The organism is Kribbella sp. VKM Ac-2566, assembly GCF_004366005.1.
In the GTDB taxonomy this organism is placed as follows: domain Bacteria; phylum Actinomycetota; class Actinomycetes; order Propionibacteriales; family Kribbellaceae; genus Kribbella; species Kribbella pratensis.
In genome coordinates this window covers 229,483-287,153 of the sequence record NZ_SODT01000008.1, presented here as the reverse complement: position 1 = coordinate 287,153, position 57,671 = coordinate 229,483, and the positions used below count along the sequence as shown (strand labels likewise).

Genomic DNA, 57,671 nt, shown 5'->3' with positions numbered 1-57,671 from the left:
CGCCGTCGCTCGGTTGCGAGTGGCTGCCGGCGCCGTACTCGGAGTTCGGAGACGGCGACTACGGGAACCACGACCTCGCCAACCGGCCGAAGACCGGCAAGATCGACTACATCGTCATCCACGACACCGAGGGTGGCTGGCAGGGTGTGCTGAACCTGGTCCAGGACCCGACGTACGTGAGCTGGCAGTACACGATGCGCTCGTCGGACGGCCACATCTGGCAGCACGTGAAGGCCAAGGACGTCGCGTGGCACGCCGGCAACTGGTACGTGAACATGCACAGCATCGGCATCGAGCACGAGGGCTTCGCGGCCCAGGGCGCGACCTGGTACACCGAGGCGCTGTACCGCAACTCGGCCAAGCTGGTGGCCTACCTGGCCGCCAAGAACAACATCCCGCTCGACCGCGCGCACATCATCGGCCACGACCAGGTGCCGGGCACCGTCCCGTCCACGGTCCGCGGCATGCACTGGGACCCGGGACCGTACTGGGACTGGGAGCACTACATGGACCTGATGGGTGCACCGATCTGGGGCAAGTCCGTGTTCCCGGTGCGCGCCGGGTCGATCGTCACGATCAAGCCGGGCTTCGAGGACAACGTCCAGGTGATCACCAACTGCGACACCCCCGGTACGACGTGCAAGCCGCAGGGCACCAACTTCGTCTACCTGCGCCAGGCGCCTGACGACAACGCTCCGCTGGTCAAGGACCTCGGTCTGCACCCTGACGGTTCCAACGGCACCACTGTCGTCTCCGACATGGGCTCCCGGGCCGCTGCGGGTTCTAAGTACGTCGTCGCACAGCGCCAGGGCGACTGGGTAGCCGTCTGGTACCTGGGGGCACTCGCCTGGTTCAAGAGCCCGGCGTCGGCTCCGGACGCGTTCGCGAAGCCGGGTCTCGTCGTGAAGCCGAAGGCCGGTCTCACGTCGGTGCCGGTGTACGGCCGTGCCTACCCGGAGCAGTCGGCGTACCCGGCCGGGATTCCCTACCAGACGGTGACGCCGCTGCAGTACTCGATCGGTGCTGGGCAGGCCTACCCGGTGGGTGACCTGGACATCGAGACCGACTACTACCGTGCGGTGACGTTCGCCGGGCAGCCGCCGACGGACCACGTGCAGGTGCTCGGAACGGACAAGTACTACCAGATCTGGTTCGGCCACCGGATGGCCTACGTACGGGCCGCCGACGTGGACGTGCGACCAGCCGTTTAATCTGTCTGCCGTGATCGACGAAGCCGTCCAGCCCTTGCTGGACGGCTTTGTCACGTCCGTCCGTGAAGTCGCTGCTGTAGAAGCGGTTTGGCTGCACGGTTCACTGGCGCTGGGGGACTATCAACTGGGGCGAAGCGACCTGGACGTCGTCGCCGTCGTCTCTTCGCCGCCGACCCAGGCTGTGGCCGACCTGCACCGGAAGCTGATCAGCTCGGACCCCTTGGCGGCCAAGCTGCACTGCTCCTACATGCTCAAGTCCCAGCTGGCCGACGCCTCGGTGCGGCACCCGACGTTCGCGCAGGGGCGGTACTTCGACCGCCCGGTGACGCCGGTGACCCGCCGGGAGCTTGCTATCGGCAACCGAACGCTCTACGGACCGGCCCCGGGCCAGTTGCTGCCGGCGACCACCGACGAGGAACTGTTCGCGTTCATCCGCCGCGACCTGCGGGAGTTCTGGCTGCCTGCCACCCGGAAGCGGAGCAACTGGTACGCCGACATCTGGGTCGACCTCAGCCTGCTCACGATCGCCCGCGCACACGTCACGCTGGCCACCGGCGACCTGATCACCAAGCGCGCCGCCTTCGACGTCCTGCCCCGTCTCGGGGCGCCCGCGGACGTCGTCGAGGACATCAGGCGCCGCCGCTACGGGACGGATGTCCGGACCGGCCCCTGGTGGCGGCACACCCGCGCCGGGCTCGCCCGGCGCTTCGTCCGGACCGCGATTCCCGCCGTACTCGGTCGGTAGTGCTCAGTTGACCGTCATCGGCGTGCCGTCGGTCAGCTCGAGGAGTTCGGCGTACGTCGTGGGGAACACCGAGTGCGGGATGCCCGCGGCAGCCCAGATCACCGGGTACTGCTCGAGCGCGGTGTCGACGTACGTCGGAACGCGGCCCGGGTGCCCGACCGGGGCGACGCCGCCGATCGACTGACCGGTGTGCTCCTTGACGAACTCCGGCGTGGCTCGCTTCAGCTTCGCGATCCCGAGCTCGGCCGCGACCTTGGCGGTGTCCACCCGGTGTGCGCCCGAGGTGAGGATCAGCACCGGGGCGCCGTCGCCGTCGAAGATCAGGCTGTTCGCGATCGCGCCGACCTCGCAACCGAGCTCGGCCGCCGCGGCCGCCGCGGTCGGCACCGCCTCGTCCAGGATCACGATCTCGCCGGTGGCACCGGCCGCCGCCAGGGCGTCCGCCACCTTCTGCACATTGGGATGACTGCTCACGGATCTGAGCTTATGCGAGGGCGGCGGCGCCGAACGAAACGTTGAAACGGTCGCACCAGATCGCGACGCTGCGGAAGCTCCCCAGCTCGAGGTCGCGGGGGATCACGTAGTTCTGGTTGCCGTGGTTGCCCTTGAGGCTGCCCAGACTGCGGTACTTGCCGTCGTCGAAGACGTGCCAGCCCGCGCGGCCCGGAACGACCCCGGCGTCGCTCAGCCAGACCTTGAGGTCCGGGCCGTCGGAGGTGTCGAGGTTCTCGAGCCGGAGGATGCGGCTGCCGTCGGGGAGAGCGAGCACGGCGACCGTGCCGGACGTCCGGTGTTCGTGCGTGATCAGCTTCCCGGTCAGGAGCACCTTCGGCCGCGGCCGCGGTTGCGACGTCGGTTGCTCCGGCTCGACGGAAACTGTCGGTGGCGTCGTCGACGATGAAGTCGTGGAGATCGGAACAGCGCCGGGCACCGCCTCGTCGACGACCTTGTCGGTGGCGAGCCGCCACGGCTGGAAGAGCGGCAGCGCGACCGCTGCCACCACGACGGCGACCGCCGCCGCGGCGATTCCGGCTGTCCGTTTCCGCATCGTGCGTCCCTTCGCCTCGGTGCTTCCAGTCTGGCGGCCGGAGCCCTGCCGCGGCGACGCGCCGAGGTTACGGACCGTTGACGACTGTCGGCGGGCGGCGCTACGCTTCCATTGTTCGAACAGATGTTCGATTGCCTCGGTCCCGGTTTCGTCGGGAGGCCGGACCGAGGTGAGCCGGACAGCTGAACGGCTCCGGTGCGGAGTTGCGGCCGCATCGGAATCCGGTGGTCCCGGCGGGCCGGGCACCGGGGTGGTCCTCGACCCCCACCCCGTGTCCACCCGCCGGGCCGCCGACTCGGGGCCCGGTCCTCGACGCAGAGCCAGATCTGAATCAGCGCCGGGGACGAACAGGAGGCGATGGAGCATGTGGGAGTTCGACGACGCCGTCGAGGTGCACACGGTGCCCGTGGACGGTGTGCAGACCCCCGACCAGTTCCTCTGGCGCGGCCGGCTCTGGCGGGTCCGCGCGCTCAGGTCCCAGTGGACCGAGACCGCCGCCTGGTGGGAGCGCGGCGTCATAGGCACCGGCCAGATTCACGACCCCCGCGCCCACGCCGGTTCGCTCGCGCGGATCGATGCGGCCACCGTCGCCGAGGCGTGCTCGGCGGCCCGTACGACGTCTCGTCCGGCCCGGACGCACACAGCCGGCGTGGCAGCGGCGGCCACCCCCCGTTCGCGCGCCGCTGCCACGCTCCCCGCACCGGACGGCAGGACCCCGGCAGCGGTCGGCGTGCTGGACGCGGAGTGGGGACCGGAGCGAGCGGTCTTCCGCGTCGAGGCCGGCTGCGGAAGGTACGGGCGGCAGGAGATGTTCGATCTCGCCCACGACCCGGTCTCGGGTCGTTGGCAACTGGAAAGGGTGAGCGACCGATGACTGTTTCACCGGTATCGCCGGCCGCGGCCGGCGCGGCCAGCCGAGACCTGTCCCGTGCCCGCGCCGCCCTGGCCGAGGCAACGGAGACCACCGACCACCTGATCCGCTACTCGAGCGCGCATGTCGCGGCGCTCCGGGTCGCGGCCGCGGTGCTCGCTGTCCGCGCCCGTCCGGTCCGCTCGAGCAGCCGCCGCAGGATCCAGCGCAACGCCTGGGTGCTGCTGGCGGAGGTCGCGCCCGAGTTCGGCGAATGGGCCACGTTCTTCGCCGCCGGCGCCGCCCAGCGTGCCGCCGCCGAGGCCGGCCTGGTGCGCGCCGTCAGCACCCGCGAGGCGGACGACCTGGTGCGCGCCGTCGACACGTTCTACACCCAGGTGGAAGCCAGCCTGCGCCTCTCCACCACCCCGGTGCTCACCGCGACCACCGACCCTCAGTCCGTCCTGACCCAGCCCTGGATGCAAGCCAGCTAGATCCCACCCATGCTGTGAGGAGATCCCGACAGTGAGCGAACCATCGAGAGGTCTGGGCAAGGACCTGTGTGGTCGCGTCCACGCCCTCACCGGCGCCGAGTGCTACCTGCCGGACACGCATTACCCCCGACCTCACCAGGCGCTGTCCGGCGACGCCTGGCACGACGGCCTGTGCACGCAGTGCGCCGGCTCCGGCATCCAGTCCGAGGACCGGTCCGGCATCCGAGCGGACTTTCTGTGCCCCACCTGCAACGGCACCGCCTTCGAACCCCTGACCCTTCCCGAGACCTACCAAGCCGGCTGAGTCACCAAAAGCTGTTCAGAAAGGTGTTCAAAGGTCGGCCGGACAGCGTCTAAGGTCGGCGGGGTGAGTGGACTTCCGGTGTTGGATGTCGAGGAGCAGCGGGTTCTCGGGAGCTTGCTGGAGAAGCAGACCACGGTGCCGGCGTCGTACCCGTTGACGGCGAACGCGTTGCGGACGGCCTGCAATCAGACCAGCAACCGGGATCCGGTCGTCGACTACGACCAGGGCACCGTGGAGCGGACCGCACGGGCGCTGCGCGATCGGGAGCTGTTGCGGATCGTCTGGGCAGACGTAGGCCGGCGGACCTTGAAGTACCACCAGATCCTCGACGAGAAGCTCGAGCTCGAGGAGGACGAGCGGGCGCTCATCACTGTGTTGCTGCTGCGCGGTGCCCAGGCGCCGGGCGAACTGCGGACGCGGACCGAGCGGCTGTACAAGTTCGAGGACCGGAGCGATGTCGAAGCGTGCCTGCGACGGATGGCTGCGCGCCCCGAACCGCTGGTACGCGAACTCGAACGTCGCGTCGGACAGCACGATCGCCGCTGGATCCACCTCCTCGGCCCCGTGCCCGAGGCGGAGGCGGCCGCCGCTGTCGTCGAGAGCGTCGACCGGGACACGGTCATCGCCGACGGTGCGGACGAGCGTGACGCCCGCGTGCGTTCGGCGTACGACGCTGTTGCTGCGACGTACGCGGACGAGTTGCTGGACGAGCTCGACGCGTTGCCGTTCGAACGCTGGCTGCTCGACCGGGTGATTGCCCACGCCAACGCTCGCCCGGTCGTCGAGGTCGGCTCGGGTCCGGGGCACGTCACGGCGTACCTCGCCGACCGGGACGCGGACGCCACCGGCGTCGACCTGTCGCCGGAGATGGTTGCCGAGGCTCGTCGGCGCTTTCCGCACCTGAGGTTCGAGGTCGGCGACCTGCGACGCCTCGGCCGGCCGCCGGCGAGCTCCGGCTGGGCGGCGGTCCTCGGCTGGTACTCGCTCATCCACTTGGCCGCATCCGAGCTCCCCGAGGCGATCTCGGCGCTGACACGGCCGCTCGACCCGGGCGGCTGGCTGGTGCTCGCGCTACATGCCGGCGACGAGATCAGTCACGTCGACGAGCTGCTCGGTCACGAGGTCAATCTCGACTACGTCCTGCACGACCCGGCGTACATCGTGAGTGTTGTCGAAGGCGCCGGCCTCATCGACACCGAGTGGTACCTGCGCGGCCCGATCGCCACCCGCGCCGAAACGACCCGCCGCCTGTACGTCATCGCCCGCACCCCGTCCTGAGGCAGCAGCTCCCTCCGGTTGCTGCCTCAGCCGGATCGGCCGGCGGGTCAGGCCTTGGCGTACGTCTCCGCCGCGAGCGACTCGAACTCGAGGCTGACCGCCGGATCGTTGCCGACGACCCAGGCGTCGTGTCCTGGTTCGATCACATAGGCGACGCCCGGCACCAGGTTCGCCTTGGTGCCGTCGTCGTGGACGACCTCCATCTCGCCCGACAGCAGGGTTCCGACGTGGCGGACCTGGCACGAGTCGCCGCCGATGACCGGACGGATGCACTCGGACCAGCGCCAGCCGGGCTGGAAGGTGATCCGGGCGACACTCGCCCCCGGCAGTTTGACGACGTCGACGCTCGTCTTGTCCGGTGAACGTTGCTCGTCCGGCTCGTCGAACGACTTGCTGAAGATGGCCATGATCCCTCCCTGGTGATCGGCTGTCCCCTTGAACCGAGAGTGCGCCGATCGCGCCTCCAGGGACAGATCCCGGGACTTATGAACTGCTTACGACGGTCGGCGGGATGGACCGGGCGGGAGGGAAGTAGGGTGTGGCGCGGTGGGTGGTGATGGGGGACCGGCTGGAGGGTTGATGGTGGATCGGCGGCGGCGCAGCGTGCGGACGGCGTTGGTGGGCGAGGCGCTGCGAGTCGCGCTGGCGGCACGCGAACGGACCGATCCCGCCCCTGGACCGGACCGTGCTGGACAGGACCGTGCTGGACTGGACATCGTCGACCTGGGGGGCGGCACCGGCGGGTTCGCGGTTCCGTTGGCGGTCGAGGGGCATCGGGTGACGGTGGTCGACCCGAGCCCGGACGCGCTGGCCTCGCTGGAGCGCCGCGCCCGGGACGAAGGCGTGAGTGAGCTGGTTCGCGGCGTCCAGGGCGATGCGGCCGAGCTCCCCGGGCTGGCGGGGGAGTCGAGCGCGGACGCCGTCTTGTGCCATGGAGTCCTCGAGGTCGTCGACGACCCGGTCCAGGCGCTGCAGGCGATGGCGTCGGTGCTGCGCGAAGGCGGCGTACTGAGTCTGCTGGTTGCCCAGCGCAACGCGGTCGTCCTGGCCCGGGCGCTGGCCGGTCACCTGGCCGAGGCGCGGATCGCACTGCAGGATCCGGACGGGCGCTGGGGCGCGACCGACCCGATGCCGCGGCGGTTCGACGAGGCCGGGATCACGGCGCAGCTGGCGGATGCCGGGTTCCTGGTACACACCGTGCACGGCGTGCGGACCTTCGCCGATCTGGTGCCGTCCGCGTTCGTCGACTCCGAACCGGGGGCCGCCGATTCGCTGGCCGAGCTCGAGCGGGCCGCGAGCCGGCATCCGGCGTTCCGCGCGCTGGCGACGCAGCTGCACATTCTCGCGACGCGCTGAGCCCGCGGGCAGTTGCGCCGGCCTGAGACCTCGCGACGGAGGGTGACGAGCAGGCTACCTCCGGCACGGTCAGCGGGGTGGTTGTCGTCAACCGGCTGTGAACGACACGCCGAAGGACACAGGTTTGGGACCGGCCTGGCCGGGGCAGTTGCCGGACCGTGACGCGCTGGACAGCCGGTCAGGGTTTCGTGTGACGCGGGCGCGGCCTAGACTGGAGGCGGCCTATCGAGATCGCGCTCATCATGGAGGGATCGACGGTGCCCCTCTCGGAAGAAGAGCAGCGCCAGTTCGAGCAGCTCGAACGTGCCCTTGCTGCGGAAGACCCGAAGTTCGTTTCCGCCATGCGTGGGACCAATGTGCGCTTGTACTACAAGCGCCGGGCAGTGCTTGCCGGCGTTGGATTCGTGCTGGGCATCGTGGTGCTGATGACCGGTGCGATCATCCCCAACACCATCATCGGGGTCATCGGCTTCGTGATGATGGTGGCTTGCCTGTACATCGCGGCGCTGAGCATGAAGCGGATCAGCAACGCGGGAGAGTCCGACGACATCCCGCCGCCTCCGCCGACCAAACGGCACCGGACGAAACACGACTCGTCCGGCAGCTTCATGGAGCGCATGGAAGACCGCTGGCGCCGCCGCCGCGACGAGGATCTCTGAGCGCGCGACCCTGATCTTCGACCACACCCGTGCCCTGGTGGAGCGGGTGTGGTTCTTTTTGTCCCATCACCGCACCCCGGCCCCGTGAGCATGGCACTGTTCTCCCATGCTCACCATCGGACGCCTCGAGCAGGCTGACCGCGACGTCTGGCAGACCTTGTTCGCCGGCTACAACGAGTTCTACGGCCGCACGATGCCGGACGAGTTCTTCGAGCACGCGTGGACCAGGTTCGAGCGTGACGAGGAGGTACACGCGCTCGGGGCACGCCTGGACGGAAAGCTGGTCGGGATCGTGCACTTCCTGACCCACGCGAGTACGACGGCGCCCGACTCCTGCTATCTGCAAGATCTGTTCACGGCGCCGGAGGCCCGCGGTCGCGGTGCGGCGCGAGCGCTCATCGACGCCGTCACCGAGTGGGCCCGCGAGCGTGCGTGCGGGCGTGTCTACTGGTCGACGCACGAGTCCAACGCCACGGCCCGCCGGCTCTACGACCAAGTGGCCGAGAACCGGGGGTTCATCCTCTACCAGATCCCGCTCAGCTAGTTGGTGCGCGCCCGCTTCGGGAGGAGTCCGGAGCGGAGACGGGCCAGGAGCAGGTCGAACTCGTCCAGGAGATCGGACGCCTCGTTGGTTCCTCGGCTGAGGTACCAACGCCAGGACGGCGGCAGCAGCCGCGCCCGCCAGCGGCGACGGACACGGGCCCGCGACCAGAGCGCTTGCCGTACGGCGGTTGCGTCGTCGCGAAGGTCCAGTTCGAGATCCGTGTCTCCGGCGTACCGCATCGCCTCGATCCCGCGCGCCAGGCGGCGCGCGGCCGGACGGGTCTCCTCGGGCAGCTGGGACGTCAGCCACTGGCCGGTCTGCCGTGGCGTCGAGATGTCGGACCAGTCGAGGCCCAGATCCCGCGACGTGTCCCGGATCTCCGCCCACAACCCTTCGGCTCCGGCACGTCCCGGCGGTCGCAGGAAGCGCCGTCGCCGGGTCAGTGCGCGGACCAGCCAGGGGATGCACAGCAGCAGGATCACACCGAGCCCGCCGGCGATCGCCTTGCCGCCGCCGTTGGTGAACCAGTTGCCGGAGTCAACGATCGCGGTCCCGCTGTCGCTCGGCAGGTTCGGGTCGTTCTTCGGCCTGTTGATCCCGGGGGTCTCCCGGGAGCCCGGCGTCGTCGGCACGTTGGTCGGCGCGGTCGTCGGGCTGGTCGGGTTCTCGGTCGAGGCGACCGTCCAGTTCGGCGTGGCCGCGACCCGCGCCGACGGCGTCGGCTCGAACCGGACCCAGCCGACGCCCTGGAAGTACAGCTCCGGCCAGGCGTGCATGTCGTGCATCTTGACCGTGAACTCGCCGTCCTTGCCGGCCGTTCCGGGCAGGAAGCCGATCCCGACCCGGGACGGGATCCCGATGATGCGCGCCATCAGCGCCATCCCGGTGGCGAACTGCTCGCAGTACCCCTGCTTGTTGTTCAGCAGGAAGTCCTCGAGCGCGGCCATCCCGCTGCCCTTGGAGTTCTGCGTGCTGTAGGTGAAGCCGCCGCCGCTGCGGAACCAGTTCTGGATCAGCACGGCCGCCTCGAACTTGTTGTCCTTGGCCGCGGCGGTGATCTCGGACGTCTTCTGCTTGATGTCCAGCGGCGTCTTCCCCGGTACGACGCTCGTGTACTGGTCCGGGGCGCCGGTGGTGATCGCGTCGTGCAGCTGGTCCGGGGTCGGCGTCAGGTCGTACGACGTCAGCTTGTACTTCTTGCCGCCGACGATCGACCCGTTCGACGAGACCACGTCCAGCGCGCCGGCGTCGTACCGCCAGTCACGCTTCAGCGAGATCGAGTGCAGCGGGTACGGGACCGGGACGAACTGGGAGCGGAACGTCCGGGTGACGTCGATCTCCATCGAGGACTGCTCGACCTTCGTCAGGTCGCCGGTGTAGCCCGGCGGCGGAGTCAGTTCGCCGCCGTTCAGCTTGTGTCCGGGGGAACGCGGCGCGATTCGCCAGGTGTTGCCGTCGAACAGGTCGAGCGCGGTCAGCCGCAGGTACGTGCCGCCGGTCGGGCCGCCCTTGTAGGTGAGCGCGACGACGTTCTCGCCGCGTTTCAGGTTCTTGCCCATGTCCAGCATCGGGTCGGTCGACGAGATGCTCGCGCCGATCCCGGAGCCGGTCCCGCCGCCGGCCAGGCCGTTGCCGATGACACCTTCCGGCAGCGTCGGCAGCAACGCGGGCAGCAGCGCGGCGATCGCGACCACGGTCAGCCCGATCCGCCGGCCGGCCTGACCGAGCGCCGACGCCTCGACGGGCTCGGCCGCGTCGAGGTGCGAGACACCCGAGATCCGGCGGCCCCAGCGGCTGAGCCGGCTGCGGCCTTCCGCGGACAACAGGACGATGTAGCCGATCGCCGGCGGGATGAAGAGCAGCCACGGCAGCCCGCCGTGCACCGTCGCGGCCGGCACGGTGTACATGATCAGCAGCAGCAACCCGGACCATGCGGCCTGCCGCAGTTGGACGGCGATGATGTGGATCAGCAACCCGGTCGCCGAGATCACGGACACGGCGAACAGCGTGAGGTGCGAGTCCTGGGGCAGTGGCGCGCTGAACCGGTTGATCGAGTCCATCGCGTCGACCACCTGCGAGTTGAACTCGATCGCGGTCGCCTTCAGCGGGAACAGCCCGAACTTCATCGTGCTGTGCAGGAAGAACAGCGACAGCAGCTCGATCAGCACGAGCAGCTGGACGATCGGTACGACGATCCGCGGGGTCCGCAGGTTCTGCAACAGGACGCCGACACCGGTCACCAGCGCGCACAGGAACGCGCTGATGAACAGGAACGGCCCGGAGAACACCGGCGTGAGCACGAGCGACCCGAGCACGGTCGCTCCCCAAGCAGCAATGGAGATCCTTGCGTGACCGGTCATCGGGAGTTCCAGCCCGATGACCCGCCGCGCCGGAGGGGTGGCATATGCACTGTCATGCGATCCTTCCGCTCCGTAGTCCTAGGCCGGACCACACGGTGGGGAGGTGGTCGCCGCGGCGGACTCTGGCTACTCGCCAGCCGTTCCGGCGCAGCTCGTTCTCGGTGGCGTCCGTGGCGGCGGTCAGGCGGGCCGCCTTCTCGGTCGCCTCGGCGCCGACCGCCCAGCTGGCAGCGTCCAGGACCAGCGCGACGCCGGTCGCCTGGCTGGTCCGCCACCGGTTCAGGGCGGTGATGTCCTCGGTCCCGCAGGCGCCGAGGATCGCGATCACGAGGCTCGGATCCTGCGCGTGCCGGTCGACGGTCAGCAGCGGACCGAGCTCGGCGTACTTGTGCTCCTCGACGGTCGCGCACTCGGTCAGCAGTTGCTGCTGCGTGAGCGGCTGGTGCACCGCCGCGGAAGTGCGGTGGGTGATGGCGGACAGCGTGGTCGGCCCGCCGAGCAGCGTGGTGACGTAGCCGCGCCGCATCCGGTCGATACCGATCGAGGCGGCCGCGCTGACCGCCCACTCCAGGCTGGACGACGGACCGTGCCCGTGGTGCGAGATCGTCCGCGCGTCCAGGAACAGCGAGCACCGGCTCTGCCAGGGCTGCTCCTCGCGGCGGACCATCAGCTCGCCGCGGCGCGCGGTCGACCGCCAGTGCACCCGGCGCAGGTCGTCGCCGTCGCGGTACTCGCGGACCGTCGCGTCCTCCTCGCCGGCGGCCGCGATCGCCCGCGGCCGGTTCTCGCCCGATCCGGCCCGGTCGGCGCCCAGCCGGATCTCGGGAAGCTTGTAGACCCGCGGTGTGACCAGCAGGTGCTGGCTCCGCGTGAACGTCCGGCTCGTCTCCACCAGCCCGAACGGGTCGGCCACCGTCAGCATCAACGGCCCGACCTGGAACAGTCCCCGTACGTCGGACTTGACCGGGTAGGTGACCGTACGACGCCAGTTCGGACTCACCCGGTCGACGACGAACCGCGGCCGATGGCCTAGTACATAAGGAATACGGTCCTCGAGCAGCAGCAGCCCCGCGGGCATCCGGCCCTGGTTGCTCAGTGTCAGCTCCACGGTCGCCTGCGTCCCGACCGGCACCTGATCCGGCGCGAGACTGCGCCGTACCTGGAGCCTCAGTCGGGTCCGGCCGACGACCAGCGCTGCCACGACCGGCAGCGCGGCCAGGAGAATGCCGACGCGCAGCAGGTCCTTCTGGCCGAGCAGCAGCGCGCACAGTGAAGCAGTGAGACCGGCCGCGACGAACGCTCGACCTCTGGTGGTCAGTCCGCGCAATGCCTGCCGCATGCTCAGTCCCGGCGGGTGCGGGGGAGCGGCACGCTGGCGACCAGCCCGGAGATGATGTCGGCCGCACCGCGCCCACCGAGATGCGCTTCGGCCGCCGGCAGCACACGGTGCGCGAGCACCGGTACCGCGAGCTCCTGGATGTCGTCCGGCAGCACGAACTCCCGTGCGTCGAGAGCGGCGGCCGCGCGGGCCGCCCGGATCAGGTGCAACGTCGACCGCGGGCTGGCGCCGAGCCGCAGCTCCTGCGAGCGGCGGGTCGCGCCGACCAGCGCAACGGCGTACTCCTTCACCGACTCGGACACGTGCACCGACTGCACCGTCTTCACCAGCCGGAGGATCTGCTGGCCGTCGGTGACCGGCTGGAGGTTCGCCAGCGGGTCGTCAGCCGCGTGCCCGTCCAGCATCCGCAGCTCGGCGGCCGGCTCCGGGTAGCCCATCGAGACGCGGGCCATGAAGCGGTCGCGCTGCGCCTCGGGCAGCGGGTACGTGCCTTCCATCTCGATCGGGTTCTGCGTCGCGATGACCATGAACGGCGACTCGAGGTGGTACGTCGTGGTGTCGACGGTGACCTGGCGCTCCTCCATGGACTCCAGCAGCGCGGCCTGGGTCTTCGGCGAGGCCCGGTTGATCTCGTCGCCGACGACGATGTTCGCGAACACCGCGCCGGGCTTGAACTCGAAGTCGCGGATCTCCTGGTTGAAGACCGAGACGCCGGTGATGTCCGACGGCAGCAGGTCCGGCGTGAACTGGATCCGGCGCACGGTGCAGTCGATCGACTTCGCCAGCGCCTTGGCCAGCATCGTCTTGCCGACGCCCGGCACGTCCTCGATCAGCAGATGCCCCTCGGCCAGCAGGACCGTGATGGCGACCTCGACGACGTCGGGTTTGCCCTCGATCACCTGCTCCATGGCGCGGCGGACACGGCCCGCCACCTCGGACAGCTCGTCGAAGTCCCCGGCTCCTGCCAGCGGCGAGCTGGTCGCGGTGGTGCTCACTCGGTGTCCTCCCCATTCGTTGACTGCCGACACATTCTCACCCGCTGTAGGGGTCGGGCCTAGAGCCGCGGGAGTTTCGTTACCTGGCGTTTCGGTGTTCATGTCGGGGTTCATCGGCGCACGCCCTCACGGCGGGGTCGGAAACAAGTTCCCTCCAAGCGTACGGGCGACGAAAGCAGTGCGTGCCGCGTACGACGTTCCGACCGCCCGGAAGGTTCACGCAGATCTGCCCCGAGTGGTTCAGTCCGGTGGAGCGAAGTGGTGGAGCGAAGTGGAGGAACGCGGTGGAGGGAAGTGGAGGAGGAGACGGTTGAGGCGGCAACGACACGCGGGACATCGGGCTCGGATTCAGGCGGCGCGGGGGCGGAATGGGGCGGAAGTTGGTTGACGGTGGTGGAAAGTGGAGTAAGGTGGAGCGCAGTGGAACTGAAGTGGTGGAAGCACCCGCCTGAGTCGGAGAGTCCGCAACGGGGAGGTGGAGCGTGTTCCTCGGAACGCACTTCCCCAAGCTCGACGACAAGGGACGGCTGTTCCTGCCGGCGAAGTTCCGGGACGAGCTGGCCGACGGTCTGGTGATCACGCGTGGACAGGAGCGATCGCTGTCCGTGTGGCCGGAGCGTGAGTTCGTCCAGCTGACCGAGCAGTTGAAGCAGGCTCCGATCACCAACAAGGGTGCGCGGGACTACCTACGGATGTTGTTCGCCGGCGCCTCGAACGAGATGCCGGACAAGCAGGGCCGGGTCACCATTCCGCCGATGCTGCGCGACTACGCGTCACTGGATCGCGACTGCGTCGTCATCGGGGCGATGAACCGGGTGGAGATCTGGAACACGGAGAACTGGAACAGGTACTCGCAGGAGCAGGAGCAGGCGTTCGCCGACCTGTCCGAGGAAGTACTGCCCGGCATCTTCTGAACTTCAAGCTGAACAGTGTGCGAGGACCGCGAGACACCGACCGTCCGGTGAGATCACGGGTCCGACTTCCGACCTGGAGTGTTGGCGTCACTTCCCCGGCGCCAAGACCAGCAGGTACTTCCCCGGAAGGCGTACCCGCGATCTGACCGGACGGTGCTGTCTATCGCCTGTCTGCGCACCACACATGACCTGCGGGGGCAGGGTCGCTCCCGCAGGGGCAGGGAAGTGACGGGAAGGGTCGAGATGGACGCTGCGGAGCGGCATGTGCCGGTGATGCTGGAGCGCGTGGTCGCGCTGCTGGCGCCGGCGCTCGCGCGCCCCGGGGCCGTCGTCGTCGACGCCACCCTCGGCCTCGGCGGTCATTCCGAGGCGTTCCTGCGGCAGTTCCCCGAGGTCCGGCTGATCGGCCTCGACCGGGACCCCGCCGCGCTGCGCCTGGCCGGCGACCGGCTCGCGCCGTACGCGGAGCGGATCACCCTCGTGCACGCGGTGTACGACGAGTTGCCGCGGGTGCTCGAGGACCTCGACGTACCGGCCATCGACGGCATCCTGTTCGACCTGGGCGTCTCGTCGATGCAGCTGGACGAGGCCGACCGCGGTTTCGCCTACGCGCAGGACGCGCCGCTGGACATGCGGATGGACCCGACCGGCCCGACCACAGCGGCCGACATCCTGAACACCTACAGCGCGGCCGACCTGGCCCGGATCCTGTTCCAGTACGGCGAGGAGAAGTTCGCCCGCCGGATCGCGGACCGGATCGTGCGGGAGCGGGAGACCGAACCGTTCACGAACAGCGCGCGACTGTCCGAGCTGGTCCGGAACGCGATCCCGCAGGCGGCCCGCCGCACCGGGGGACACCCGGCCAAGCGGACCTTCCAGGCGTTGCGGATCGAGGTGAACGGCGAGCTCGACGTACTGCGTCGCGCGCTGCCGGCCGCGCTCGGGTCGCTCGCGCTGCACGGCCGGATCGTGGTGATGAGTTACCACTCGCTCGAGGACCGGATCACCAAGCAGGCGTTCGCGCCGGGCACCAAGTCCGACGTACCGGACGACCTGCCGGTGATCCCGGCCGGGCACGAACCGTATCTGAAGCTACTGACCCGGGGCGCCGAACGGCCGACCGAGGAGGAGGTCGCGGTCAACCCGCGGGCCGCCTCGGCTCGCGTGCGGGCGGCCGAGCGGATCCGGGAGAAGGGACTGGTCGCCTGATGAGTACTGTCTTCAGCCCGCAGAAAGCGCGGGTGACGCCGGTCGCTGGTAGCACAGGGAAGAAGACGCAGCCGCGGCTGCGGGTGGTGTACGGCGCGCCGTTCCGGCCGCCCCGGATGCCGTTCGTCATCTTCGTGGTGTCGCTGCTGGCCGCCGGACTGGTCGGTCTGCTGCTGCTGAACACGGAGCTCCAGAGCGGCACGTTCAACATCACCAAGCTGAGCTCGCAGGCCGACCAGTTGCGGGACCAGCAGGAACAGCTGGAGAAGCAGGTCCGGACGCTGGAGTCGCCGCAGAACCTGTCCGACCGTGCGCTGCGGCTCGGCATGGTGCCGAATCCGAACCCGGTGTTCCTGCGGCTGTCCGACGGCCGTGTGCTCGGCGTACCGGCGGAAGGCAAGGCCGGGGCCGGTACGGCGATGTTCGGCCCGGGCACGCCGACCGGCAAGGCGACCACCAAGCCGGTGACGCCCGTGAAGCCGGTGACACCGGTCAAGCCGGTCACTCCGGTGAAGCCGCAGACCAGCACGAAGCCGCCCACGAGCACGACCAAGCCGCCGACCGGCACCACCAAGCCGCCGGCCACGACGAAGAAGCCCGCCACGACCACACGGGGATGATCGGATGACGGACCGACGGGGAAACGAGCCGCCACGCAAGCGTGGTGCCGCACCGGGCCGGGGGAACCCGCCCAGCAAGGCTCAGCCCCGTCGTCCATCCGCTACGGACAGTGGCCGCACCACCCCGCAACGGCCCGAGTCCACCCGCGAACGCCTCCTCCGCAAAGCCCGCGAGGAGCAGGAGCGCGCACAGGCGGCGGCTGCACCACGCCCGGTGAAGAAGGCCGCCGCGAAGCGACCGCCGGCTCCTCGCAAGCAGACTCCTGCTGCAAAGAAGACACCTGCAAAGAAGACAGCCGCCAAGAAGACTGCCGCCAAGAAGACCGGTGAGCGACCGGTCAAGAAGGTCGCGGCCAAGCGGCCGGTCAAGAAGACCTCCGGGAAGAAGCGGCCGCCGCAGAACAGGCCCGCGCCACGGCCGAAGAAGCGGAAGGTCAAGAAGGCGCCACGGATGCTGCGGCTCGGCCGGCCGGCGCTGCGGCTGCGGATGACCTTCGGGGTGATGGCGTTCGTCCTGTCGCTGTTCGCCGGGCGCCTCGTGCTGCTCCAGGGCGTGGACCCGGACAGCTACGCGCAGGCGGCGACCAAGGAGAACGCCCGGTCGTACATCCTGCACGCGAGCCGCGGCACCATCGAGGACCGCAACGGCGTCGAGTTGGCGGTCACCGAGGACGCCGTCGCAATCACCGCGGACCCGCAGCAGACCAAGCCCGTGGCGCAGCAGCTGGCCGCGATCCTGGCCCCGAAGCTGCCCGGTACGACGACCGCGAAGCTGGTCGCCGCGATGTCGGGCACCGGCCGCTTCACGTACCTCGCGCGCCAGGTGAGCCCGACGGTCTGGAGCACGATCCAGGCCGAGATCAAGGCCGCGAACGTGCCCATCGCCGAGCAGAACAAGGGCAAGCCGAAGGAGCAGCAGGCCCCGATGCTGGCCGGGCTGTACACCGAGGAAGACCCGATCCGCAGCCACCCGAACGGCAGCATCGCCGCCACCCTGGTCGGCGTGACCGGCTCCGACGGCAAGGGCCAGTCCGGTCTCGAGTACGGACTGAACGACAAGCTGTCCGGTAAGGACGGCCAGGCGATGTACGAGGTCGATGCCAGGGGCAACAAGATCCCGAACGCGAACCACACCGTGCAGGAGCCGAAGCCCGGTCTGGGTGTCCAGCTGACCCTGGACAGCGACCTGCAGTACTTCGCCGAGAAACGGATCCAGAAGGCGGTCGAGGACTACAAGGCCAGCGCCGGCACGGTGGTCGTGATGGACGTGAAGTCCGGGGAGCTGATGGCGATGGCCAACTACCCGAGCTTCGATCCGAACAAGAAGTACACGTCGGCGGACCTGAACAACCCGGCCCTGGAGCGCAGCTACGAACCGGGCAGCGTGCAGAAGGTGGTCACGATGGCCGCCCTGGCCGACGCCGGGATCATCGACCTGAACACCAAGCTGCAGGTTCCCGGCAGCATCGAGGTGCAGCGCCGGATCATCAAGGACCACTGGTCGCACGACACGATGAACCTGACCATCTCCGGGGTGATCGCGAAGTCGTCGAACGTCGGCACGATCATGGCCGCGCAGAAGATGCCGATCGCGCAGTTCGTGAAGTACCTGCACGACTTCGGCTTCGGCGAGCCGACCGGGCTGAACTTCCCGGGCGAGACGAAGGGCCGGCTGTCGCCGGGTGACGAGTGGCCCGAGATCACCCGCTCGAACGTCGCGTTCGGCCAGGGGCTGTCGGTGAACGCCGTCCAGGAGGCCGCCGCGGTGAACGCGGTCGCGAACGGCGGTGTGTACGTGCCGCCGAAGGTGGTCCGCAACTACATCGACGCGAACGGCTCCCTGATCCCGAACCAGACCGCGCCGGCCCGCCGGGTGGTCAGCGAGAAGGCCGCCAAGGAAGTCACCACGATGATGGAAGCGGTGACCGCGAAGAAGGGCACCGCCCCGCAGGCCGCGATCGACGGCTACCTCGTGGCCGGCAAGACCGGCACCGCACAACAGGTCGTTCCGGGGACCGGCAAGTACGGCGCCTGGGCGACTTCTTTCGCCGGATTCGCTCCTGCGGACAACCCACGGTTCGTGACGTACGTCGTACTGCACGATCCCCAGGGTGCCCGGGGTGGTGGTCTCCAAGGAGGACCGGTGTTCCGAGACGTGATGAGCTACGCGCTGCAGAAGTACGTCGTCCCGCCGACCGGGGCTCAGCAGCCGAACATCCCGCTGACATGGACCTCATCGAAGCGGTGACGCCCAGCCTGGTGGGACACAGCCTGGTGACGCAGGGTCAGATAGGAGTCACAGGGTCCGGAGCGGTAGCCTCAGGGCCCGTGTCCACCCCTACCGCCGCCGGCGGCGCGGTCGCAGCGATCAGGCCTCGGCACGTCGTGCCGGTCAGCCTCGCCGACCTCGCGAGCGTCGCACATGTTCCGGTCCCGGCAATGTCGCCGGCGACCGTGACCGGCGTTTCCCTCGACTCGCGTTCCATCCTTCCCGGCGACCTGTACGCCGCGCTCCCCGGCGCGGTCACGCACGGCGCGGAGTTCGTCGCGAGAGCCCAGCAGGCCGGTGCGGTCGCCGTACTGACCGACCCGGCCGGCGCGGACCGCGCTGCGGCAACCGGTCTTCCGGTGCTGGTCGCCGACCGGCCGCGGAGCGTCCTCGGCGCGGTCGCGTCGCGCATCTACGGCGAGCCGACCAGTGAGCTCCGGTTGCTCGGCGTGACCGGCACCAACGGGAAGACCACCACCAGTTTCCTGCTGGACTCCGTACTGCGGGGGCTCGGTCCGACGGCGCTCATCGGGACGATCCAGACCCGCATCGGCGACGAGGTCGTGAAGAGCGTCCGGACCACTCCGGAGGCCACCGACCTGCAGGCGCTGTTCGCGGTAATGCGGGAACGGGCGGTGGCGTGGTGCTCGATGGAGGTGTCGAGCCACGCGCTGGCGCTGGGCCGCGTCGACGGGGCGCGGTTCGCGGTCGCCGGGTTCCTGAACCTCACGCAGGACCACCTGGATTTCCACAAGACGTTCGAGGAGTACTTCCAGGCGAAGGCGTCGTTGTTCACCCCGGAGCGGTGCGATGTCGCGGTGGTGACGATCGACGACGAGTACGGGCGCCGGCTCGCCGCGCAGACCGTCGTACCACTGGTCACGGTGTCGACGACGGGTGACGCCGACTGGACGGTCGCCGGCCGGCACCGGTCCGAGCACGGTACGACGGTGCTCGACATCCAGGGGCCGAACGAGACGCTGACCGTGGAGATCGCGCTGCCGGGTGACTTCAACGTCGCCAACGCCCTGCTCGCCACGGCGATGCTGCGGCAGGTCGGCGTACCCGCCGAGGCGATCGCGGCCGGGTTGCGGACCGCTGCCGTACCGGGGCGGATGGAGACATTCACCCGTGCGGACGGGCTGGCGGTGATCGTGGACTACGCGCATACGCCGGACGCGGTCGCGCTGGCGCTGAGGGCCGCGCGGACTGCGACGAAGGGCCGGCTGTTCGCGGTCGTCGGCTGCGGTGGTGACCGGGACCCGGGGAAGCGGCCCGCGATGGGCGCCGAGGCGGCCAAAGCCGCGGACGTCGTGATCGTCACCGACGACAACCCGCGCAGCGAGGACCCGGCCGCGATCCGGGCCGCCGCGCTCGCGGGAGCCCGGGAGGCCGTTCCGGGCGCCGACCTGCACGAGATCGGCGACCGCCGGCAGGCGATCGCGTCGGCAATCGAGCTGGCCGGCCCGGGCGACACCGTCGTCGTCCTCGGCAAGGGTCATGAGACGGGCCAGGACGTCGGCGGTGTGATCCATCCGTTCGACGACCGCGAAACTGTGCGTGAGCTGTTGGAGGCAGACCGGTGATCCCTGTCAGTTGCGGCGAGATCGCCGACGCCGTCCGCGGCGAGCTCGTGGGCGTCGAGCCCGCGGCCGTTGTGGACGGCGCGGTGGTGATCGACTCACGAGCCGCGGGACCGGGTGGACTGTTCGTCGCCCTGCCCGGTGAACGCGTGGACGGCCACGACTTCGTCGGTGCGGCGACCGCGGCCGGCGTCACGGTCTCGCTCACCACGCGGCCGATCGAGGGCAGTCCGTGCATCGTCGTCGACGACGCGCAGCGGGCGCTCGGCGACCTGGCGCGCCACGTCATCGGCAAGCTGCCCGATCTGACCGTGATCGCGCTGACCGGATCCTCGGGCAAGACCAGCACCAAGGACCTCATCGGGCAGCTGATCCGCCCGTACGGCGAGACGGTGGTGCCGGAAGGCTCGTTCAACAACGAGATCGGGCACCCGCTGACCGCGCTGCAGGCGACCGCGACGACGAAGTACCTGATCGCCGAGATGGGGGTGCGGAGCCTGGGCGACATCACCTACCTGACCGGGATCACGCCGCCGCAGATCGGCCTGGTGCTGAACGTCGGCACCTCGCACATCGGCAAGCTCGGGTCCCAGGACAACATCGCGCTCGCCAAGGGCGAGATGATCGAGGCCGTTAGGCCGGGCGGCACCGCAATCCTGAACGCCGACGACCACCGGGTCGCCGCCATGCGCAGCCGGACCCGGCAGCAGGTGCTGACGTTCGGCGAGGCGCCGGAGTCCGAGGTCCGGGCCACGGACGTGAAGATCGACGGCGAGGGACGGCCCGCGTTCACGCTGCAGATCGGCGATTTCAGCGCCCCCGTCCAGCTGCAGTTCATCGGCGAGCACTACGTCTCGAACGCGCTGGCCGCCGCAGCGGTCTGCGTCGCGATCGGCCTGACGCCGGAGCAGATCACCGACGGCCTGAACGCCGCGGAGCGGGTGTCCGCGGCGCGGATGGAGCTGACCGAGCGGCCGGACGGCGTGACGATCATCAACGACGCGTTCAACGCGAACCCGGAGTCGACCCGCGCGGCCCTGAAGTCCTTGGCCGCGATCGGCCGGTCCCGCGGTGCGCGGACCTGGGCGGTGCTCGGCGAGATGCTCGAGCTCGGCGACACCTCGGCCGACGAGCACGACGCGATCGGCCGGCTGGCCGTCCGGCTGGACGTGAACCGGCTGCTCGTGGTGGGCGAGGGCGCGAAACCGATCCACCTCGGCGCCTCGCTGGAAGGTTCGTGGGGCAACGAGTCCGCGTTCGTCGAGACCATCCCCGAGGCGCTGGAGTTGCTGCGCCAAGAGCTCCGCGCGGGTGACGTTGTACTGGTCAAGTCGTCGAAGGCGGCGAAACTGCGCAGCCTCGCCGACGCGCTGGTGGAGGACGCCCAGTGATCTCGATCCTGTTCGGCGGCGCCGTCGCGATGGTGCTGACGCTGCTCGGCACCCGGTACGCGATCAAGTGGCTGGCCAGCCGCGGATACGGCCAGGAGATCCGTGACGACGGGCTGAAGTCGCATCAGGTCAAGCGCGGTACGCCGACCATGGGCGGCACCGTGTTCATCGCCGCGACCATCGTCGGGTACTTCGCGGCGAAGTTGTTCACCATGACGCCGCCGAGCGCCTCGGCGATCCTGGTGCTGTTCCTGTTCGCCGGCATGGGCGCGGTCGGCTTCGTGGACGACTTCATCAAGATCTTCCGGCAGCGCAGCCTCGGCCTGCGCAGCAAGGCGAAACTGGCCGGCCAGACCATGGTCGCGGTGGTGTTCGCGGTGCTCGCGCTGCAGTTCCCGGACGACCGCGGGCAGCGGCCGGCGTCGCCGTTCATCTCGTTCATCCGCGACATCGGCTGGCTGGAACTGCCGTTGATCGTGGTGGTGATCTGGATCCTGCTGCTGATCGCCGGCATGTCGAACGGCGTCAACCTCGCCGACGGCCTGGACGGGCTGGCCACCGGCGCGTCGATGATGGTGTTCGGCGCCTACACACTGATCTGCATCTGGCAGTTCGGCCAGAGCTGCCAGACCGCTCCGGGCACCAAGTGTTACGAGGTGCGAGATCCGCACGACCTGGCCGTGGTCGCCGCCTGTTTGACCGGGGCGCTGTTCGGGTTCCTGTGGTGGAACGCGTCACCGGCCAAGATCTTCATGGGCGACACCGGGTCTCTGTCCTTGGGCGGCGCGCTGGCCGGGATGGCCGTGATGACCCGGACCGAGCTGCTGGTGCTGCTGCTCGGCGGCCTGTTCGTCCTCATCACCGCCTCGGTGATCCTGCAGGTCGGCTACTTCAAGATCACCAAGCGCACCGCCGGCGTCGGCAAACGGCTCTTCCGGATGGCGCCGTTGCAGCATCACTTCGAGATGCTCGGCTGGGAACAGGTGAACGTGGTGATCCGCTTCTGGATCATCCAAGGGCTGTTCGTGGTGATCGGACTCGGGGTCTTCTACGCGGAATGGGTGACCGGATGAGCTGTGTTGAATTGCCGCGACTCCGTCGCGGCGGGTCACGGGGCTGTTGCTCCCGGTCTTCCCTCGTCGCTCTGGTCGCTACGCTCCCGCCGCTCCTCAGTCCAGACCGGGAGGCCCCGTGACCATGGAGACACGCACGTCCGACGGCTGGGCGACGACCCGGTTCGTCGTGCTCGGCTTCGGTACGGCGGGCTACGCCTGCGCCGACTCCCTGATCCAGGCCGGCGCCGAGCACCTCGTCGTCCTCGACGACCGGGACACCGAGGCACTGCGCGAGAAGGCGCAGATCCTCGAGACGCTCGGCGCCACGATCACCCTCGGCCCGGGCAGCACGACGGAACTCCCGAAGGACGTCGACGTCGTCGTCACGTCGCCCGGCGTACCGCCGCACGCGCCGCTGCTCGCGCAGGCAGCCGAGCGGGACGTGCCGATCTGGAGCGAGATCGAGCTGGCCTGGCGGCTGCGGGATCCGGCCAACGCCGCGCCGTGGCTGTGCATCACCGGCACCAACGGCAAGACCACGACCGTGCAGATGCTGACCGCGATCCTGCAGGCGGCCGGCCACCGGGCCGTTGCCGCGGGCAACGTCGGGCTTCCGTTGCTCGAGGTCGTGATGGACCCCGAGCCGTACGACGTGATCGCGGTCGAGCTCTCGTCGTACCAGCTGCACTTCACGCACTCGATGTCGGCGCACTCGGCCGCCGTGCTGAACATCGCGCCGGACCACGTCGACTGGCATGGCTCGCTCGAGGCATATGCGCAGGACAAGGGCCGGATCTACGAGAACTGCCAGGTCGCGTGCGTGTACAACGTCGCGGACCCGGCCACCGAGCACCTGGTCGAGGAAGCCGACGTGATCGAGGGCTGCCGCGCGATCGGCTTCACTCTCGGTACGCCGGGCCTCTCGATGCTCGGTCTCGTCGACGACCTGCTCGTCGACCGCGCGTTCGTGGAGCAGCGCGCCACGTCGGCTCTGGAGCTCGCGAGCCTTTCCGACATCACACCGCCCGCGCCGCACAACGTGGCGAACGCGCTGGCGGCAGCGGCGCTTGCTCGCGCGTTCGGCGTACCGGCGACCGCGATCCGCGACGGGCTGCGCGGGTTCCGGCCCGACAAGCACCGCATCGCACACGTCGCGGAAGTTGCCGGGGTCAACTATGTCGACGACTCGAAGGCCACCAACCCGCATGCCGCACAGGCGTCGTTGCTCGCCTACGAGCACGTGGTGTGGATCGCCGGAGGTCAGGCGAAGGGCGCGACCTTCGACGAGCTCGTCGTCGCGGCACGCCAACGTTTGCGCGCCGTCGTACTGCTGGGACAGGACAAGGACGTGATCGCCGAAGCTCTGGAGCGACACGCACCGGATGTCCCGAGGATCGTCGTCGAGTCAACGGACACTGGAGCCATGGAGATCGTGGTGGGGGAGGCGGCGAAGCTCGCACAGGTGGGTGACACCGTGCTGCTCGCACCCGGCTGCGCATCCTGGGACATGTTCGCCAACTACGGAGCCCGCGGCGACGCCTTCGCCGAAGCAGTTCGCTCCCTCGCCAACTGATCCGGAGGTGATCGCGTGACGTCGATCGCAGATCAGCCGGACCAGAAGAAACAGGGCAGCGAGCGCGCGTGGATCGCGGCGATCAGGGACGTGCTGGACCGGCCGCTGACGTCGTACCACATCGTGCTCGGCGCGACCGGCCTGCTGCTGGTGCTCGGCCTGATGATGGTGCTGTCGGCGTCCAGCGTGCTGTCGCTGCGCGCGAACGGCAACAGCTACACGATCTTCGTCCGCCAGGTCATCTGGGTCGGTGTCGGCCTGCCGATGGCGTACGTCGCCTCCCGGATGACACCACGGCACTTCCGCATGCTCGCCTACATCGCCCTGCTCGGCTCGATGTTCCTGCTCGTGCTGACCTACATCCCGGGCCTCGGCGTCGGTGTGAACGGCAACACCAACTGGCTGAATCTCGGCGGTCCGCTGCAGATCCAGCCGAGTGAGTTCGCCAAGCTGGCCCTGGTGATGTGGTGTGCGGACCTGTACGCCCGCAAGGAGAAGCTGCTCACCCAGTGGAAGCACCTGCTGATCCCGATGGTGCCGGTCTGCGGACTGGTCATCGCGCTGATCGTCGGTCAGCGCGACCTCGGCACCGCACTGGTGCTGATGGCGGTGATGATCGGCATGATCTGGATCGTCGGCGCGCCGACCCGGCTGTTCGTCGCGACGATCGTGGTGGTCGGCGGGGTCGCGACGTACTTCGTCCTCACGGCGAAGCACCGGATGGACCGGGTCTCGTCGTTCATGGATCCGTTCACCGACCCCTCCGGGATCGGCTGGCAGGCGTACCACTCGTTCTACGCGCTCTCGACCGGTGGCTGGTGGGGCGTCGGGATCGGCAACAGCCGGCAGAAGTGGGGCAACCTGCCGGAGGCGCACACCGACTTCATCTTCTCGGTGATCGGTGAGGAGCTCGGCCTGGTCGGGTCGCTCACCGTGCTCGCCCTGTTCCTCACCCTGGCCTACGCCGGGGTGCGGATCGCGACCCGGAACACCGAGCCGTTCGTCCGCTATGCGGCGGCCGGGATCACGATCTGGATCATGGCGCAGACGCTGGTCAACCTCGGCGCCGTGATCGGACTGCTACCCATCGTGGGTATCCCGCTCCCGCTTTTGTCGTACGGTGGTTCCGCACTGCTGCCGACGCTGATCGCGATCGGCATGCTGCTGTCCTTCGCGAAGGCCGAGCCCGGCGCGCAGGCCGCCCTGAAAGAGACCCGGCGACCTCGTTTCGGCTGGCTGCCTTCGCGGCGTATGTCGTACAAATGAACCCGCGGGAGCGTTGAAAGCTGTGCCCAGCATTGTTCTGGCAGGTGGCGGTAGCGCCGGCCACACCTCACCCCTGATCGCCACCGCAGACGCCCTGCGCCGGATCGACCCGACGATCGAGATCATCGCCCTCGGGACCGAGCGCGGCCTCGAGAGCCGCGTGATCCCCGAGGCCGGGTACCGGCTCGAGCTGATCCCGCCGGTGCCGCTGCCGCGCAAGCCCACGCCCGCGCTCTTGGCTGTTCCCGGAAAGCTGCTGTCCTCGGTGAGCGCGGCCAGGAAGGTGCTCGACGAGGCGAAGGCGGACGTGCTGGTCGGCTTCGGCGGCTACGTCTCCACCCCGGCGTACGTCGCCGCCTGGCGGCGGAAGACCCCGATCGTGGTGCACGAGGGCAACGCCGTCCCGGGGATCGCGAACAAGTTCGCCGCCCGGTACTGCACGCAGCACGTGAAGACCTCGTTCCCGGGCACCGACCTGCCGCACGCCGAGTACGTCGGCCTGCCGATCCGGCGGGCGATCTCGACGCTGGACCGGGCCGCGCTGCGCGCCGAGGCCCGGCAGTTCTTCGGCCTCGACCCGGACGCGCCGACGCTGTTCGTGACCGGCGGCTCGCAGGGCGCTCAGCGGATCAACGAGTCGGTCTCGGGCGCCGCCGCGGACCTGCAGGCGGCCGGGATCCAGGTCCTGCACGCGATCGGCCCGAAGAACACCCTCGAGGTGCCGCAGACCGGTCCGCTCCCGTACGTCGTACTGAACTACGTCGACCGGATGGACCTCGCGTACGCCGCCGCGGACCTGGTGGTGTGCCGCTCGGGTGCGAACACGGTCACCGAGGTGTCCGGTGTCGGCCTGCCCGCGATCTACGTCCCGCTGCCGATCGGTAACGGTGAGCAAAGACTGAACGCGAAGCCGGTCGTCGACGTCGGTGGAGGTGTGCTGATCGACAACGCCGAGCTGACCGCGGACTGGGTGCGCGCGAACGTCCCGCAACTTCTGCTCGACCGCGAGCGTCTGACAGCCATGTCCACAGCTGCGACCGGTGTGATCCGGACCGACGCCGACGACCGATTGGCGCGGATCATCCTCGATGTGGTGAGGTCTGCGTCGTGATCGTCACCGCACCTGACACGCTGCAACCGGCCGAGAAGCTGGGCAGGGTGCACTTCGTGGGAATCGGCGGCGCCGGCATGTCCGGGATCGCCCGGATCATGGCGTCGCGCGGGATCGAGGTGTCCGGCTCGGACGCCAAGGACGGCAAGGTGCTCGCAGCGCTCCGCGCGCTCGGCGCGACCTGCTGGGTCGGCCACGCCGCCGAGCACGTGAAGGACGTCGACACCGTGGTGGTGTCGACCGCTATCCGCGAGACCAACCCCGAGGTCGTCGCCGCCCGCGCGGCCGGGATCCCGATCCTGCCGCGGGCCGCCGCGCTCGCGTCGGTGATGGTCGGCCGCCGGACGATCGCGGTCGCCGGCACGCACGGCAAGACCACGACCACGTCGATGCTGACCGTCGCGCTGCAGCACTGCGGCACGGACCCGTCGTACGCGATCGGCGGCAACCTGAACGAGTCCGGGTCGAACGCCCACGACGGCACCGGCGACCTGTTCGTCGCCGAGGCGGACGAGTCGGACAAGTCGTTCCTGACCTACGGGCCCGAGGTGTCGATCGTCACGTCGGTCGAGCCGGACCACCTGGACAACTACGGCGACGAGGCCAGCTACCGGAAGGCGTTCGAGGAGTTCTGCGGCCGGGTCCTGCCCGGCGGGTTCATGGTGATCTGCCAGGACGACGCGGGCGCCCGCGCGCTGGCGTCGTACGCGCGGGACCGCGGAATCGACGTCCGGACGTACGGCGAGGCCGGGGACGCGGACCTGCGCGTCACCGAGATCACCGCGACCGGGGCGACGCAGTCGTTCGTGCCGGTGTACCGCGGACGCAAGCTGCCCGTCGTGAACCTGCAGCAGGCCGGTAAGCACAACGCGCTGAACGCGTCGGCGGCTTTGACCGTCGGGCTCGGGCTCGGGTTCTCCGCGGCCGACCTGGCCGAGGGGCTGGCGTCGTTCACGGGCACCGGCCGGCGGTTCGAGTTCAAGGGTCTCGAGGACGGCGTGCGGGTGTTCGACTCGTACGCGCACCACCCGACCGAGCTGGCCGTGGACCTGACCGCGGCCCGCCAGGTGGCAGGGGAGGGGCGCGTGATCGCGTGCTTCCAGCCGCACCTGTTCAGCCGGACCCGGATCTTCGCCACCGAGTTCTCCGAGGCGCTGGCACTGGCCGACGAGGTCGTGGTGATGGACATCTTCGCGGCCCGCGAGGACCCGGAGCCCGGTGTCACCGGCGCCCTGATCGCGAACCACGTGCCGCTGAAACCCGAGCAGGTGCGGTTCGAGCCGTCGTGGTCCGCCGTACCGCAGCTGGTCACGGACCTCGCCCAGGCGGGCGACCTGGTGGTGACGCTGGGCGCAGGCGACGTGACGCTGATCGGCCCGGAAGTCGTTGGTCTGCTGGCCGAACGCGCCAGTGCTCGTGAATCGGCCCGCGAGCCTTCCGAGGCAACGCCGGTACCTGTGGTGGAGTAAAAGGGTGGGGTTTGTTGAATGAGCCAGAGCGTCGATCTGGCTCGGGCACAGCAGAAGTTCGCGCGCCGGCAACGGCTGGTGCGGTGGCGGAGCTGGTTGCCCTGGGCCATCGGCGGCGGACTGGTCGTGCTGGCCGGTCTGGTCGTCTGGCTGTTCTACTTCTCCTCCGCGTTCGCGGTCTCCGGGGTCCGGATCAGCGGTGCCGACACGGTGCCGGTGGCAACGATCGAGCAGGTCGCGGCCGCGCCGACGGGTACACCGCTGGCCAAGGTCGACCTGCGGTCGATCGCGGACCGGGTGCGGACGATTCCGGCGGTCGCGGACGCGCAGGTGACCCGGGCGTGGCCGCGCAAGATCGTGATCGTGGTCACCGAGCGGGTCCCGGTCGTGGTGGTCACCGACGGCTCGCGGTACGAGTTGGTGGACGCGACGGGTACGACGTACCGCACGGTGCCGGACCGGCCGGCCCGGCTGCCGGAGGCGAAGGTGACGGGGGTCCGGCGGGACGTCACGATCCACTCGGTGGTGACGGTGTCGGCGGCCCTTCCGGACACGTTGCGGGCGCAGGTGGGGTCGATCTCGGCGGCGTCGCCGGACTCGATCACCCTCAACCTCAGCTCCGGCGTCAAGGTCGTTTGGGGTAGTTCCGATGACAGTGAGCGCAAGGCCGAGGTACTCAGCGTGCTGATGAAGCGGCAGGCGAAGGTGTACGACGTCTCGGCGCCCGATCTTCCTGTCACCAAAGGGGAAAAGCGGTGACGGATCACATCGCGGTATGGGCGGCGAGGCGCGTGGACATCGCCAGAAGCCGTCCCGTAGCGTGCGACGTAATCTAAAGTTGACATAAGTCTAAGCATCCACTTGAGGTTCAGTCTTTTCGCTGGACAACGGGCAACGAACGAGGCGAGAGGCGCGGACGTGGCGGCACCGCAGAACTACCTGGCACTCATCAAGGTCGTCGGCATCGGCGGCGGCGGCGTGAACGCCGTCAACCGGATGATCGAGCACGGGTTGAAAGGCGTGGAGTTCATCGCCATCAACACCGACGCCCAGGCGCTGCTGATGAGCGACGCGGACGTCAAGCTCGACATCGGCCGCGAGGAGACCCGTGGCCTGGGCGCCGGTGCGAACCCGGCGATCGGGCAGAAGGCCGCGGAGGACCACGCCGAGGAGATCGAGGAGGCGCTGAAGGGCGCCGACATGGTCTTCGTCACCGCCGGCGAGGGCGGCGGCACCGGCACCGGCGGCGCGCCCGTGGTGGCGCGGATCGCCCGGTCGCTCGGCGCCTTGACCATAGGTGTCGTCACGCGGCCGTTCTCCTTCGAAGGAAAGCGGCGCGCGACCCAGGCCGAGGACGGCATTGCCACCCTCCGCGAAGAAGTCGACACCCTGATCGTCATCCCGAACGACCGGCTGCTGACCATCTCCGACCGCGCCGTGTCCGTGCTGGACGCGTTCAAGCAGGCCGACCAGGTCCTGCTGCAGGGTGTTTCCGGTATCACCGACCTGATCACCACGCCCGGCCTGATCAACGTGGACTTCGCCGACGTCAAGGCGGTCATGTCGAACGCCGGCTCGGCGCTGATGGGCATCGGCTCGTCGCGTGGCGAGGACCGTGCGGTCGCGGCCGCCGAGGCGGCCATCTCCTCGCCGTTGCTGGAGGCAAGTATCGAGGGCGCGCACGGCGTGCTGCTGTCGATCGCCGGCGGGTCCGATCTCGGCCTGTTCGAGATCAACGAGGCGGCCCAGCTGGTCTCGGAGTCCGCGCACTCGGACGCGAACATCATCTTCGGCGCGGTCATCGACGACGCCCTCGGCGACGAGGTGCGGGTCACGGTGATCGCGGCCGGGTTCGACGGCGGGATGCCGAAACGCCGCGAGCAGGCGATGAACCAGGCCCGCCCGCAGTCGTCCCGCCCGGCCGCACAGAGCTACTCGGCGCCGATGGCCGGCGGCACGACACCACCGGCCGGCCAGCAGTCCGGCCAGCCCCCCACCGGCGGTCAGTCGGGCGGCCAGCCGTCGAGCGCACAGCCGGGCGGAGGACAGCAGTCCGGTGGCCAGTTCTCCGGTGGTCAGTTCTCCGGCGGCCAGGCCCAGTCCGGCCAGGTGCCGGGTGGTCAGCCTTCCGCTCAGGCAGGGCAGAGCCAGCCGGGTCCGACGCCCGGAGCCGGTCAGGGCGCGGGGCAGCCGCAGCCAGGTGCCGGCCAGCCGTCGGGCGTGACGCCCGGCAACCCGGCCACCCCGACCGACGACACAGTGCCGGTGCCCGCACCGACCGAGCCACGGCCCGGCGCCGGGACGACGAATTCCGCGCGCCCGCAGGCGGGTGACGGCGTCCGCACCGTGCAGTCCGGCCAGCAGTCGGCCCAGCCGGCTCCGCACACCCCGGCCTCGCCGTCGACCCAGCACTCCTGGCCCACCCACGGCCCGAGCAACGCCGCCGGTCAGACCGGTCAGTCCGCCCAGTCTGCGCAGCCGAGCCAGCCGGCCAAGCCGAAGAGGCCGGAGCCCGAGGAAGACCTCGACATCCCCGACTTCCTCAAGTAGTCAGCTGCCCTCGCCGGGCGTCGTGGCCTGGCGAGGACGGTAGACGGACACGACCACGCCGTACCGCGACTCTCCTGGGCCGGCGTCGGCGAGGTCGTCGGCCAGCTGCTGCAGCGTGGCGGCAAGTTCCTCCGCCTGCGCTGCGGTCAGCCGCAGGTTCCGCACCGTGAACATCGGGTCGGGGTCGGCGGTCTCCAGATCGGCCGCGACTGCCTGCAGCGCGACAGTGTTGTTCGCCCGCGCGCCTTCACCGGAGAAGCCGAACCGCCGCACCGACCTCCGGTAGTACTGCTCGGTCCCACCCCGCACCTGCCGCGTCTCGGCCACGTGCACCATTCCGGCGTCGCGGAGCACCCCCAGATGGTGGGCGACGTTGCCTTTCGCCGTCCCGAGCGCAGCGGCCAGCTGGCTGATCGTGGCCGCGTCCTGCCCGAGTGCGAACAGCAAGCGGTGCCGTAGCGGGTGCCCGAGCGCCTTGAACTGCGCAGCGCTCGACACGTCCAGGTGATCGATGATCTCGGCCATGAATCAAGCGTCGAGAATTCTTGACACTTTGTCAATCCGCCTGCTCTACTCCTCGTCATGCACACCGAAGAGATCAGGACCGTCGTCGGCCGGCTGGGCGCGCTGGTCGCCGAGTACTACGTCTTTCCGGAGGTCGGCGCCGAGGTCGCGAACCGGCTCGCCGCGGCGACCGCCGAGGGCCGGTACGACGGCCTTCAGGCGCCGGAGCAGCTGGCCGAGCGGGTCACGGCCGACCTGCAGCTCGGCAACCGCGACAAGCACCTGCGGCTCAAGTTCCATCAGGACGGGCCGCCGGACGAGACGGACCCGGTGGCCGAGGAAGCACACTGGCGCCGGTTGGCCGAGCGTGACGCCGGCGGGATCGCGCGGGTCGAACGACTGGACGGGAACGTCGGCCTGCTGGAGATCCGGCCGTTGCTGTACGACCCGAGCCATGCGGGTGCGGCCCTGACCGCCGCGATGACGCTGCTCGCGTCGGCGGACTCGCTGCTCATCGACCTGCGCCGCTGTGTGGGCGGGTCGCCCGATCAGGTCGCCTTCGTCTGCAGCTACCTGTTCGACGCAGGCGAACCGATCCATCTGCAGGACCTGGTCAAGCCGTCCGAGGGGACGCTGCGACAGTTCTGGACCGTGCCGTACGTGCCGGGGCCGCGATTCGGCGGCACCAAGCCGATCTGGGTGCTGACCAGCTCGGCGACCTTCTCCGGCGGTGAGGAGGTGGCGTACAACCTGCAGCAACTCAAGCGCGCGGTGATCGTCGGCGAGCGGACGGGCGGCGGCGCGCATCCGCGCCAGGGCTTCAGACTGCACGATCAGCTGGAGGCGACCGTGCCGGTGGCGCGTTCGGTCAATCAGATCTCCGGGACCAACTGGGAAGGCACCGGCGTCGTTCCCGATGTCGACGTCCCCGCGGCCGACGCCTTCACCGAGGCCTACCGCCGCGCGACGGCTGCCGCTGGGTAACCTTCAGTCGTGTTCGGCTACGACGAGGTTCGCCAGGGTGTTCGGTTCGCGTTCACCGACCGCTTCGGCGGCGCCAGCAAACCGCCGTACGGCGAACTGAACCTGGGCAGTGCCTCGGGGCCGGACGTCGATGGGGTGATCGCGAACTTCGGGCTGATCGCGTCCGAGTTCGGGGTGCCCGCGGAGAACGTGGTGCGGGTCAGCCAGGTGCACGGCCGTGACGTGCACGTCGTACGGCCCGGCGACGACCTTCCCACTCGGCCGATGCCGAAGGCCGACGGTCTGGTGACGACGCGATCCGATGTGGTGCTGGCCGTTCGCGCGGCCGACTGCCTACCGGTGCTGCTGTCCGGCGAAGGCGTGATCGGCGCCGCGCACTCCGGCCGCAAGGGCATGTACGTCGGCATCGTCCCGGCGACCGTCGACGCGATGCGGGAGCTCGGCGCCTCGACGATCACCGCCGTCCTCGGACCGTATGCGTGCGGGAACTGCTACGAGGTCCCCGACGAGATGCGGGCCGAGGTCGCGGAGCGGGTGCCGGCGTCGTACTCCGAGACCAGTTGGGGAACGCCCGCGATCGACGTGGCCGCCGGAGTGAAGGCGCAACTGGCCGAGCTCGGTGTCGAGGTGGTCGACGCGACTGCCTGCACGATCGAGTCCGAGAACCTGTACTCGTACCGCCGCGAAGGTCCCGAGAACGGGCGGATGGCGGGCCTGATCAAGTTGGTCGCACCATGACCGAGCGGAGCGAGGGCATCAAAAAGCACAGCGTACTCCGTGTCTCATCCGCGCCCGGAGCGAAGCGAGGACGTGGATGAGCACACGAGCCGACGAGCTTCGCGAGAACCTCGAGCAGGTAGAGGAGCGGATCGAGAAGGCCTGTCAGGCGGCCGGGAGAGCCCGGGACGAGGTCACCCTCGTCGCGATCACCAAGACCTTCCCAGTCAGCGACGTACGGGCGCTCGCGGGCCTCGGGATCCAGGATGTCGGGGAGAACCGCGAGCAGGAGTTGAAGGCGAAGGCGCCGGACTGCCCGGACCTCACCTGGCACTTCGTCGGGCAGTTGCAGTCGAAGAAGTCCCGTTCGATCGCGCGGTACGCATCGGTCGTGCACTCGGTCGACCGGTCGTCACTCGTCGAGGCGCTGTCCAAGGCCGCGGTGGCCGAGGAGAGAACGTTGCGCTGCCTGATCCAGGTGAGCCTTGCGGCGTACGGATCCGCCGACGCGGCAACCGGCGCGAGTCGGGGCGGTGTCGCGCCGGCCGACGTACCGGAACTGGCCGCGGAGATCGCGACGGCCGACGGTCTCGAGCTCGGGGGAGTGATGGCCGTCGCGCCCCTCGGTTCGGACCCCGAGGAGGCCTTCGGTGGACTGCGTGAAGTAGCGTCGCGGCTACGCTCCGAACATCCCGGCGCCGACTGGATCTCGGCCGGGATGACCGGCGATCTGGAGGCCGCGATCAAGCACGGTGCGACACACGTGCGGCTCGGGCGCGCCTTACTCGGTACGCGTCCTCCACTCGGTTAGTGTCGACATCGAGCAGGTTTTTGCTTTCTGCTCACTGTTGTCGTCGAACCGGATCGAGGTGCTGGAGGGCCATGAGCGGCGCACTGCGCAAGATGGGTGTGTACCTCGGCTTGGTCGAGGACGGGGAGCGCTACAACGCGCGGTACGACGACACCTACGACGACGAGTACGACGAGTACGAGGACGAAGCCGTCGACGGGGACTCCCACGAGACCGAGCCGGTACCCGCCGGCCGGGAGAGCCGCGAGCCTCGCACCGAGCCTCAGTTCCAGGGCCGCGAGGACCGTCAGGACCACAGCGGCGCCACGGTCAGCAAGTTCCCAGACCGGCGCGGTGTCGCGTCGTCCCCGGAGGTTACCGAGTTGGCCCGCATCACCACCGTGCACCCGCGCAGCTACAACGAGGCGCGCGTCATCGGTGAGCACTTCCGCGACGGTACGCCCGTCATCATGAACCTGACCGAGATGGACCACTCCGACGCCAAGCGGCTGGTGGACTTCGCGGCCGGCCTGATCTTCTGCTGCCGGGGCTCGATCGAGCGGATCACCACCAAGGTGTTCCTGGTCTGCCCGCCGAACGTGACGGTGGCTGCCGAGGAGAAGGAAAAGATCGCTGCGGACGGGTTCTACAACCAGAGCTGAGGCCGGCGCTTCCGCCGTCTTCTACACTCGTTGTCGACATGGATGCTCTCGCGCTCGTCCTCATCGTTCTGTACTGGGTACTGCTCGCCTTCTTCTTGGTGCTGGTGGCACGGTTCGTACTCAGCCTGATCGTCATGTTCGCTCCGCAGTGGCACCCCAAGGGGCCGCTGCTGCTGTTCTTCGAGCTGATCTACTCGATCACCGACCCGTTCCTGAAGCCGCTGCGGCGGATCCTGCCCCCGATCGGGGCCGGTGGAATCCGGATCGACCTGTCGATGCTGATGCTGTTCGTCATGGTGTCGGTGGCGATGGCGATCAACTCGACGGCCCTTCGATCGTTGTGAGGGTGAGGACCGCGAAGACTGGGTAGATAGAGCCCGGATTCCGTCATAAGACAACGAAGCGATAACGTGATCTACTGAGTCGCCAAGGCGAGGGCCACGGGGACTCCGCCAAGACACAGACAAACGAGGTGAAAGATGCCGCTGACGCCGGATGACGTCCGCTCGAAGCAGTTCACGCCCGTCCGACTACGGGAGGGCTACGACGTCACAGAGGTCGACTCCTTCCTCGACGAGGTGGAAGCCGAGCTCGAGCGACTTCTCGCCGAGAACGAGGAGCTGCGGGCCAAGCTCGCGGCGGCTCAGCGCGCTGGTGCTGACCAGCAGCGCCCGGTCGACCAGACCGCCGCGCTGCCGCCAGTCGTGCAGCAGCCGAAGCCCCCGGTCGTGGTCGAGAAGCCCGAGGAGAAGCCGCCGGTGGTGGCCGCTCCGACCGCGGCTGCGGCGGCCGGCACTGTCGGTGACGCCTCCAGCTCCGCAGTGCGGCTGCTGGAGATGGCCACCAAGCACTCCGACGACCTGGTCCAGGAGGCGAAGGACACCGCCGACAAGATCATCGGCGAGGCCCGCGCCAAGGCGGAGCGCCTGGAGAACGAGGCCCGCGGCAAGGCCGACCGGATGACCGGTGAGGCCCGCGCCCGCGCCGAGAAGCTCGACGGCGAGATCGCCGAGCGCCGCGCGCAGATGCTCGGCACGCTGGAGAAGCAGAAGGGTCAGCTCGAGCGCACGATCGACGACCTGCACGCTTACGAGCGTGAGTACCGCAGCCGCCTGAAGACGTACTTCACCGAGCAGCTGAAGGCGCTCGGCAACGGCGACGACACGCTCAGCCCGCGCAACGGCTTCCGGCCGGAGGCGCGTGCGCAGGCGCACGGTCACGGCGTCTGAACAAGACGTAGTCACTGGGTTTGTTTGTTGAAGGGGCGGTGCTTTCCGGCAGCACCGCCTCTTCGCCATGTCTGGCCACCTCTGACACAGGGTCCTTCATCGGTGACTCGGAGTCAGGGCCAGACCGGTGGAACCTTCCGGCCGCTGAGTGTCTCGACATCAGCAAGCCGCAGCCGGTACGGCGTAAGCCGCAGGAGTGAGGGTGATTCCCCGTTCGGTCCGTCGGGGAACACACTCCAGAAGTCGTAGCCGAGTGGTGCGGGAGCGTCCCGGTACAGCTCCCACACTCGTTGCCGGGTCGCCCCATCCGTGACCCACTCCGCCTCGCAGTCCGCGACGGCCACCTCATGACCGGGCTCCCAGTAGCTACAGCTGACATACGAGCTGTGCGCCAGGTGCCGCACCTTCACCGGCGTCGCGCGCGTGACGATCCAGCCGGCCAGTTCGTCGTACAGCTCCCAGATCGGGTGCAGGATGCGGGTCCGCGGCCGATTGTCCGGCCCGACCGTGGCCACCGTGCACCAGACGATCCGGTGCGCTCTGTCCAGGAACTCCTTTTGCACAACCATGGTTGTAGATTAGCCGATACACAACCCCGGTTGTATATTTCGGGTCATGGAGTTCGATCCCGCTGACGCGGACCTGTCCTTGGCATCGTTGTTCGCCGGCTGGGCGCTGGCCGACGAGCTGCAGCGACGACTTGGGGGCGAGGGGTTCGCGGACTCACGCTTCGCGGATGGGGTGGTGTTCCAGCATCTGGTCGGGGGGCCGGTGACGATCAGCACACTCGCGGAGAAGCTGGGCGTGACCCAGCAGGCTGCCTCGAAGTCGGTCGCCGACCTCCAGAGCCGCGGCTACGTCAGCCGCCGGCCCGACCCGGCCGATGCTCGCGCGCGCATCGTCGTACTGACCGATCGCGGCCAAGCCGTGATCGCAGCCGCCCGCAAACACCGTGCGGCTCTGGACGCGGAGGTTCGTCAGACTCTGGGGGACGACCGGGTCGAGGAGGCGCGGTTGCTGCTCGTCGACCTGATCGACCAGCTCGGCGCGAGCCCGTCATTGCGCGCCCGCGCCGTACGCCCGCCGCGTTGACCTGGCGGATGTCGGGGCTTGCCCCTTCAAATGGAGGGTTGCCGCCCGAAATTCTGAGTGGGCAACCCTCCATCTCGATGGGCAACCCCTCATTTGCTGGGTCTGCCAGGCAAATGCGGAGAGCGGGGACGGGGTGGTGGGGGTCAGGCTTTGGTGAGCCAGTAGGTGAGTTGGAGGTCCTCTTCGGTGCCTTCGGCAACGTCGACGACCGTGTCGAGGGGCGCCGTCTGGGTGAGCTCGACGGCGAGGACCTCGCGGGCGATCTCGTCGGCGTGCTTGCCGAGGGCATCGGTCAGCTCGGCGTCGGTCGAGGTCAGCCAGACCTTGATCCGGTCCGACACCTCGAGGCCGGCGTTCTTCCGGGCCTCCTGCAGAGTGCGGACCACCTCGCGCGCCAGGCCGGCCTGCTTCAGCTCCGGCGTGACTTCGAGGTCGAGGGCAACGGTCTCGCCCTGCTCGTTGACCACCGACCAGCCTTCCTTCGGCCGCTCGGAGACCAGGACCTCGGCCTCGCCCACCTGGACGTCCTCGCCGTCGACCACGACAGTCGCCGTACCCGACTCCTTCAATGCGGCGGCCAGCGCGCCCGCGTCGGCGGCGGCGATCGCCGCCGCGACCACCGGGGTCTGCTTGGCGAACCGCTTGCCGAGCTCCCGGAAGTTGCCCTTCGCGGAGAACTCGACCAGGTCCGCGCCCGCCGAGGACAGCGGCGCGACCGTGCCCACGTTGAGCTCGTCTGCGATCTCCCGCAGCAGCTCGGGGGAGAGGTCGGCGATCGCGGCCGACCCGACCAGTGCGCGGGCCAGCGGCTGCCGCGTCTTCACCTTCGCCTCGGCGCGCGCCGACCGGCCGAGCTCGACGACCCGGCGCGCCATCGACACGTGCTGCGCCAGTACGTCGTCGATCAGCGTCTCGTCGTACGTCGGGAAGCTCGTCAGGTGCACCGACTCGGGCAGACCGGACGTGACCGGGCGGAACACGTCCTGCCAGACCCGCTCGGTGACGAACGGCGTCAGCGGCGCCATCACCCGGGTGAGGACCTCGAGCGTCTCGTGCAAGGTGGCCAGCGCGCTGGCGTCACCGGCCCAGAACCGGCGGCGCGAGCGGCGGACGTACCAGTTCGAGAGCACGTCGACGAACGAGTTGATCAGCTGACCGAGCCGCTGCGTGTCGTAGGCCTCGTACGCCTCGTCGGTGTCCCGAACCAGCCGGTGCGTCTCGCTGACCAGCCAGCGGTCCAGCACCGAGCGATCCGCGACCGCCGGGGCGTCCGCAGGCGACCAGTCCGCCAGCCGGGCATACAGCGCGTGGAACGCGACCGTGTTCCAGTAGGTGAGCAGCACCTTCCGGACGATCTCGTTCAGCACGTTCGGCCCGATGCCGCGCGCCTTCCACGGCGACCCGGACGCGGCCATGAACCAGCGCACCGCGTCCGCGCTGTGGTCGTCCATCAGCGGGATCGGCTCGAGGATGTTGCCCAGGTGCTTGGACATCTTCCGGCCGTCCTCGGCGAGGATGTGCCCGAGGCAGACGACGTTGCGGTACGACGACTCGTCGAACACCAGCGTGCCGACGGCCATCAGCGTGTAGAACCAGCCACGCGTCTGGTCGATCGCCTCGGAGATGAAGTCCGCCGGGTAGGTCTCCGCGAACTTTTCCTTCGACCCCTCCGCCCACGGGTATCCCCACTGCGCGAACGGCATCGAGCCCGAGTCGTACCAGGCGTCGATCACCTCCGGCACGCGGCGCGCCTCGGCGCCACAGGTGGGGCAGTCGAACGTGATGTCGTCGACGTACGGCCGGTGCGGGTCGGTCGCGCTCAGGTCGCGGCCGGCCAGTTCACCGAGCTCCGCCAGCGATCCGACGCACACCTGGTGGTCCTCACCGCAGCGCCAGATCGGCAGCGGCGTACCCCAGTAGCGCGAGCGGGAGACGGCCCAGTCGATGTTGTTGCGCAGCCAGTCGCCGTACCGGCCCCACTTGACCGAGTCCGGGTACCAGTTGGTCTTCTCGTTCTCGCGGAGCAGGGCGTCCTTCACCTGGGTGGTGCGGATGTACCAGGACGGGAGCGCGTAGTACATGACCGGGGTGTGGCAGCGCCAGCAGTGCGGGTACGGGTGCTCGTACGGCACGTGCTTGAACAGCAGGCCGCGGTCCTTCAGGTCCTTGACCAGGTCCTCGTCGGCCTTCTTGAAGAACTGCCCGCCGACCAGCGGTACGTCGGCGTTGAAGTGACCCGTGGTGTCCACCGGGTTCACCACCGGCAAGTTGTACGCGCGGCCCACCGCGAGGTCGTCCGCGCCGAACGCGGGAGACTGGTGCACCAGACCGGTGCCGTCCTCGGTGGTGACGTAGTCCGCCAGTACGACGAAGTGCGCCGGCTCGTCGAACGGTACGAGCTCGAACGGCCGCTGGTACGTCCACCGCTCCATCTCGCGACCGCCGTACTCACCGGTGACCGTCCAGCCCTCGCCGAGTCGGTCCAGCAGCGGCTTGGCGACAACCAGCGACTCCGTGCCGTCGGTGGCGACGACGTACTCGACCTCTGGGTGTACGGCGACCGCGGTGTTCGAAACGAGTGTCCACGGGGTCGTCGTCCAGACCAGCAGCGACGCCTGGCCGGCCAGCGGGCCGGAGGTGAGCGGGAAGCGGACGTAGACCGACGGGTCGACGACGGTCTCGTACCCCTGGGCGAGCTCGTGGTCGGACAGACCGGTGCCACAGCGCGGGCAGTACGGCGTGATCCGGTAGTCCTCGACCAGCAGGCCCTTGTCGTGGATCTGCTTGAGCGACCACCAGACCGACTGGACGTATTCCGGGTCCATCGTCTTGTACGGGTGCTCGAGATCCACCCAGTAGCCCATTCGGGTGGTGAGCTCGTTGAACGCGTCGACGTGCCGCAGCACGGACTCGCGGCACTTGGCGTTGAACTCGGCGATGCCGTAGGCCTCGATGTCGGGCTTGCCGTTGAAGCCGAGCTCCTTCTCGACCGCGACCTCGACCGGGAGGCCGTGGCAGTCCCAGCCGGCCTTGCGCTCGACCCAGAACCCCTTCATGGTCCGGTAGCGCGGGAACACGTCCTTGAAGACGCGGGCCTCGATGTGGTGGGTGCCGGGCATGCCGTTCGCGGTCGGCGGGCCCTCGTAGAACGTCCAGGGCTGACCGCCGACGGATTGCTCGAGGCTCTTGGCGAAGGTGTCGTGCTCGTCCCAGAGGGTGAGCACCTCGCGCTCGAGCGCGGGGAAGTCGACCTGGGCGGGAACCTGCCGCCACGGGGTACCAGGGTGATGCGCTTCCGCCATCTTTCTGCGTCCTTCGTCCGTGCCTGCTGACTGGACGAGGGACGAAGTGCCGGGCCTGTCGCCTGGCTACCGCGCGGTACCACCCTCCTTGGCGACCGAAAGTCCGGTCACCCACTTCCTTGACGACACGCTGCCGGTTCTAATAGGTCCCTACGGACTGTTCTTCCGGCGGCTCCGGGGTGATGGCCCCATCACTGCCTTGCGGTTCGCGGTCATCAGTGTACGGCGTCGTACCGGGTGACTACGAATCGTTAATCAGTGGTCGGGTGAGAATTCTGGTATGAGAATTCTGCTGCGGGTGAAGCCGGGGGCTTCCAGGACCGCGGTCGGCGGCCGGTACGACGGTCCGTCCGGGCCGGCGCTGGTGGTCGCGGTGGCAGCCCGGGCGGTGGAGGGACAGGCGACGAAGGCTGTCCTGACGGCGGTCGCTGCGGAGTTCGGCGTACGGCGTTCCGCGGTGACCTTGGTACGTGGTGCGACCAGCAGGGACAAGCTGGTCGAGGTAGAGGGGGAGGCGAACGGCATCCGGGCACAGCTCGAACTTTTGCTGGGCTGACCTGGGATCGTTACGGACAGTGATGTCCGCAATGTGGTTGTGACGCGCGGAACATCGAGCGGACTTGAAGAACCGACTACCGTATGTCCACGGTCTGCGCGTCGGACTGGCACGCGGTGTTCGCGTGGCCTACTGTCTTGCGACCAGTCCGCTTCAGTCTCCGACGGAAGGCAGGGGGTAGCTGACATGGCTACATCGGCACGGAAGAAGTCCGCCCCCCAACGTTCTGCCGCGGCCAAGAAGAGCGCCGCCGGCAAGCAGTCCGAACCGGTCCAGAAGACGACGGCTCGCAACGGTGCGGCGAAGACCTCGCCGGCCAAGAAGACCTCCGCGGTGAAGAAGTCGTCATCGACCACCGCGGCCAAGAAGACAGCGGCTAAGACCCCTGCCAAGAAAGCTCCGACGAAGAGGGTGGCCATGAAGACGAACGAGAACAGGACACCGGCGACGGCGCCGGCGAAGTCCGCAGCACACACGGCCGAGACCTTCAAGGTGAAGCCGGGCGAAGACCCGTGGACCGCGGCCGAGCTGGCCGAGCTGCGCGCGGAGCTGGAGGGTGAGGTCGAGCACCTCAAGCAGGAGATCAAGGACGCCGAGCAGGAGATCGCGGGCCTGTTCCGGGACGGCAGCGACGGCGCCGGCAACGACCAGGCGGACGTCGGCTCCACCACCCTCGAGCGGTACCACGAGCTGACGCTGGCCAACAACGCCCGCGACATGCTGAACCAGATCGAGTTCGCGCTGACCCGGATCGACGACGGCACGTACGGCGTCTGCGACAACTGCGGCAACGCGATCGGCAAGGGTCGGCTGCAGGCGTTCCCGCGTGCGACACTGTGCGTCTCATGCAAAGAACGCCAGGAACGCCGCTGAACGACACCGCCTCGTCCTACCAGGCGGGGACCCCAGACACCCCGGAACCGGCCGACACCCCCTCGGCCGGTTCTCCGTCGTCGCCGGCCGGTCACTCGTGGAAGTGGACTGTGGTGTTTGGCGGGGTTGGGTTGCTGGTCTTGTTGTTGGATCAGGTGACCAAGGCGATTGCGCTGGCGCAGTTGACGCCGGGGGAGCCGGTGAACGTGGTCGGTTCGCTGCTCAAGTTCAACCTGATCCGGAACTCCGGCGCCGCGTTCAGCCTCGGTGCCGGCTACACGCCGTACATCGCCGCGATCCAGATCACCGTGGCGCTCGGGGTGGTCTACCTGTCCCGCAAGCTCGGGTCGGCGGGCTGGGCGGTCGCGTTCGGCCTGCTCTTCGGCGGTGCGGTCGGGAACATCCTGGACCGGATCTTCCGGGAACCGTCGCCGTTCCACGGGCACGTGGTCGACTTCCTGCAGACCCCGCACTGGGCGATCTTCAACGTCGCGGACATGGCGGTGACGTCGGCCGCCGTACTGCTGGTGATCCAGACGCTGCGCGGGATCAAACTCGACGGGACCAGGGAGCACCGGCAGTGACATCAGGGAGCTCCCGGACCGTGATGGTGCCCGACGGTCTCGCGGGGGAGCGCCTGGACGCTGCCCTGTCCCGGCTGTTCGGTGTCTCCCGGACGAAGGCCGCCGAGCTGATCGAATCCGGCCTGGTCCAGGTCGACGGGGCCACCGCGCCGAAGTCGTCCCGGGTCGCGGCCGGCGTCCTGCTCGACGTCGAGCTGCCGGCACCCCCGTCCGGGGTGACCGTCGTACCGGAGACCGTCGACAACCTGCGGATCGTGTACGACGACGACGAGATCGTCGTCGTGGACAAGCCGGTCGGTGTCGCCGCGCACCCGTCGCCCGGATGGACCGGCCCGACCGTGATCGGGCACCTGGCCGGAGCGGGCTTCAACATTTCCACGAGCGGCGCGGCCGAGCGCAAGGGCATCGTGCACCGGTTGGACGTCGGCACGTCCGGGCTGATGGTGGTCGCGAAGACGGAGTACGCGTACACCGTCCTGAAGCGCGCCTTCAAGGAGCGCACGGTCAAGAAGATCTACCACGCACTCGTGCAGGGTCATCCCGACCCGTTCACCGGCACGGTCGACGCGCCGATCGACCGGCACCCGCACCACGACTACAAGTTCGGCGTGGTGGCCGGCGGGAAGCCGAGCATCACGCACTACGAGACCCTCGAGGCGTTCCGGTACGGCACCCTCCTGGAGATCACCCTGGAGACCGGCCGCACCCACCAGATCCGCGTCCACATGTCCGCGATCGGCCACCCGTGCTGCGGCGACCTGACGTACGGCGCCGACCCGGTCCTCGCCGAACGCCTCGGCCTCACCCGCCAGTGGCTGCACGCGATGCGCCTGGGCTTCACCCACCCCGGCACAGGCGAGTACGTCGAGTTCACCTCGAAGTACCCCGAAGACCTCGACCACGCGCTCGATCTCCTCGTCGACGCGCAGTAGCCGCGTCGAGCGGCAGAGATCCGGCCGGACCTGGCCTACGCTGAGGCATGGCCGAGTCCAAGGTCACGGGGACGGCTCGTGGGCGGCTTCCGGCCGAGCTGACGAGTTTCGTCGGGCGGCGTCGCGAGCTGACTGCCACCAGGCGACTGTTGTCGAGCAGCCGGCTGCTGACCCTGACCGGTTCCGGTGGGGTCGGCAAGACCCGCCTGGCGCTCCGGATGGCCACGGAGGTACGGCGTACCTTCGCCGACGGCGTCTGGTTCGTCGAACTCGCCGCGCTGCACGACGCCGGTCTGCTCGGGCTCACGCTGGCGAACGCGCTCGAGCTGAGTCAGGTCTCGGCCAATCCGACCGCGGATCTCGCGGAGTACCTGGAGGACAAGCACCTGCTGCTGGTGCTCGACAACTGTGAGCAGGTCGCGGAGGCGTGCGCCGTGATCGTCAGCAAGCTGCTCGCGGCCGCACCCCAGCTTCGGATTCTCGCCACCAGCCGGCATGTGCTCGGAGTGGAAGGCGAGCAGGTCCTGTCGGTTCCTCCGTTGTCGACGCCACCCGGCGAGGCCCCGGCCGCCGACGCCGACCAGTACGAGTCACTGGTTCTCTTCGCGGATCGGGTCCGTGCGGTACTGCCCGAATTCGTGATCGACGAGACCAATCGGGCTCAGGTGATCGAGGTGTGCCGGCGGCTGGACGGCGTACCGCTGGCGCTGGAGCTCGCGGCGGTCTGGATGCGGACCTTGTCGCTGCCGCAGATCATCGATCGACTCGAGGACCGCTTCCGATTGCTCACGAGCGGGCGCCCGGCCGGGCCGCCGAGGCAACAGGCACTGGACGCTGCCGTCGGCTGGAGCTACGACCTGTGCTCGCCGGCGGAGCGGATGCTCTGGGATCGGTTGTCGGTCTTCTCCGGCGGATTCGACCTGGAGGGCGCGGAGGAGGTCTGCTCGGGTGACGGCATCGACCGCGACGACGTGCTCGGCCTGGTCGCCGGCCTGTTGAACAAGTCGATCATCACCCGCCGAACGGCCGGTGCGCACCCGACCGCCTGGTACGAGATGCTCACGACGATCGGCCACTACGGCCGCCTGCGGCTGGCCGACCGGACTCGCGAGTACCGGCTCCGGCACCGCGATCACTACCGCACCCTGGCCGCGCAATGGGAGACGGACTGCTTCAGCCCGCGGCAGGGCGACTGGTACCTGCGGATGCGTCGCGAGCGCGACAATGTGCGGGCCGCGCTGGACTTCTGCCTGGCCGAGCCGGGCGAGGGTCCGGCCGCGCTGGAGATCGCGGCCCCGATCTGGAACTTCTGGTTCGCCGGTTTCCTGCGCGAGGGCCACCGCTATCTGACCCGCGCGCTCGATGCCGCGCCGGAGCAGACACCGGTCCGGGCGCTGGGGTTGTGGGCGGGCAGCTACCTCGCGATGTTCCTCGGCGAGGCGGAGCAGCTCGGCCGGTTGCTGACCGAGTGCGAGGAGCTCGCCGAGCGGTACGACGACGATCGGCTGCGGGCCCGGATCGCGGAGGTGTCGGGGCACGCGGCGATCTACCAGGGTGATCTGGCCGGAGCCATCGATCGCCTGGGGCCGGCACTGGCCGGCTATCGCGCCGTGGGGGACGCGCTCGGTGAGTTCGACGTCTTGATCCTGTTGTCCGCGGCAACGTTCTTCCTGGGGGATCCGCGGGTCGCGGAGTTCAGCCAGGCGGCGTACGACCTGGCCGAGGCCCATGGCGCCGAGTCGTCGAAGGCGTACGCGCTGTGGAGCGTCGGGATCGTGCAATGGCGCGATCACGACCAGATCGCGGCGGCGACGCGGTCGCTGCGGGACGCGATCCGGTTGTGGCAGCCGCTCAACGACCGCACCGGGATCGGCTTCTGCGTGCAGGCGCTGTCCTGGTGCGGCGGGTCCGCGGCGCCGGACGAGAACGCGGCTCGCCTGATGGGGGCCTCGCGGGCGGTGTGGCGGTCCAGCGGTGCGCATGTCGACGAGACCACGCCGTACAGCCAGTTCGACGACCGGACCGAGGCGCGGATCCGGAGCGCGATCGGCGACGCAGCGTTCGAGAGTGCGTTCGCGCGGGGCGCGGCGTACTCCTTCGAGCAGGCCGTCGCGCTGGCGCTGGGGGAGGAGGCCGAGTCCGCCCGGACGGCGAAGCAGGGGATGGCAGGGCGGCTGACGCGCCGCGAGTACGAGATCGCGGGGCTGATCGGTGAGGGGCTGAGCAACCGGGAGATCGCCGCTCGCCTGGTCATCTCCCAGCGCACCGCCGAGACCCACGTCGAGCACATTCTCAGCAAGCTCGGCTTCACCTCCCGCGCGCAGGTCGGGCGCTGGCTCGCCGAACACCCCGACCGGTAGAGCGCTCTCTCCGTACCGAAATACGTAGGTGTCCCGATGCCTTCGGTGTCCGGCCTGGCAATCCTTGCTGACAACGTTGCCCCTCACACCGTTGCCGAGGTCCTGGATGTCTGCCGAGACGAGTCGCCCACCGCTGAACTGGTGGCGAAGCGCCGTGGTCTACCAGGTCTACGTGCGCAGTTTCGCGGACTCCGACGGTGACGGTATCGGCGATCTGGACGGCGTCCGGTCCCGCTTGCCGTACCTGCGCAGCCTCGGCGTCGACGGGCTGTGGCTGAACCCTTTCTACCCGTCACCGCTGCACGACCACGGGTACGACGTCTCGGACTATCGCGGCGTCCACCCGGACTACGGAACGCTGGACTCCTTCGACCGGCTGGTCCGCGACGCCCATCGCCTCGGCCTCAAGGTGATCATCGACGTCGTCCCGAACCACTGCTCGATCGAGCACCACTGGTTCCGGGCGGCGCTCGCGGCCGGTCCCGGGAGCCCGGAGCGGGACCGCTTTCACTTTGCCGAAGGCAGGAACGAGCACAGCGCGGACGGCCGGGGCGACGAGCCGCCGAACAACTGGCGGTCGATCTTCGGTGGGTCCGCGTGGCAGCGGGTCCCCGACGGCCAGTGGTACCTGCACACGTTCGCCGCCGAGCAGCCCGACTTCAATTGGCGGCATCCCGAGGTCGCGTCGTACTTCGAAGGGGTGCTGCGCTTCTGGCTCGACCGGGGTGTCGACGGGCTGCGGATCGACGTGGCGCACGGGCTGCACAAGGCCGAAGGGTTGCCGGACCACGAGCACGCGGATCACGACGAGCTCACCGGTGACCCGATCAACCCGCATGCCTGGAACCAGCCCGAGGTGCACGATGTCTGGCGCGGCTGGCGAGCCGTCGCGGAGGAGTACACGCAGCGGACCGGCCGCGAACGGGTCCTGGTCGGTGAGGTCGGCGTGCTCGACACCCACCAGCTCGCGCAGTACCAGCGTCCGGACGAGCTGCACCAGACCTTCTTCTTCGAGTTCCTGCGCGCCGATTGGGACGAGCCTTCGCTGTACGGCGTGATCGAGCGGGGCCTGCGGACGATCGCCGGGTCCGGATCCTCCGTCGCCTGGGTGCTGAACAACCACGACATGCCGCGGTCGGTCACCCGGTATGCCGGAGGTGCACCGGGCGCCGGACCCGGCGATCTCGACCTCGGGCTGGACCGGGCCCGAGCCGCCGCGTTGCTGATGCTCGCGCTGCCGGGGTCGGCGTACCTCTATCAAGGTGAGGAGCTGGGCCTGCCGGAGGTCACCGATCTGCCGGACCATGTGCTGACCGACCCGATGTTCCACCGCACAGGTGGCGTACGGCGCGGGCGGGACGGGTGCCGGGTCCCGCTGCCGTGGACCGCGGACCACGATGTGTTCGGCTTCTCGCCGGACGGCTCGGCCGGTACGACGTGGTTGCCGCAGCCCGGCTGGTTCGCGGAGCACGCGGTGGACCGGATGCTCGACCGCGGCGACTCGATGCTGCACCTGTACCGGGAGGCGCTCGCTCTGCGCCACCGCCTCCCCGCACTCCGGTCGGACGACTTCCGGTGGCTTCCGACCGAGCCCGGCGTACTGGCGTTCACCCGGGGCGACGGCTTCGCCTGCGTCGTCAACTGCTCGCCCAAGCCCGTCTGCAACCCGGTCGACGGCCCACTGCTCCTCGCCAGCGACGCCGCTGTGCTCGACGGTGCCGGCGAGAAGCTCCCCCCGAACACCGCCGCCTGGGTCCTGCTCGAGGCGGAACGCTGATGGACAGCTGTACGCGCCCACTGCTGCTCGGCTACATCCGTGCACACGTGCTCATGACGGCCGACGAGATCGACGCGGCCAGGGTGAGCCTGGCGGCCTTCGCGCTGGCTGAAGGATTCGCCCTCGGCACCGTCTACCTCGAACGTCCGGCCACTGCTCCGGCGGCGTTCGAGGCGCTGCTCGACGAGGTGCGGCGCGACAACGACGTCTGGGCGGTGGTGGTGCCGACCGCACACCACCTGACCGACGGCGGGCTCCGAACAATGAGAAACAACCTCGAGCACCACGGAGCGGTGCACCTGATGGTCGCGGCGGCGGCCCCCTGAACCGGCTGACCTGGCGTCCTTGAGACCCCTGCTCGACGCCAGGTCGGCCGCTCCACCTCCGGTTCGCGGCGCCCGGATAGCGGGCGGTGCAGGGCTCGCCGGTGAGCCGATTCAGAACTGTCCCCGGTCCCGCATAGGCTGTGCTGGTCCACCTGAATCGCGCCCTGGGAGGTCTGCGTCGATATGGCGTCCAGCGACAGTTTTGTGCATCTCCACGTGCACACGGAGTACTCGATGCTGGACGGCGCCGCGCGGATCGACGAGTTGTTCAAAACCGCCCAGGAGATGGGCATGCCGGCGATCGCGACCACGGACCACGGGTACGTGTTCGGCGCCTACGAGTTCTGGAAGACCGCGAAGAAGTACGACGTCAAGCCGATCATCGGCGTCGAGGCCTATCTGACCCCGCACACGCACCGCAGCGAGCGGAAGCGGGTCAAGTGGGGCGACGCGAACTCCGGCCGTGACGACGTGTCCGGCTCGGGTGCCTACACCCACATGACGCTGCTGGCGAAGAACACCTCCGGCATGCACAACCTGTTCAAGATGAGCTCGCTGGCCAGCCTCGAGGGCTACTACTTCAAGCCCCGGATGGACCGCGAGCTCCTGAACACGTACGGCCAGGGCCTGATCGCGACCACCGGCTGCCCGTCCGGCGAGGTGCAGACCCGGCTCCGGCTGGGGCAGTACAAGGAGGCCGTCGAGGCCGCCGCGGAGTTCCGCGACATCTTCGGCCGGGAGAACTACTACTGCGAGCTGATGGACCACGGCCTCGGCATCGAGCGGAACATCCAGGGCGACCTGCTGAAGCTGGCCAAGGAGCTCGGCCTGCCGCTGGTCGCGACCAACGACCTGCACTACACCAAGCCCGAGGACGCGACCGCGCACGCCGCGCTGCTGTGCGTCCAGTCCGGCTCGACCCTGTCCGACCCGAACCGGTTCAAGTTCGACGCGAACGAGTTCTACGTCAAGACCGCGGCGGAGATGCGCGAGGTCTGGAAGGACTTCCCCGAGGCGTGTGACAACACGCTGCTGATCGCCGAGCAGTGCGACGTGAGCTTCACCGAGGGCGAGGGCCGGTTCATGCCGCGGTTCCCGTGCCCCGAGGGTCACAACGAGGAGTCGTGGTTCGTCGCCGAGGTCGAGACCGGCCTGCACCGGCGGTACCCGGCCGGCATCCCGGACCAGGTCCGCAAGCAGGCGGAGTACGAGATCGAGGTCATCACCTCGAAGGGGTACGCCGGGTACTTCCTGGTCGTCGCGGACTTCATCAACTGGGCGAAGGAGAACGGCATCCGGGTCGGACCGGGCCGTGGTTCGGGTGCGGGCTCGATGTGCGCGTACGCGATGAAGATCACCGACCTGGACCCGCTCCAGCACGGCCTGATCTTCGAGCGCTTCCTGAACCCGGAGCGGATGTCGATGCCCGACTTCGACATCGACTTCGACGACCGCCGCCGCCCCGAGGTGATCCGCTACGTCACCGAGAAGTACGGCGACGACCGGGTCGCGATGATCGTCACCTACGGCACCATCAAGGCCAAGCAGGCGATCAAGGACGCCGGCCGGGTGCTGGACTACCCGTTCGCGATGGGCGACCGGATCACCAAGGCGATGCCGCCGTCGGTGATGGGCAAGGACATCCCGCTGTCGGGAATCTTCGACTCCCAGCACAAGCGGTACTCGGAGGCGAACGAGTTCCGCCAGCTCTACGAGGCCGACCAGGACGTCCGCAAGATCGTCGACACCGCCCGCGGCCTGGAGAACCTGAAGCGCCAGTGGGGTGTGCACGCGGCCGGCGTGATCATGTCCAGCGAGCCGCTGATCGACCTGATCCCGATCATGCGCCGGGAGCAGGACGGCCAGGTCATCACCCAGTTCGACTACCCGAGCTGCGAGACGCTCGGCCTGGTCAAGATGGACTTCCTGGGCCTGCGGAACCTGACGATCATGGACGACGCGGTCAAGAACGTCGAGGCCAGCCGCGGCATCACGCTGGACCTCGACGAGCTGGCCAAGACGCTCGACGACAAACCGACGTACGAGCTGCTCGCCCGCGGTGACACGCTCGGGGTGTTCCAGTTCGACGGCGGCCCGATGCGGGCGCTGCTGCGGCTGATGCGGCCGGACAACTTCGAGGACATCTCCGCGGTCGGCGCGCTCTACCGCCCCGGTCCGATGGGTGCCAACAGCCACACCAACTACGCCCTGCGCAAGAACAAGCAGCAGGAGATCAGCTATCCGCACGACGAGCTCGCGGTCGCGCTGGAACCGATCCTGGGGACGACCTACGGTCTGATCGTCTACCAGGAGCAGGTGATGGCGATCGCCCAGCAGCTCGCGGGCTACACGCTCGGCAAAGCGGACCTGCTCCGCCGGGCGATGGGCAAGAAGAAGCGCGAGGTGCTCGACGCGGAGTACGTCGGCTTCTCCGAGGGCATGAAGGCGAACGGCTTCTCCGAGCAGTCGATCAAGGCGCTCTGGGACGTGCTGGTCCCGTTCTCCGACTACGCGTTCAACAAGGCGCACTCCGCGGCGTACGGTCTGGTCTCGTACTGGACGGCGTACCTGAAGGCGAACTACCCGGCCGAGTACATGGCCGCTGTCCTGACGTCCGTGAAGGACGACAAGGACAAGATGGCCATCTACCTGAACGAGTGCCGCCGGATGGGCATCAAGGTGCTGCCGCCGGACGTCAACGAGTCCGACTCGAACTTCACGCCGGTCGGCACCGACATCCGCTTCGGCCTGTCCGCGATCCGCAACGTCGGCGTGAACGTGGTCGCCGAGATCGTCGGGGCCCGCGAGGAGAAGGGCCGGTTCACCGACTTCGTCGACTTCATCGACAAGGTGCCGCTGCCGGTCTGCAACAAGCGCGTGATCGAGTCGCTGGCCAAGGCCGGCTCGTTCGACTCGATGAGCCACGCGCGGCGGGCGATCGTCGCGGTGCACGAGCAGGCCGTCGACGAGGCCATCGACCTGAAGCGGAACGAGGCGCACGGCCAGTTCGACCTGTTCTCGATGGGCGACGACGACGCGGACGAGGGTGAGGGCAACAGCCGGCTGACCGTGACCGTCCCGGAGATCGAGGAGTGGGACAAGGCCACCAAGCTGGCGCACGAGCGCGACATGCTCGGGCTGTACGTGTCCGACCACCCACTGTTCGGCGTCGAGCACGTGCTCACCAACGGCAGCGACTGCACGATCGGTCAGCTGCTCGCCGACGAGGAGCGGCCGGACGGCAGCCGGGTGACGATCGGCGGCCTGGTGACCGCGGTCCAGCGGAAGGTGAACAAGCGCGGCGACATCTACGCGATCGTCACCATCGAGGACCTCGAAGGTTCGATCGAGGTGATGATGTTCTCCTCGGCGTACCAGCTGCACGCGCACCTGCTCACCAACGACGCGATCATCCTGATGAAGGGCCGGGTACGCCGCCGCGAGGACCGGCTCGAACTGAGCGGCGACGAGGTCGTCGTCCCCGACCTCACCGAGGGCCCGAGCGGCCCGGTCGTCCTCACGATGCCGGTCAACCGCTGCACCCCACCGGTCGTCGACCAGCTGAAGGACATCCTGACCTCCCACCCCGGCATGACCGAGGTCCACCTACGCCTCCAGGCCCGGCAGAAAACCACGGTCATGCGCATCGGCGACCGCTTCCGGGTGACCCCCACCTCATCCCTCATGGCCGATCTGAAAGCCCTCCTGGGCCCCTCCTGCCTGGCCAGCTGATCGATGGTGGATCCCATGCGTCACACTGGCGTCGTGAGTCATCCGGAGTCGTCCCAGTCGTCGCCGTACTTGGCACCGCCGTCGTTGAACCCGTTCGGGGGGACTGTGGTGGAGGAGGCGCGGTTGCCGTGGGCCAAGGCGGTTCTGGTGACCGTGGTGGTGTTCCTGGTCGCGGGGGTGGTGGCCGGGTGGGGATGGCAGCAGTTCTCGCCGTTGGCGCAGTACACCGTGGACGAGCAGGGCGGTGCACTGGGCGAGGAGCAGATGACGCGGATCTTCGGGCCGGACGGGACGTTCACCGCGATCGGGTTCGTGGCGGCTGTGGTGCTGGGCGCCGCGTTGTTCTGGTGGCTGCGTAACTACGGTCCGTGGTCCGTTGCGATTGTCACGCTCGGTGCGTGCCTTGGCGCCGGGGTGTCGTGGGGTGTCGGCATGCTGCTCGGGCACGACCCGCTCGAGCCGCGGCTGCGGGCTGCTCACCCGGGTGACCTGGTCTCGGCCCCGCTGGAGTTGCACACCTGGACTCCGGCGGCGTCCTGGCTGGTCGGCGCTGCGCTGGCCTGCGCGATCATCGCGGCCACTACCTGGCGCGCGGACCCGGTTGCAACCACTTCGCAACCTGCTGCGTCCGACTCTGGACCGCCGGTCCACTAGCCTTTGCAGGTCCGGCGGTGAGGCCACCGGAGCCAGCGAGGGAGCATATGTCCGACCAGAACCAACCACCCACGTACCCAGGTGTCGGCGGTCAGCAGCCGCAGTACGGTCCGCCGCAGGGTCAGAACCCGCAGGGGCAGAACCTCTGGCCACAGCAGGGCCAGCAGGGCTCGCAGCCGGGTCAGCAGGGTTACCCGCAGCAGGGCCAGCAGTACGGCGGCCAGCAGTACGGTGCTCCACAACAGGGCGGCCCGCAGTACGGCGGCCCCCAAAGCCCGCAGGGCCCGCAAGGTCCCCAGGGTCCGCAGCACGGTGCGCCGTACGGCCAGGGTGGTTACGGCCAGCCGAGTCAGCCGGGTCAGGCGTCGTACGAGCAGATGCATGTCGGCGGGCAGCCGCCGCAGGGTCCTGGGTTCGGCGGGCCGCCGCAGTGGCAGCCGGAGCCGAAGAAGAAGCGCGGCAAGCTGATCCCGATCGTCGCCGCACTGGCGATGGTGCTGGTGGTCGCGGGCGGCGGGATCTTTGCCTACGGCAAGCTCGGCGGCGGCGGTAAGCAGCCGTCCGACGTGCTGCCGGGCACCGCGGTCGGATACGTCCGCGTGGACCTGAACCCGTCCGCGGGCCAGAAGGTCGCGGCGATCCGGTTCATGATGAAGTTCCCGTCGGTGAAGGACAACCTCGGCCTCACCAGCGACCAGGACGACCTGAAGCAGAAGCTGTTCGAGCAGATCAAGAAGTCCGCCGGCGACGACCTCGCCGACGTCGACTACGCCAAGGACATCAAGCCGTGGCTGGGTGACCGCGCCGGTTTCGCCGCGCTGCCGCCGGCCGAGGGCAAGGACGACCCGGTTCCGGTGGTCGCGGTCCAGGTCAAGGACCAGGACGCCGCGACCAAGGGCATGGACAAGCTGCTGGCGAACGAGGACAAGAAGCCCGGTCGCGCGTTCAGCAACGGCTACATGCTGCTGTCCGAGGACCAGGCGACCGTCGACTCGGCGATCGCCGCGGCGAAGGACAACCCGTTGAGCAAGAACGCCAAGTTCAGCGCGGACATGGACAAGCTCGGCGAGCAGGGCTTCATCTCGGGCTGGGCGGACGCCAAGGGCCTGGCCTCGATCAGCGGCAAGGTCGACTCCGGCCAGCTGTCGGGTCTCGGTGACGCCAGCGCCGCGGTGGCGCTGCGGTTCGACGCGTCGTACGTCGAACTCAAGGGCATCGCGCACGGCGACAAGAGCGTCAAGGTGGGCGCTGCCGACGCCGGTGACCTGGTCACGAAGCTGCCGGACGGTACGGCGGGCGCGATCGCGATCTCCGGTGGCGAGAACCTGATCGACACCGCCTGGGCGCAGGTGCAGAAGGCGGGCGGCGACAAGCTCCAGCCGATGATCGACGAGATCGCCCAGGAGACCGGCCTGAAGCTGCCGGACGACCTGAAGAGCCTGGCGGGCAAGAACCTGTCGGTCTCGATCGACAAGGACACCGCGAACGGCCCGAAGGTCGCGGCCCGGATGGAGACCGACCCGGCGAAGGCCGAGCCGGTGGTGCAGAAGCTGACCACGCTGCTCCGGGAGCGTTCGTCGGCCAACGTCCCGATCGAGACCGCGAAGGACGACGACACGCTCGTCGTCTCGACCAGCAAGGACTACGCCGAGCAGGTGCTCAAGGGCGGCAACCTCGGTCAGACCGAGAACTTCAAGCAGGCGCTGCCCGACACCAAGGGCGCGGTGATGATCGGGTACGTCGACTTCGAGGCGGCCGGCGCGGTCAGCGACCGGTTCTCCGACGACAAGGACCTGGCCGCGCTCCGCTCGGCCGGCATCGTGACCCGCTCCACCGGCGACGGCGAGGCGGAGATCAGTCTGCGGGTCGTCGCGAAGTAACCACGCCGTAGAAGGAGCCCCGGATCGCCTGCCCTCAGGCGTCCGGGGCTTCTGTGTGCTTCCAGTGCCCGACCGCGCGAGAATTCTTTGCCGGGCGATGTCGAAAACCGTGGATCTGGTTCTACCTCCGGAGTGAAAGCACCTCTTCACGAGAAGGAGAACCAGGATGAACCACATCAGCGAGATCATGACCGTCGGCGTTCCGGTGACCGATCAGGACCGGGCGGTGGCGTTCTACACCCAGACCCTGGGGTTCGAGGTGCTGATGGATGCGCCGTTGCCGCAGTTCGGCGGGCGGTGGATCGTGGTCGCGCCGGCGGGGTCGGCGGGGAGCATCGCGCTTGTGCCGGCGGGCGAGGGTAATCCGGCCGGCGTCGACACCGGCATCCGGATGGCCAGCCCGGACGCGAAGGCGGCGCATCAGCACTTCCTCGACGCCGGTGTCGACACCGACGAGCTGCTCGAGTGGCCCGGCGTACCGCCGATGTTCAGCCTCCGCGACCCCGACGGGAACCGGCTCTACATCTCCCAGGCCTGACTCAGACGAGGACGTGTCCGCCGTCCACGCTGACGATCGAGCCGGTCGCGTACGGCTGGTTCATCAGGTAGACGTAGGCGGCGGCGATGTCCTCGGGCTCACCGACCCGGCCGACCGGGAGATGCTGCGCGGTCTCGTCGTAGTCGAGGGCGTCGCGCCACAACGGTGTACGGACGACACCGGGTTTGACGGCGTTGACGCGGAGCGGGGCGATCTCGACGGCGAGGGCGCGGACGAGGGAGTCCACCGCGCCGCAGATACTCGCGGCGACCGACCAGCCGGGGCCGGGCCGGTCCGCGGCGGCGCCGGTCGTGAGGACGACGGAACCGCCCGGGCGGAGCTTCGGTACGGCGGCACTCACGGCTCCGAGCGCGCCGAAGTACCGCAGCTCGAAAGCGGCACGGGCCTCGTCGAGGTCCATCGTGCCGACCTCGAGCAACGTCAATGCCTCGCCGGCCGTGAAGACGAGGTGGTCGAACGGATCCAGTCCGGCGAAGAACGCCGCCACGGCCGCGGAGTCGGTGAGGTCGACGGCGGCGCCGGTGGCCGAGCGGGGGAGGGTCGCCAGCGCCTTCCGCACCGACTCCGAGTTGCTGGAGGCAACGATCACGGTCGCGCCCTGGGCGGCGGCGAGTCGAGCGGTCGCGAGTCCGATCCCCGACGTACCACCGAGGACGACGACGCGTTGGTCCTGCAGAGTCACGGAACTGCCTTTCGTGGTTGGGATTTCGCTTCCACGATGCGGCCGTCCGGGGACCGGCGTCCAAGACCTGTTCCGGTCGCTGTAATACCCTGAAGGTATTATGGATCTCGATCTCCGCAAGCTCCGGTACTTCGTGGCCGTGGCCGAAGAACTGCACTTCGGGCGCGCGGCCGAGCGGCTGCACATCGCGCAGCCCGTGCTGTCCCGGCAGATCCGCGCACTCGAGGACGAGGTCCGGGCCCAGTTGTTCGTGCGCACCAAGCGAGCCACCGAACTGACAGCGGCCGGTCGCCAACTGCTCGACGACGCCCGTCCGTTGCTGGCAGCCGCTGACGCCACCCGGCGCAGGGTGGCGCTCGCCGCGCGCGGTTCGAAGACGTTCACGATCGGCTTCATGCCGGGGCTCACCGTGACCGAAGCGGTCCGCGCGTTCGGTATGACGCATCCCGACCTCGAGATCGAGCTGATCAGGACCACGTGGGACGACCAGGTCGACGTACTGCACGACGGTCGCGTCGACGTGAGCATCGTCCGGCTTCCGATCGATCAGGCCGGGCTGACCGTTCGCCCGCTGTTCGAGGAGCCACGGGTCGCCACGCTGCCGGCCGACCATCGCCTGGCCGGCAAGCCCGTCATCGACATCACCGACCTCGCCGGCGAGCACCTGCTGCAGGACCCCGACGCCGTACCGGAATGGCGTGACATCGCCGTCGAGCTCCGCACCCGTACGGCGAAGCCGGTCCCCGTCCTGCGCAGCGTCGAGGAGAAACTCGAACACGTCGCCGCGGGCCACGGAGTCTCGATCATCCCGCTGTCCGTAGCCGCCTTCTACCAACGCCCCGACGTCGTCACGGTCCCCGTCGACAACCTCGCCCCGAACACGGTCTGCCTCGCGTGGATCGCCAGCCGTCGCTCCCGTCTCCTCCAGGACTTCGCCACCCTCGCCACCTCGGTCAGCTGGACGCCCTAGCTGATCAGCGTCGTACCCGGTAGCGCAGGTGGGTCGCTTGCGGAGTGTCGATCACCCGGACGATCTCGAGCTCGACGCGTTCGGGGAGTACGTCGAAGAGTCGCAGACCGCTGCCGAACAGGACCGGCACCTGGCTGAGCTGCAGCTCGTCGAGGACCCCGGCCGCCAGCGCCAGTTGTGCGGTGACCGCGCCGTGGACCAGCACGTCCTTGTCGCCGGCCGCGGCCTTGGCCTGCGCCATCGCGGTCTCGATGTCGCCCACGACGTGGACGTTCTCGTAGTCGACCGGTGACGGGTCGCGGCTGAGGACGAAGATCGGTACGCCGTGGTGGTCGCCGCCGTAGTAGTTGACCTGCTCTGCAGTACGACGGCCGACCAGGACCGCGCCCGTGGCGTTCAGCTCGTCCCAGATCTCGCCGGGCTCACCCTCCGGACGGCCCACCTCGCCGTCCGCGTTCAGGTACCACTCGTGCAACCGCATGAAGTCGTCGCCGCCGGGGTTGCCGGGCCGGTCGTCCGGCCCGGCGATGTAGCCGTCGGCGGACATCGACATCAACAGCACGGATGAGGACATGATCGTTCTCCAGTCTTCGCGGGCTCGGCCGGTCCGCACCCTGTGCCTGGGCGTCGAAGACCGGGAGCGCGTTTCGACATCACTCCGCGGCCAATGTCTCCAGCACGCCGTCGCCGTACTTGGTCAGCTTGTTCTCGCCGATGCCGCTGATCGTGCCCAGCTCGGCCAGCGACGTCGGCCGGTCGGTCGCGATCTGCCGCAGTGTCGCGTCGTGGAAGATGACGTACGCCGGAACGCCCTGCTCCTTGGCCACGGCCGCCCGCCACGCGCGCAACCGCTCGAACACCGGCGCCGCCTCCGGTGGCAGATCGGCCGCCGCCTTCTTCCCGCCCGACGACCGACTGGACGACCGGACCCGCTCGGGCTCGCGGCGCATCATCACCTCGCGCCGCTTGCCGAGCACCTCGCCGCTCTCCTCGGTCAGCACGAGCGTGCCGTAGTCGCCCTCGACGGCGAGCAACCGCAGCGCGAGCAGTTGCCGGATCACGCCACGCCACTCGGCATCCTTCAGCTCGGTGCCGATCCCGAACACCGTCAGCTGGTCGTGCCGGAACTGCTTGACCTTCTCGGTCTCCTTGCCGAGCAGGATGTCGATCAGCTGCCCGGCCCCGAACTTCTGCCCGCGCTCGCGCTGCAGCCGGTACACCGTCGACAGCAGTTTCTGCGCCGCGATCGTCCCGTCCCAGGACTCCGGCGGCGTCAGGCAGGTGTCGCAGTTCCCGCAGGTGTCGCCGTGCTGACCGAAGTACGCCAGGAGCTGCGACCGCCGGCACTGCACGGTCTCGCACAGTGCCAGCATCGCGTCGAGATGCGAACTCAGCCGCCGCCGATGCGCGAGGTCACCCTCGGATGTGTCGATCATCTTCCGCTGCTGTACGACGTCCTGCAGCCCGTACGCCAGCCACGCCGTCGAGGGCAGCCCGTCCCGCCCGGCGCGACCGGTCTCCTGGTAGTACCCCTCGACCGACTTCGGCAGGTCGAGATGCGCGACGAACCGGACGTCCGGCTTGTCGATCCCCATCCCGAACGCGATCGTCGCCACCACGACCAGCCCGTCCTCGCGCAGGAACCGCGCCTGGTTCGTCGCGCGCGTCCGGCTGTCCAGGCCCGCGTGGTACGGCACGGCCTCGATCCCGTTCTGGGTCAGGAAGGCCGCGGTCTTCTCGACGCTGTTGCGGGACAGGCAGTACACGATGCCCGCGTCGCCGGCGTGCTCGGTGCGGAGCAGGTCGAGCAGCTGCCGCTGCGGGTTGTCCTTCGGGACGATCCGGTACTGGATGTTCGGCCGGTCGAAGCTCGCGACGAAATGCTTCGCCTCGTCCAGCTTCAGCCGGGTCGCGATCTCCTGGTGGGTCGCCTCGGTCGCCGTCGCGGTCAACGCGATCCGCGGTACGTCGGGCCAGCGCTCGTGCAGCTCGGACAGCATCAGGTAGTCCGGCCGGAAGTCGTGCCCCCACTGCGACACACAGTGCGCCTCGTCGATCGCGAACAGCGCGATCTTGCCCTGGTCGAGCAGCCGCACGGTCGCCTCGACCCGCAGCCGCTCGGGCGCCAGGTACAGCAGGTCGAGCTCGCCGGCCAGGAACGCCTGCTCGACCTCACGCCGCTGCTCGAAGTCCTGCGTGGAGTTCAGGAATCCCGCCCGTACGCCGAGCGCCGTCAGCGCGTCCACCTGGTCCTGCATCAACGCGATCAGCGGCGAGATCACCACGCCGACGCCGGACCGGACCAGCGAGGGG

The 57,671-nt window shown here is 69.0% G+C and carries 52 protein-coding genes and 1 pseudogene (2 of these 53 only partly in view); 41 read left to right on the top strand and 12 right to left on the bottom strand.

The features are described 5' to 3' along the window. Positions 1-1,211: the 3' portion of an N-acetylmuramoyl-L-alanine amidase gene (locus EV647_RS04380; RefSeq protein WP_133998740.1), read on the top strand. Its footprint begins 712 nt before the window's first position; the window shows 1,211 of its 1,923 coding nt (coding positions 713-1,923); its start codon lies off the left edge, out of view; its stop codon occupies positions 1,209-1,211. Positions 1,212-1,221: 10 nt separating this feature from the next. Next, positions 1,222-1,956, top strand: a complete 735-nt coding sequence (locus EV647_RS04375; protein WP_133998737.1) for a nucleotidyltransferase domain-containing protein — start codon at positions 1,222-1,224, stop codon at positions 1,954-1,956. Positions 1,957-1,959: 3 nt separating this feature from the next. Here the strand turns inward: EV647_RS04375 and EV647_RS04370 are convergent, their stop codons facing one another. Both EV647_RS04370 and EV647_RS04365 read right to left on the bottom strand, forming a co-directional pair. Then, on the bottom strand, positions 1,960-2,430 hold the full coding sequence (locus tag EV647_RS04370; protein ID WP_133998734.1) for a YbaK/EbsC family protein: 471 nt from the start codon (positions 2,428-2,430) through the stop codon (positions 1,960-1,962). A gap of 10 nt (positions 2,431-2,440) precedes the next feature. Further along, positions 2,441-3,004 (bottom strand): DM13 domain-containing protein, encoded by a 564-nt coding sequence (locus EV647_RS04365; RefSeq protein ID WP_133998730.1) that lies wholly within the window; start codon positions 3,002-3,004, stop codon positions 2,441-2,443. A 364-nt stretch (positions 3,005-3,368) separates the two neighbouring features. Between EV647_RS04365 and EV647_RS04360 the strand changes: the two genes are divergently transcribed. The 4 genes from EV647_RS04360 to EV647_RS04345 all read left to right on the top strand — a co-directional run bounded on the left by EV647_RS04360 (position 3,369) and on the right by EV647_RS04345 (position 5,930). Further along, positions 3,369-3,878, top strand: a complete 510-nt coding sequence (locus EV647_RS04360) for a DUF6504 family protein (RefSeq protein ID WP_133998727.1) — start codon at positions 3,369-3,371, stop codon at positions 3,876-3,878. After that, positions 3,875-4,348 (top strand): SAV_6107 family HEPN domain-containing protein, encoded by a 474-nt coding sequence (locus tag EV647_RS04355; RefSeq protein WP_133998724.1) that lies wholly within the window; start codon positions 3,875-3,877, stop codon positions 4,346-4,348. The genes EV647_RS04360 and EV647_RS04355 overlap by 4 nt, the downstream gene beginning before the upstream one ends. 31 nt (positions 4,349-4,379) lie before the next feature. Beyond that, entirely contained in the window at positions 4,380-4,652 is a 273-nt protein-coding gene (locus EV647_RS04350; protein WP_133998720.1) for a hypothetical protein, read from the top strand. Positions 4,653-4,715: 63 nt separating this feature from the next. Further along, positions 4,716-5,930, top strand: a complete 1,215-nt coding sequence (locus EV647_RS04345) for a DUF480 domain-containing protein (protein ID WP_202876036.1) — start codon at positions 4,716-4,718, stop codon at positions 5,928-5,930. Between the two features lie 47 nt (positions 5,931-5,977). Here the strand turns inward: EV647_RS04345 and EV647_RS04340 are convergent, their stop codons facing one another. Continuing rightward, on the bottom strand, positions 5,978-6,337 hold the full coding sequence (locus EV647_RS04340) for a cupin domain-containing protein (protein ID WP_133998717.1): 360 nt from the start codon (positions 6,335-6,337) through the stop codon (positions 5,978-5,980). Between the two features lie 172 nt (positions 6,338-6,509). Here EV647_RS04340 and EV647_RS04335 point away from each other — a divergent pair, with 172 nt between their 5' ends. The 3 genes from EV647_RS04335 (at position 6,510) to EV647_RS04325 (ending at position 8,489) form a co-directional block, all read left to right on the top strand. After that, on the top strand, positions 6,510-7,286 hold the full coding sequence (locus tag EV647_RS04335) for a methyltransferase domain-containing protein (protein ID WP_133998712.1): 777 nt from the start codon (positions 6,510-6,512) through the stop codon (positions 7,284-7,286). Positions 7,287-7,528: 242 nt separating this feature from the next. Continuing rightward, entirely contained in the window at positions 7,529-7,945 is a 417-nt protein-coding gene (locus EV647_RS04330) for a DUF3040 domain-containing protein (protein WP_238156975.1), read from the top strand. Positions 7,946-8,051: 106 nt separating this feature from the next. Continuing rightward, positions 8,052-8,489, top strand: a complete 438-nt coding sequence (locus EV647_RS04325) for a GNAT family N-acetyltransferase (RefSeq protein ID WP_133998709.1) — start codon at positions 8,052-8,054, stop codon at positions 8,487-8,489. On the opposite strand, the gene EV647_RS04320 is transcribed toward EV647_RS04325, so the two are convergent. From EV647_RS04320 to EV647_RS04310, 3 genes are read right to left on the bottom strand one after another with little or no spacing between them, the layout of a single operon-like run. Beyond that, on the bottom strand, positions 8,486-10,849 hold the full coding sequence (locus EV647_RS04320; protein WP_133998706.1) for a DUF3488 and transglutaminase-like domain-containing protein: 2,364 nt from the start codon (positions 10,847-10,849) through the stop codon (positions 8,486-8,488). The two genes, EV647_RS04325 and EV647_RS04320, sit on opposite strands and share 4 nt — an antisense overlap. A 52-nt stretch (positions 10,850-10,901) precedes the next feature. Next, positions 10,902-12,188, bottom strand: a complete 1,287-nt coding sequence (locus tag EV647_RS04315; protein ID WP_133998703.1) for a DUF58 domain-containing protein — start codon at positions 12,186-12,188, stop codon at positions 10,902-10,904. A 2-nt stretch (positions 12,189-12,190) separates the two neighbouring features. Beyond that, positions 12,191-13,096 carry a MoxR family ATPase gene (locus tag EV647_RS04310; RefSeq protein WP_238151032.1) on the bottom strand — a complete coding sequence of 302 codons (906 nt, stop codon included), beginning with the start codon at positions 13,094-13,096 and terminating at the stop codon, positions 12,191-12,193. Between the two features lie 569 nt (positions 13,097-13,665). Here EV647_RS04310 and mraZ point away from each other — a divergent pair. From mraZ to ftsZ, 13 genes and pseudogenes are all read left to right on the top strand, one after another. Beyond that, positions 13,666-14,097 (top strand): division/cell wall cluster transcriptional repressor MraZ, encoded by a 432-nt coding sequence (mraZ, locus tag EV647_RS04305; protein WP_131341982.1) that lies wholly within the window; start codon positions 13,666-13,668, stop codon positions 14,095-14,097. A 243-nt stretch (positions 14,098-14,340) separates the two neighbouring features. Continuing rightward, the gene (gene rsmH, locus EV647_RS04300; RefSeq protein WP_133998699.1) at positions 14,341-15,306 is read left to right on the top strand and encodes a 16S rRNA (cytosine(1402)-N(4))-methyltransferase RsmH; all 966 of its coding nucleotides are present in this window, start codon (positions 14,341-14,343) and stop codon (positions 15,304-15,306) included. Then, on the top strand, positions 15,306-15,926 hold the full coding sequence (locus EV647_RS04295) for a hypothetical protein (protein ID WP_133998696.1): 621 nt from the start codon (positions 15,306-15,308) through the stop codon (positions 15,924-15,926). Before rsmH ends, EV647_RS04295 begins: the two co-directional genes overlap by 1 nt. Positions 15,927-15,930: 4 nt before the next feature. After that, positions 15,931-18,174, top strand: coding sequence for a penicillin-binding protein 2 (locus tag EV647_RS04290; RefSeq protein ID WP_238177025.1), 2,244 nt, complete (start codon positions 15,931-15,933; stop codon positions 18,172-18,174). 80 nt (positions 18,175-18,254) lie between these two features. Then, positions 18,255-19,781, top strand: a complete 1,527-nt coding sequence (locus tag EV647_RS04285; protein WP_133998693.1) for a UDP-N-acetylmuramoyl-L-alanyl-D-glutamate--2,6-diaminopimelate ligase — start codon at positions 18,255-18,257, stop codon at positions 19,779-19,781. Further along, positions 19,778-21,169 carry a UDP-N-acetylmuramoyl-tripeptide--D-alanyl-D-alanine ligase gene (gene murF / locus EV647_RS04280; protein WP_133998690.1) on the top strand — a complete coding sequence of 464 codons (1,392 nt, stop codon included), beginning with the start codon at positions 19,778-19,780 and terminating at the stop codon, positions 21,167-21,169. Before EV647_RS04285 ends, murF begins: the two co-directional genes overlap by 4 nt. Then, the gene (gene mraY / locus EV647_RS04275; protein WP_133998687.1) at positions 21,166-22,242 is read left to right on the top strand and encodes a phospho-N-acetylmuramoyl-pentapeptide-transferase; all 1,077 of its coding nucleotides are present in this window, start codon (positions 21,166-21,168) and stop codon (positions 22,240-22,242) included. The genes murF and mraY overlap by 4 nt, the downstream gene beginning before the upstream one ends. Before the next feature lie 124 nt (positions 22,243-22,366). Beyond that, on the top strand, positions 22,367-23,797 hold the full coding sequence (murD, locus tag EV647_RS04270) for a UDP-N-acetylmuramoyl-L-alanine--D-glutamate ligase (protein ID WP_238177024.1): 1,431 nt from the start codon (positions 22,367-22,369) through the stop codon (positions 23,795-23,797). A gap of 15 nt (positions 23,798-23,812) precedes the next feature. Then, on the top strand, positions 23,813-25,063 hold the full coding sequence (gene ftsW / locus EV647_RS04265; RefSeq protein ID WP_133998680.1) for a putative lipid II flippase FtsW: 1,251 nt from the start codon (positions 23,813-23,815) through the stop codon (positions 25,061-25,063). Positions 25,064-25,085: 22 nt separating this feature from the next. Beyond that, complete coding sequence (murG, locus tag EV647_RS04260; protein WP_133998677.1) at positions 25,086-26,174, top strand: undecaprenyldiphospho-muramoylpentapeptide beta-N-acetylglucosaminyltransferase; 1,089 nt, start codon at positions 25,086-25,088, stop codon at positions 26,172-26,174. Further along, positions 26,171-27,643, top strand: a complete 1,473-nt coding sequence (gene murC, locus EV647_RS04255) for a UDP-N-acetylmuramate--L-alanine ligase (protein WP_133998674.1) — start codon at positions 26,171-26,173, stop codon at positions 27,641-27,643. Before murG ends, murC begins: the two co-directional genes overlap by 4 nt. Positions 27,644-27,661: 18 nt before the next feature. Then, a complete protein-coding gene (locus tag EV647_RS04250) occupies positions 27,662-28,402 on the top strand; it encodes a cell division protein FtsQ/DivIB (protein ID WP_133998671.1) in 741 nt (246 codons plus the stop codon). 159 nt (positions 28,403-28,561) lie between these two features. After that, a pseudogene (ftsZ, locus tag EV647_RS42810) lies at positions 28,562-29,758 on the top strand (cell division protein FtsZ); the annotation flags it as partial. Between the two features lie 435 nt (positions 29,759-30,193). Here ftsZ and EV647_RS04240 read toward each other — a convergent pair. Next, on the bottom strand, positions 30,194-30,718 hold the full coding sequence (locus EV647_RS04240) for a transcriptional regulator (protein WP_133998665.1): 525 nt from the start codon (positions 30,716-30,718) through the stop codon (positions 30,194-30,196). Positions 30,719-30,775: 57 nt separating this feature from the next. On the opposite strand from EV647_RS04240, the gene EV647_RS04235 reads away from it, so the two are divergent. The 6 genes from EV647_RS04235 to EV647_RS04210 all read left to right on the top strand — a co-directional run bounded on the left by EV647_RS04235 (position 30,776) and on the right by EV647_RS04210 (position 35,079). Further along, the gene (locus EV647_RS04235; protein WP_133998662.1) at positions 30,776-31,681 is read left to right on the top strand and encodes a S41 family peptidase; all 906 of its coding nucleotides are present in this window, start codon (positions 30,776-30,778) and stop codon (positions 31,679-31,681) included. A 9-nt stretch (positions 31,682-31,690) separates the two neighbouring features. After that, a complete protein-coding gene (pgeF, locus tag EV647_RS04230; protein ID WP_133998659.1) occupies positions 31,691-32,419 on the top strand; it encodes a peptidoglycan editing factor PgeF in 729 nt (242 codons plus the stop codon). Between the two features lie 76 nt (positions 32,420-32,495). Continuing rightward, complete coding sequence (locus EV647_RS04225; protein WP_133998656.1) at positions 32,496-33,209, top strand: YggS family pyridoxal phosphate-dependent enzyme; 714 nt, start codon at positions 32,496-32,498, stop codon at positions 33,207-33,209. Positions 33,210-33,280: 71 nt separating this feature from the next. Then, the gene (locus EV647_RS04220) at positions 33,281-33,850 is read left to right on the top strand and encodes a cell division protein SepF (protein ID WP_133998653.1); all 570 of its coding nucleotides are present in this window, start codon (positions 33,281-33,283) and stop codon (positions 33,848-33,850) included. 38 nt (positions 33,851-33,888) lie between these two features. After that, the gene (locus tag EV647_RS04215) at positions 33,889-34,194 is read left to right on the top strand and encodes a YggT family protein (RefSeq protein ID WP_130379857.1); all 306 of its coding nucleotides are present in this window, start codon (positions 33,889-33,891) and stop codon (positions 34,192-34,194) included. 135 nt (positions 34,195-34,329) lie between these two features. Next, the gene (locus EV647_RS04210; RefSeq protein WP_130379855.1) at positions 34,330-35,079 is read left to right on the top strand and encodes a DivIVA domain-containing protein; all 750 of its coding nucleotides are present in this window, start codon (positions 34,330-34,332) and stop codon (positions 35,077-35,079) included. A 113-nt stretch (positions 35,080-35,192) separates the two neighbouring features. Here EV647_RS04210 and EV647_RS04205 read toward each other — a convergent pair whose 3' ends face one another. Continuing rightward, complete coding sequence (locus EV647_RS04205; RefSeq protein ID WP_133998650.1) at positions 35,193-35,648, bottom strand: pyridoxamine 5'-phosphate oxidase family protein; 456 nt, start codon at positions 35,646-35,648, stop codon at positions 35,193-35,195. A gap of 46 nt (positions 35,649-35,694) precedes the next feature. Between EV647_RS04205 and EV647_RS04200 the strand changes: the two genes are divergently transcribed. Continuing rightward, entirely contained in the window at positions 35,695-36,171 is a 477-nt protein-coding gene (locus EV647_RS04200) for a MarR family winged helix-turn-helix transcriptional regulator (protein ID WP_133998647.1), read from the top strand. A gap of 143 nt (positions 36,172-36,314) precedes the next feature. Here the strand turns inward: EV647_RS04200 and ileS are convergent, their stop codons facing one another. Further along, positions 36,315-39,473 (bottom strand): isoleucine--tRNA ligase, encoded by a 3,159-nt coding sequence (ileS, locus tag EV647_RS04195; protein ID WP_133998644.1) that lies wholly within the window; start codon positions 39,471-39,473, stop codon positions 36,315-36,317. A gap of 280 nt (positions 39,474-39,753) precedes the next feature. Between ileS and EV647_RS04190 the strand changes: the two genes are divergently transcribed. From EV647_RS04190 to EV647_RS04140, 11 genes are all read left to right on the top strand, one after another. Next, a complete protein-coding gene (locus tag EV647_RS04190; protein WP_133998641.1) occupies positions 39,754-40,029 on the top strand; it encodes a DUF167 domain-containing protein in 276 nt (91 codons plus the stop codon). Between the two features lie 186 nt (positions 40,030-40,215). Then, positions 40,216-40,902, top strand: coding sequence for a TraR/DksA C4-type zinc finger protein (locus tag EV647_RS04185; protein ID WP_133998638.1), 687 nt, complete (start codon positions 40,216-40,218; stop codon positions 40,900-40,902). Beyond that, the gene (gene lspA, locus EV647_RS04180) at positions 40,875-41,486 is read left to right on the top strand and encodes a signal peptidase II (RefSeq protein ID WP_133998635.1); all 612 of its coding nucleotides are present in this window, start codon (positions 40,875-40,877) and stop codon (positions 41,484-41,486) included. Before EV647_RS04185 ends, lspA begins: the two co-directional genes overlap by 28 nt. Positions 41,487-41,509: 23 nt before the next feature. Further along, positions 41,510-42,418 (top strand): RluA family pseudouridine synthase, encoded by a 909-nt coding sequence (locus EV647_RS04175; RefSeq protein WP_134001742.1) that lies wholly within the window; start codon positions 41,510-41,512, stop codon positions 42,416-42,418. A gap of 47 nt (positions 42,419-42,465) precedes the next feature. Further along, complete coding sequence (locus tag EV647_RS04170) at positions 42,466-44,778, top strand: LuxR C-terminal-related transcriptional regulator (RefSeq protein ID WP_133998632.1); 2,313 nt, start codon at positions 42,466-42,468, stop codon at positions 44,776-44,778. A gap of 106 nt (positions 44,779-44,884) precedes the next feature. Beyond that, positions 44,885-46,555, top strand: a complete 1,671-nt coding sequence (locus EV647_RS04165; RefSeq protein ID WP_133998629.1) for a glycoside hydrolase family 13 protein — start codon at positions 44,885-44,887, stop codon at positions 46,553-46,555. Further along, on the top strand, positions 46,555-46,881 hold the full coding sequence (locus EV647_RS04160) for a hypothetical protein (protein ID WP_133998626.1): 327 nt from the start codon (positions 46,555-46,557) through the stop codon (positions 46,879-46,881). The genes EV647_RS04165 and EV647_RS04160 overlap by 1 nt, the downstream gene beginning before the upstream one ends. A 183-nt stretch (positions 46,882-47,064) precedes the next feature. Beyond that, a complete protein-coding gene (gene dnaE, locus EV647_RS04155; RefSeq protein ID WP_133998623.1) occupies positions 47,065-50,613 on the top strand; it encodes a DNA polymerase III subunit alpha in 3,549 nt (1,182 codons plus the stop codon). 33 nt (positions 50,614-50,646) lie between these two features. Next, positions 50,647-51,267: a hypothetical protein gene (locus EV647_RS04150; protein ID WP_238177023.1), complete on the top strand. Its 621-nt coding sequence runs from the start codon at positions 50,647-50,649 to the stop codon at positions 51,265-51,267. Between the two features lie 47 nt (positions 51,268-51,314). Then, a complete protein-coding gene (locus EV647_RS04145; protein ID WP_133998620.1) occupies positions 51,315-53,147 on the top strand; it encodes a DUF3352 domain-containing protein in 1,833 nt (610 codons plus the stop codon). Positions 53,148-53,313: 166 nt separating this feature from the next. Continuing rightward, the gene (locus tag EV647_RS04140) at positions 53,314-53,685 is read left to right on the top strand and encodes a VOC family protein (RefSeq protein ID WP_133998617.1); all 372 of its coding nucleotides are present in this window, start codon (positions 53,314-53,316) and stop codon (positions 53,683-53,685) included. A gap of 1 nt (position 53,686) precedes the next feature. Here the strand turns inward: EV647_RS04140 and EV647_RS04135 are convergent, their stop codons facing one another. Continuing rightward, a complete protein-coding gene (locus tag EV647_RS04135; protein ID WP_133998614.1) occupies positions 53,687-54,388 on the bottom strand; it encodes an SDR family oxidoreductase in 702 nt (233 codons plus the stop codon). Positions 54,389-54,488: 100 nt separating this feature from the next. Here EV647_RS04135 and EV647_RS04130 point away from each other — a divergent pair, with 100 nt between their 5' ends. After that, the gene (locus tag EV647_RS04130) at positions 54,489-55,358 is read left to right on the top strand and encodes a LysR family transcriptional regulator (protein ID WP_133998611.1); all 870 of its coding nucleotides are present in this window, start codon (positions 54,489-54,491) and stop codon (positions 55,356-55,358) included. Positions 55,359-55,362: 4 nt separating this feature from the next. On the opposite strand, the gene EV647_RS04125 is transcribed toward EV647_RS04130, so the two are convergent. Both EV647_RS04125 and recQ read right to left on the bottom strand, forming a co-directional pair. Next, positions 55,363-55,932 (bottom strand): dihydrofolate reductase family protein, encoded by a 570-nt coding sequence (locus tag EV647_RS04125; protein ID WP_133998608.1) that lies wholly within the window; start codon positions 55,930-55,932, stop codon positions 55,363-55,365. A gap of 79 nt (positions 55,933-56,011) precedes the next feature. Continuing rightward, positions 56,012-57,671, bottom strand: partial view of a DNA helicase RecQ gene (gene recQ / locus EV647_RS04120; RefSeq protein WP_133998606.1) — the 3' portion only. The gene runs 173 nt beyond the window's last position; the window shows 1,660 of its 1,833 coding nt (coding positions 174-1,833); its start codon lies off the right edge, out of view — the gene reads right to left on this strand; it ends in the stop codon at positions 56,012-56,014.

Coding starts and splice junctions, on each gene's coding strand:
- EV647_RS04310 (WP_238151032.1), bottom strand. CDS start 13,096: ATGGAGCAGGTGATCGAGGGCAAACCCGACGTCGTCGAGGTCGCCATC.
- EV647_RS04165 (WP_133998629.1), top strand. CDS start 44,885: ATGTCTGCCGAGACGAGTCGCCCACCGCTGAACTGGTGGCGAAGCGCC.
- EV647_RS04250 (WP_133998671.1), top strand. CDS start 27,662: ATGAGCCAGAGCGTCGATCTGGCTCGGGCACAGCAGAAGTTCGCGCGC.
- EV647_RS04130 (WP_133998611.1), top strand. CDS start 54,489: ATGGATCTCGATCTCCGCAAGCTCCGGTACTTCGTGGCCGTGGCCGAA.
- EV647_RS04175 (WP_134001742.1), top strand. CDS start 41,510: ATGGTGCCCGACGGTCTCGCGGGGGAGCGCCTGGACGCTGCCCTGTCC.
- dnaE (WP_133998623.1), top strand. CDS start 47,065: ATGGCGTCCAGCGACAGTTTTGTGCATCTCCACGTGCACACGGAGTAC.
- EV647_RS04200 (WP_133998647.1), top strand. CDS start 35,695: ATGGAGTTCGATCCCGCTGACGCGGACCTGTCCTTGGCATCGTTGTTC.
- EV647_RS04240 (WP_133998665.1), bottom strand. CDS start 30,718: ATGGCCGAGATCATCGATCACCTGGACGTGTCGAGCGCTGCGCAGTTC.
- lspA (WP_133998635.1), top strand. CDS start 40,875: ATGCAAAGAACGCCAGGAACGCCGCTGAACGACACCGCCTCGTCCTAC.
- EV647_RS04210 (WP_130379855.1), top strand. CDS start 34,330: ATGCCGCTGACGCCGGATGACGTCCGCTCGAAGCAGTTCACGCCCGTC.
- EV647_RS04205 (WP_133998650.1), bottom strand. CDS start 35,648: ATGGTTGTGCAAAAGGAGTTCCTGGACAGAGCGCACCGGATCGTCTGG.
- EV647_RS04215 (WP_130379857.1), top strand. CDS start 33,889: ATGGATGCTCTCGCGCTCGTCCTCATCGTTCTGTACTGGGTACTGCTC.
- EV647_RS04170 (WP_133998632.1), top strand. CDS start 42,466: ATGGCCGAGTCCAAGGTCACGGGGACGGCTCGTGGGCGGCTTCCGGCC.
- EV647_RS04225 (WP_133998656.1), top strand. CDS start 32,496: ATGAGCACACGAGCCGACGAGCTTCGCGAGAACCTCGAGCAGGTAGAG.
- EV647_RS04220 (WP_133998653.1), top strand. CDS start 33,281: ATGAGCGGCGCACTGCGCAAGATGGGTGTGTACCTCGGCTTGGTCGAG.
- EV647_RS04125 (WP_133998608.1), bottom strand. CDS start 55,932: ATGTCCTCATCCGTGCTGTTGATGTCGATGTCCGCCGACGGCTACATC.
- EV647_RS04290 (WP_238177025.1), top strand. CDS start 15,931: ATGACGGACCGACGGGGAAACGAGCCGCCACGCAAGCGTGGTGCCGCA.
- EV647_RS04360 (WP_133998727.1), top strand. CDS start 3,369: ATGTGGGAGTTCGACGACGCCGTCGAGGTGCACACGGTGCCCGTGGAC.
- EV647_RS04235 (WP_133998662.1), top strand. CDS start 30,776: ATGCACACCGAAGAGATCAGGACCGTCGTCGGCCGGCTGGGCGCGCTG.
- EV647_RS04340 (WP_133998717.1), bottom strand. CDS start 6,337: ATGGCCATCTTCAGCAAGTCGTTCGACGAGCCGGACGAGCAACGTTCA.
- murD (WP_238177024.1), top strand. CDS start 22,367: ATGGAGACACGCACGTCCGACGGCTGGGCGACGACCCGGTTCGTCGTG.
- EV647_RS04145 (WP_133998620.1), top strand. CDS start 51,315: ATGTCCGACCAGAACCAACCACCCACGTACCCAGGTGTCGGCGGTCAG.
- EV647_RS04140 (WP_133998617.1), top strand. CDS start 53,314: ATGAACCACATCAGCGAGATCATGACCGTCGGCGTTCCGGTGACCGAT.
- EV647_RS04160 (WP_133998626.1), top strand. CDS start 46,555: ATGGACAGCTGTACGCGCCCACTGCTGCTCGGCTACATCCGTGCACAC.
- EV647_RS04315 (WP_133998703.1), bottom strand. CDS start 12,188: ATGCGGCAGGCATTGCGCGGACTGACCACCAGAGGTCGAGCGTTCGTC.
- EV647_RS04335 (WP_133998712.1), top strand. CDS start 6,510: ATGGTGGATCGGCGGCGGCGCAGCGTGCGGACGGCGTTGGTGGGCGAG.
- EV647_RS04320 (WP_133998706.1), bottom strand. CDS start 10,849: ATGACCGGTCACGCAAGGATCTCCATTGCTGCTTGGGGAGCGACCGTG.
- EV647_RS04295 (WP_133998696.1), top strand. CDS start 15,306: ATGAGTACTGTCTTCAGCCCGCAGAAAGCGCGGGTGACGCCGGTCGCT.
- EV647_RS04190 (WP_133998641.1), top strand. CDS start 39,754: ATGAGAATTCTGCTGCGGGTGAAGCCGGGGGCTTCCAGGACCGCGGTC.
- EV647_RS04330 (WP_238156975.1), top strand. CDS start 7,529: ATGGAGGGATCGACGGTGCCCCTCTCGGAAGAAGAGCAGCGCCAGTTC.
- EV647_RS04355 (WP_133998724.1), top strand. CDS start 3,875: ATGACTGTTTCACCGGTATCGCCGGCCGCGGCCGGCGCGGCCAGCCGA.
- rsmH (WP_133998699.1), top strand. CDS start 14,341: ATGGACGCTGCGGAGCGGCATGTGCCGGTGATGCTGGAGCGCGTGGTC.
- ileS (WP_133998644.1), bottom strand. CDS start 39,473: ATGGCGGAAGCGCATCACCCTGGTACCCCGTGGCGGCAGGTTCCCGCC.
- EV647_RS04185 (WP_133998638.1), top strand. CDS start 40,216: ATGGCTACATCGGCACGGAAGAAGTCCGCCCCCCAACGTTCTGCCGCG.
- EV647_RS04325 (WP_133998709.1), top strand. CDS start 8,052: ATGCTCACCATCGGACGCCTCGAGCAGGCTGACCGCGACGTCTGGCAG.
- EV647_RS04365 (WP_133998730.1), bottom strand. CDS start 3,004: ATGCGGAAACGGACAGCCGGAATCGCCGCGGCGGCGGTCGCCGTCGTG.